The organism is Microbulbifer maximicatervae (SeqCode), from assembly GCF_052467305.1.
In genome coordinates this window covers 2595407-2652862 of sequence record NZ_CP174306.1, presented here as the reverse complement: position 1 = coordinate 2652862, position 57456 = coordinate 2595407, and the positions used below count along the sequence as shown (strand labels likewise).

Genomic DNA, 57456 nt, shown 5'->3' with positions numbered 1-57456 from the left:
TGGCGGTATCGAAGAAGATCGAGGCCGCTATTGGCCTGGGTGTTGCGGTTATCGTGGTGCTGACTCTGACAGTACCGGTGAACAACCTGATCTACACCTACCTGCTGAAAGACGGTGCACTGGCCTGGGCCGGTTATCCCGATGTGGACCTGAGCTTCCTCGGCCTGTTGTCCTACATCGGCGTAATTGCGGCACTGGTACAGATCCTGGAGATGTTCCTGGATAAATATGTACCGGCTCTCTACAACGCGCTGGGTGTATTCCTGCCGCTGATTACCGTGAACTGCGCCATCATGGGTGCTTCCTTGTTCATGGTTGAGCGCGAGTATGCGTTTGGCGAGAGTGTTGCCTATGGCTTCGGTGCCGGCCTCGGCTGGGCACTGGCGATTACCGCTCTGGCCGGTATTCGTGAAAAGCTGAAGTACAGTGACGTTCCGGATGGCCTGAAAGGTCTGGGTATCACCTTCGTAACTGTTGGTCTGATGTCCCTGGGCTTCATGTCCTTCGGCGGCATCGATATCTAAGCGGGGAAAACAATAGAATGAGTATTGAAATTATCCTCGGCGTAGCGATGTTTACCGTCATCGTATTGGCGCTGGTAGCGGTGATCCTTGCGGCCCGCTCGCGCCTGGTAAACACCGGCAACGTCAACATCCTGGTTAACGGTGAGAAGACTCTCACCGTACCGGCCGGCGGCAAGCTGCTGCAAACCCTGGCTGCCAACAACCTGTTCCTGGCCTCCGCCTGTGGCGGCGGCGGCAGCTGTGCGCAGTGTATCTGTAAGGTGAATTCCGGTGGTGGCGATATGCTGCCGACTGAAGCGGCTCACTTTACCCCGCGCGATGCAAAAGAAGGCAAGCGTCTTTCCTGTCAGGTTGCGGTTAAGCAAGACATGGAAATCGAAGTGCCGGAAGAGGTGTTTGGTGTTAAGCAGTGGGAATGCACTGTGGAATCCAACCCGAACGTGGCCACCTTTATTAAAGAGCTGACCCTGCGTCTGCCCGAAGGTGAAAACGTTGACTTCCGCGCTGGTGGTTACGTACAGCTGGAAGCTCCGGCTCACCATGTCAAGTTTGCCGACTTCGATGTCGAAGAGCAGTACCGTGGCGACTGGGAGCACTTTGGCTTCTTCAAGCTGGAGTCCAAAGTGACCGAGCCTGTGGTTCGTGCTTACTCCATGGCTAACTACCCGGAAGAGAAAGGTGTTGTTAAGTTCAACATCCGTATCGCGACTCCGCCGCCCCGCACTGAGGGTATTCCGCCGGGTCAGATGTCTTCCTACGTTTTCAGCCTGAAGGCAGGTGACAAGATTAAGGTGTACGGTCCCTTTGGTGAGTTCTTCGCCAAGGAAACTGACAACGAGATGGTATTTATCGGTGGTGGTGCCGGTATGGCGCCAATGCGTTCACACATCTTTGATCAGCTCAAGCGCCTGAACTCTACCCGTAAGATCAGCTTCTGGTACGGCGCGCGCTCCCTGCGCGAGATGTTCTACGAAGATGACTACAACGGTCTGGCTTCCGAGTTCGATAACTTCCAGTGGCATGTGGCTCTGTCCGATCCGCAGCCGGAAGACAATTGGACCGGTTACACCGGATTCATCCACAACGTGGTATATGAAAACTACCTGAAGGACCACCCGGCTCCGGAAGATTGTGAGTACTACATGTGTGGGCCGCCCATGATGAACGCGGCAGTCATCAATATGCTCAAGGACTTGGGTGTAGAAGATGAAAATATCCTGCTGGATGACTTCGGCGGATAATTGGAGGGCTTAGCTTGCTAAAAGCAATCACAGGCCCGACAAACTCAAAAACAGGGCCCGTCTTTACGGCCCTGTTTTTGCTTTGGGCGGCTGTAATTTTATCGGCTTGCGCTCCTTCGCCGGAGTCCTGGCAGTTGGCTGGCCGCACCATGGGAACCAGCTATCACATCACCGTCGTTCAGGTGCCCTCTGGGCTGGAGCAGGGTGAGTTGCAGCAGTTGATCGACGATGAGTTGCAGCAGGTCAACCAGGAGATGTCGACCTATATCGACGACTCTGAGTTAATGCGCTTTAACCAAAGCCCGGTAGGGCAGGCGATCCCGGTTAGCCAACACTTGGCAGATGTACTGGAAATGTCCCTGGATATTTATCGCCGCAGTGAGGGCGCTTTCGAGGTGACGGTCGGCCCTCTGGTCAACTTGTGGGGTTTTGGTCCCCAGCCCGAACCGGAGCATATCCCCTCAGATAAAGACATTGCCGATCTGCTAACCGTCGTCGGTTCCGATGCGTTAACCCTGACCCGTAAGCCAGACACTGTTATCAAGAGCCGCCCGGTTGAGGTGGATCTTTCAGCGATTGCCAAGGGCCATGGAGTTGATCGGGTTGCCGAGCTATTGGAAGACCTGGGTATTCGAAACTACTTGGTCGAAATTGGCGGTGAACTGCGAACTAAGGGTGTGAATCCAAAGGGTAAGACCTGGGTAATTGGCATTGAAGTACCCAGCGTGGCAGGGCAGATGGTGCAGGAGCCAATTGCGGTGAGTGGGAAGGCAGTAGCTACGAGTGGAGACTATCGCAACTACTACGAAAGGGATGGTGTTCGTTACTCCCATAGCATTGACCCACGCTCCGGGCGGTCCATCAAGCACAAATTGGCATCGGTAACCGTTATTGCGGAAACCTGTGCTGAAGCCGATGGTCTGGCTACCGCGATCAATGTCCTCGGTGCTGATGCCGGCATGGCGCTGGCAGAAAGAGATAATCTAGCCGTCTTTATGGTGGTGAAAACTGATTCAGGTTTCGAAGAGCGTTCTAGCTCTGGCTTTAAACCTTATGTAGAGAGGTCTGAGAAGTGACAATTTTCATATTTGCCTTTGTGGCCATGTTGCTCGTTGTTGCCGGTATGGCGATCGGGGCCATGGTTCAGAACAAACCGTTAAAGGGAACTTGTGGCGGGCTCAACAATATCGGCATGAAGCAGGATTGCACAGTCTGCGGTGGCGATGACGATGAGTGTGAAAAGGAACAGGAGAGGCAAAGACAGCAGCAGATGACTGCCGAAGATCTCGCTTACGACGCATCTAAACGCAAGTAAGCTTTCCCTCTCCAACAAGCCCGTGATCAACGGGCTTGTTGTTTTATGTCATTGGCACAAGTGGTGTCGATAACCGTATATTTAGTATTGAGTAAATGGCGTTAGCGCGCTGTGGACTCCGTTTGGAAAATAGAATTAGAGCATTTAATGGCAGAGCAAAAATTTGACCTGGTAGTAATTGGTTCTGGCCCGGCTGGAGAGGCCGCCGCAATGAGCGCAGCAAAAAAGGGCATGCGCGTTGCGGTTATTGAAAAGCGCCAAGTGGTTGGTGGTAATTGTACTCACAAAGGTACCATTCCCTCCAAGGCGCTGCGCCACTCTGTCAAACAGTTGATGCGTTATAACACCCAGAGCGTTTTTCGCGCATTGGGTGAACCCCGCCGCCTTACTTTCCCCCAGGTAATGCAGACGGTGAATAAAGTCATTTCCTATCAGGTGGAAATGCACACTTCATTTTATGCCCGCAACCGGGTTGAGCTGATCGTCGGCGAAGCCAAGTTCCGCGATGAACATACTGTCGAGGTACTTATGCCCGATGGTGCGGCGGAAACTATTACAGCGAAGAAATTTATTATTGCTACTGGCTCACGCCCTTATCGCCCCGCCGATGTAGACTTTGATCACGAACGGGTCTACGACAGCGATATGATCCTGGACATGCAGCACACCCCTCACTCCATTATGATCTATGGTGCTGGTGTTATCGGCTGTGAATACGCGTCTATCTTCGCTGGCCTCGGCGTTAAGGTGGATTTGATTAATACCCGTAACAGCCTGCTGGAATTTCTTGATGATGAGATTTCTGATGCGCTGAGCTATCACCTGCGCGATATGGGCGTGACTGTTCGCCACCAGGAGGAGTATGCGCGGGTACTGCCCAATGAGCAGGGCGTAATTATGGAGATGCAGTCCGGCAAACGTATTCATGCGGATGCACTGCTCTGGTGTAACGGCCGTACTGGCAACACTAGCTCCCTCGGCCTGGAGAATGTCGGCCTGGAAGCGAACCATCGCGGACAATTGAGCGTTGACGATCACTACTGTACCGAAATTGAAAATATTTTTGCGGTAGGTGATGTGATTGGCTGGCCCAGCCTTGCCAGTGCCTCTTATGATCAGGGGCGTGCGGTTGCAGCAGCGATTGCGGGCCGTGGCCATCGAGTAATTGAAGATGCGCCTACCGGGATTTATACCCTTCCAGAGATTTCCTCTGTGGGTAAAACCGAATCAGAGCTCACCGCAGCTAAAGTACCCTACGAAGTGGGCCGTGCACTGTTCAAGCACACTGCGCGGGCGCAGATTTCTGGTGAGCGCGTAGGCATGCTCAAGATTTTGTTCCATATCGAGACTCACGAAATCCTGGGCATTCACTGCTTTGGAGCAGAGGCTGCTGAGATTGTGCATATTGGCCAGGCCATTATGAAACAGCCAGCACCGAATAATTCAATCGATTATTTCGTTAATACCACCTTTAACTACCCCACCATGGCAGAGGCATATCGCAGTGCTGCACTGGATGGGCTCAACCGGGTTGCCCGCCTATGACAGAACCCTCACCCAGTGAGTTTCAGGCGTTGGTAAAGGAATTTTTTGAACAGATTCCTTTTAATCAACAAATTGGACTTGAGATGCGCGGCCTGGACCTGGAGGCGCTCACACTTTCCGCAGGCTTTGAACTGAACCCACAGTTGATCGGCAATGTGTGGAAGAACATCCTGCACGGTGGCGTAATTGCCACCGCCCTGGATACGGTTGGTGGTTTGACCGCAATGGTCGCCGCCTACCAGCATCTGGGGGATGTGCACTGGAAAGAAAAAGTGGATCGCCTATTAAAGCTGGGTACGGTCGACATGCGTGTAGACTACCTAAAGCCGGGAAGGGGAGAACACTTTCTCTGCCATGGCTCAATTCTACGCACCGGTAACAAGCTGGTTGTAACGAGAATGGAGCTGATTAACGACAAGGATGAATTGATTGCTACGGGTACGGCAACTTACCTGTATTGACCCTGGTCCGAGCCAACCCTTGGCTCGCCGACCTCCTTAGATATACCCCTTAGATGTACCCCCTATCCACTGGCTTTCTTTAAGGTGTTTATTGTTATGAGTGAAATCCTCGCATTTGCTGCAATCTCTCTTTTGTTGGTTATTTCACCAGGGCCGAACAGCGTCCTGATTCTTAAAACAGTAGCCAGTAGGGGGCTGAGGCCGGGAGTAGAGAATATTTTGGGGCTGGTTTCAGCAACATTTGCCCATGGTGCCATCTCAATTTTGGGCTTGTCGGCGATTATATTGCAGTCGTCTGAGGTTTATACAATTATCAAATATCTTGGGGCTGCCTACCTGGTTTATTTAGGTGTGAAAACGATATTAGCCACGCTGTCAAAATCTTCGGTGAAGGATACAGGGGATGAATTGTTACCAATTACAGCAGCTCCTGGGAACTCATACCGAAATTTTGGCGAGGGCTTTCTAACCCAGATTCTTAACCCCAAGGTATCGATGTTTTATCTCGCGGCCTTTCCGCAGTTTATCTCAGTTGGCAGCTCTAGTTACTATGAGGCTTTCCTGCTGGTCTCACTTCATGCATCAATAATATTCCTGTGGTTTCTGGGAATTGCGACTATGTTGTCGAAGTGGAAAGTGGCTTCCATTGGTGGGAATATGCAAAGATGGGTTCAGCGTTTTAGTGGTGGCCTATTGATTGGTTTTGGCAGTTTAGTGGTTCGCCAGGATACTTAAGATTCTCTCGTGTAACTGATGTTGTTTCCAGGGCTTCCAGTATTTATTCCTTCCGCCCTAGGTTAAAGCTTCCCCTGGCAAGTATGGAGCACAACAATAGCAATATCCCTCCGAGACAAAAAAGAGCCACGATGTAGTGGCTCTTTAGCCTTTTTGATCCAAGTTCATTGATTCTTTCTTCTGATCGTTTGTTTATGTCTCTTTTGAGTACGTTATGCGGTGTAGCGGAAGGTGCTGATTGCTGCCTGTTTACCGAGGGTAATTAAGTCAATGTGTTGATTTAAAATTAACTGGGTGCTTAGTTAAATTGCTGTACTGATAAGTATATTTAAAACCAGTCTCTATTTAAGGAGCCTCTGAATAAGTCCATGATACCTCTGGCATGCAGAGCGGTTCACAATCAAGGTGCGGCTTCGCAGGAATGTCTAGACCTTTCAAGAAGTTGCAACGCGGAGTGTGAATCGCTCTGCAAGCCCCGAAGGGCGGGCCTTGAAGGCCACAGCTGCTGTGTTGCAGCTCTTGCAAAGGGCTACGGCCATTCGCGGCGAGCTGCGCCTAACATCTGCAGCCTTCAAGACCCGCAGAGGCATTACGGAGTTATTCAGAGGCTCCTTAAGTAAACCGAAATACCTTGTTGCCTGTGATGAATTTTAAATAACAATAATTATTTTGTGGTTGTTTTGCCTGATGGCGACATTGATCGCTTGTCGTGGACTTGTAGTCTGTAAAAATATAGCATGTTGAAAACGTTATATTTTCGATCATTCAAACTAATATAGTCATTGCTAAGCTGCGTTTTAATTTTAAGGTTCCCTTAAAGGTGGGTGATACCTCAGTGTTTTGTTTGTCACTTTCTTGTGATGAGTTGATCGGTTGAGGTGCAGTCTTTGAATTTTTGTCGTGGTTTTTAAAGGAAATATTCGGGTGATATTTTTTCTAATAATAATTAATCACTAAATTTGCACATTGTTTGCATAAAGCCCGGATAATATAAATAAAGCCGAATATTCGGTTGTGATGTGAGGATAAAAAATGCCAAGTTTACTGAATAGTGATGCAAGTGCGTCCAATTACGGTGGGCAGTTAACCTGGAAGTTCAGTCAGGGAAGCTATTCAAAAATCACCAAAAAGCATCCACATACCAAGGGTGGGATTTGTGAGGCTTTGTCAGTTAGTTGGATCAGTAAAGCCCTTCAGTCGGGGCTTCAGGATGCCCTAACGACTGGTAACAGTATCGATGAGACAAAAATAGCGGTGGTCGCCCAGCGCTTCGCCTCTATGTATCGATTTAAGTTTGCAAATGGAAGTGAGGGTAGGCCTAGCACATCTCATGAGATGATAAAGGAGACTAAACAATATTTGGAGTCTCAGGGATTTCGCAATATTGGGCAGGCGGGTAGCGGTATTGCACAGAAAAAGAAAAGTCCTTCGTTGAAAGATCAGTTCGCAGCATCTTTTGATGTTCTTGAATCCAAAGACTGCTTCAAGCAGCAGTCCAATACTATCCACTGCGTCTTAAGGACGGCTGGTACTGGTTGGGGACATGCGATGGCATTTCGTGTTGAGCCATCTGCTGATAAAGTAAGTTACTTTTTTGATCCTAATAAGGGTGAGTTTAAATTTCTTAAATATTCACAATTTAGAAAGTGGTATGAGCACTATCATAGTGATTCGAGATTATATAGAACTTCAAGGGCTTTGGGGTTTGATATCTTTGTGCATAGCGACAGATAAATTAGGGCTTGTGAGTTAGCGCTTGCGCACTTGAAGAGCACTTTGGGTAGTTGGGTAGGGTGTCTACGGGTTGTAAACCTAGAGGAGCCGCTCTCCCTTCTACTTTAGGCTTATACAGTTTTTATTTTGACCTTCCGTTTTTCGTGCGTGTCTTAGCATAAACTTTGAAGGGCCTTTGTGAGTCAAAACTCCGGCTATTCGCCTGAATTATAAGTCTCGCGCTGACATAGTTTTTGAGTTTGTAAAAATAGGTTTTCAGCTCACTTTCAATATGTTCACTTGGCCTTTCAATACTTTTTATATTTTTTATAATTGCCGATGATATGTTCGCCTGGCTCAGGTGTATTCAGCCCTTTTCTTGGGTCTATTTTTGGCGTTTTCAGTACCTCTTGAAGAGGCTATCGGATTAGACCAATCTTTCAATTTCAGTCTAGGTCCTCAAAGAAACCTAGTGGATTACACTTTTGGGGGTAGGGATAAGCCTCACAGCGGCGTTTATACTGTCATTGCCAAGCGACTCGGAATAAGGGGTTTTGGCAGAGGGTTTCACATCTTTCGCGAGCGGTGTTTGCAGCTAACAATTATCCTTGAGAAAATCACCGGCGCCTTTCTCTGAGAACTGCTAGTACTTTACATTTCAGGGGTTAATAACTTATCAATGGGAATCTCAATCCAAATGCTGGGCGACCTTCTTGTCTCCCGTGATGGCAGCCCAGTTAATCTACCACCCTCAAGAAAAACTCGAGCACTTTTGGCTTTCTTACTGTTGGCTGCGAGACCTCACAGGAGGGATCGCTTATGTGAGATATTTTGGGAGCTGCCCGACGATCCGCGCGCCTCCCTGCGCTGGTCTTTGAGTAAAATTCGATCCATTGTCAACGACCCAGAAGTAGAGCGCCTCATTGCTGATAGAGAGCGTGTCAGCTTGGATACGGAAGGCATTTGTATTGATGTTGCCGAAATAGCACTTAAGCTTGATTCCCCCGGCGTTTTGGCAGCAGAGCTGGAAGATATCCATCGACAGCTGCAGGAGCCTTTCCTGGATGGGATCGATCTGCCCGATCAAGAGCTATTTCAACGGTGGTTGCTGTCTGAACGTCAAGAGATTGTTCAATTGCAAGGGAGGGTGCTGTCCCGCTTGTCCTCTCACCCGGGCGTTCCTATACCGGACCAGTTAACTTGGGCCCGCAGCTGGGTGGCATTGGAGCCCTTTAACCCAAACGCTGCAACGCAGTTACTTCATTTGTTGAGCTCATTGGGATTGAGTAGTGAAGTGGAGTTTGAACGGACAAGGCTTGGTGACCGATTCCGCAAAGCAGGCATTACATGGTCGCCCTGCAGGCTTGGTGAGTCGGTAGTTCAGAAATCCGGTGATGATTTAGCTACGGGGCGTAAACTGCTAACTCAACAGAAGGTTGAGTTTTGTACGGCCAGCGATGGTGTGCGTATTGCCTATGCCAAGATGGGAGAGGGGCTTCCTATAGTTAAAGCCGCAAACTGGTTGAGTCATTTAGAGCATGACTGGGACTCTCCGATATGGAGTCCATTGTTTCGGGAGCTTTCTGTCGACCACCAGTTTATTCGTTACGATGAGCGTGGGAATGGCCTGTCGGATTGGGAAGTTGAAAATATCTCTTTTGAGTCGTTTGTTACAGACCTTGAGACAGTTGTCGATGCCTGTGAAGTTGATAACTTTACTTTGCTAGGTATATCGCAAGGAGCGGCAGTATCTATTGAATATGCAGTAAGACACCCAGAGCGTGTTAGGCAGCTGATTTTGTTTGGGGGTTATCACGCAGGTTGGCGAATAGGTGCCAGTGAGGCCACGATAAAAGAGCGTGAAGCAGTAATGACCCTGACAGCGACGGGCTGGGGGCAGGATAACCCTGCTTATCGGCAGATTTTTTCCACGACATTTATGCCAAGCGCGAATGCCAGCGAATTAGAGTGGTTTAATGAGTTTCAGCGGCTGACTACTTCGCCGGAAAATGCTGTTCGCTTCCTATCGGTTTTTGGCAGTATTGATGTGCGGGACAAGCTCAAAGAGATTAATGTGCCCACTTTAGTGATCCATTCACTAGGGGACCAGCGTATTCCTGTTCAAACGGGCTGTGAAATTGCTTCTGCTATACCTGGCGCTCGATTTGTTGGTCTCAATAGCGACGGTCACTTACTCCTGGGGCGTGAGCCTGCCTCCAATGTATTTGTGGAGGAAGTTCGTCAATTTATATCAAAGCATTAATTGCCGATAGTGTGACTTATAAAAATAATATGAGGGAGGGCGGTTCTGCAGTGCAGCCACCCTGCTCAAAAACCAACAACTAAAGCTCTTAAGGGTTGGCTATAGGTAAACAGCCAGTTCTTTAGCTGAAAGATAGCGAATAGATGCTTCTGGAAATTTTCGAATGATATCGAGGGCGGCAGAGCGGGCATCGGCCTCATCGGCATATATATTGGGGAGCTTAACATTGGAGGTTGTTCTACCAGATATATAGCGCATTACCACGATATATCGCCCTTTCCATTTGCCCCAAAAAACGTCATTAGGAGCGTTGTTGACTGAGGGTTTTTCAGGAGCTGCTTCTTTCTCTTCCTGGGGCTTAAGCTCCAACTCCGCTTCTTGCTCCCACATAAGTTGGGCAAGCCGATTTAATTCTTTAGAGTAACTAGTTGACATAAATCTCAAAGGCTTAAGAGTTTATTGGTTTAGGGTGTTTTGCTGATTACTAATACTGGCAAATTAAAGAGTTAACAGAAAAGATCTTGATAAATACTAATCTATAGTTGAAATATAGAAGTTAAGTATGGGTATGATCTTATCCGTTTGCATAGTTTATATATAAAAATTCTCTCAATTTGCCAATAAATATTCCGCTTGGTTCCATGGCACCTATTTGGTGCAAAGTCTGTCATGACGAGCCGAGGGATATTGCTAAAAGCTATCTTCTCACATTTTAGAAAAAAATCATACCTGGTACAAATCAATTGTTTATTAAGTTTAAAGATAGTTAAGTTAACAGCTGCATTACCCGGCAGTATCTTTGTGATTACCTAGCGGTTCTTGGGTGATTACACCAGAGTGAGGGACTTTATCAGGCAAATTGTTTGGGTTTTCTATAATTTACAAGGCCAGTAGATGGTTATGGGGCCTGCTTTAGATATCATTTGCCAAATACATGAGGTCTCTCATTACCGGGCTGCTAGTGAATACTTAGAGTTTTCAAGTCAGTAATTTTCATATGGTGACACTATTTCTAATAGAATAGGCGATGCCTAAACCTCACAATCCCTCGCTCTCAGAGACTCTTCTTGTTCCGTTTAAGGTAGTGTAAATAAATGTAAAGGGTGCTCTGGGGTGTCTACTTGCTTTGTCGCGCATGAAGAATAATTGAATTTTTCGGAAGGGCCCGCTAAGTAGTGCAGGATTGTATGCTCCTGTTTATAGGTTAATTTACGAGACCTCCCCCTTACCCTGGCTAATAAAGTTGCCCTTCCCAAAGAGGTTGGCACTTTAGTCCTGCAAATAGTTTCACTGTATCCGCCTTTCAAATGATTCTTCAAACGCTCAATTCAACGATTGTGAGTTTTAATGGCTGAACTCGAAAGCGGCTTTGATCTCTTGATGAGTGCTCCCTGAGCACAGCGGAAACAAAAGTGTCGTGATTGGAGCTTGGCTTCAGCTGAGTCAGGTGAATCGTAAAGATACAGAAGAAGTAAATTTAGTGGTGAATTCCATGATTACCCCTCGCCAAAAGGATTTGGAGACTCACATAAGGCAAAATGTCTTATTTGAAAGTCAGTATTTAGGTGACTTGTTTCGGTTTCAAAAGATACTTGTTTCACCAAATGGAAATGTTTCAATTGGGTTTTCTTCCGATTTTAATCTGACAATGGTGATTTCAGGTGTTGCTGATATCAATAGTGATGCTTGCGAATTCCCTATGGCTTCGGGGGAGATCTGGCTATCGAGTGAAATGAGCCATGTTACAGTTGATAATTTGTCTGAGGGAGAAGACCTAATAATCATCTGTGCGAGTATCAGCCCGGTCATGCTGACACGATTTTATGAGCGACACACTCGCGTACTGATTAAAGCAAAGAATGCTCTTGCATCCAGCGTGACAACGCTTCCCAAAAGCGGGCCTTTTGTTTTTCCAGAGTGTGATCTCACGCGCTTTACTTTGGACTCACTGAGTGCATTTAGCAAGTTAAATGATGAGAGTTTGAATTATTTAAAGCTGGAAGAATTACTTCTCTTAAAGCTGAAGGGTGCTTGCGGTTGTCGCTTAGCTGACGAGCTGCTTCGGCAGGTTAATCCGGTGAACGAGCGTTTCCGTCGATTTATGGAGGAAAACGCTACTCAGCACTGGTCTGTAGCAAATTATGCTAAACAGATTGGGATGAGTCTCACATCATTCAAGAATAAGTTTGGCCAAGTCTTTAAAGCTGAGTCACCAAAGGCTTGGATTAACGAACGTAGGTTACAACATGCTGATATTCAGTTGAAGACTACCAATAAGCGTTTAGTCGATATAGCTCTGGAGAGCGGATTCTCAAGTCAATCTTATTTTACCCAGCTCTATAAATCGATGTATGGGTACCCCCCTTCAGAGGTAAGGCAGAAATCCGTAAAGTCAGCTTGAAAAGGTACTTGTGATTTCTTGTGACCGTGTGCGCCTGGCCAGTTCCCGGAGAGCTGTTATAGTATTCGGCACTCTACGAATAACTAAATAATTGGTCCATAGAAATGGAAGTTAGAGAATTAGAAGGCCTGGAATTAGTGGGTTTTTATACCCGCACTAAGAACGCCAATGAGTCTGACCCAAAAACAGCAAAGATAACGCCAATGTGGGAGCGCTTCGGCGCAGAGGCTGCCCCCAAATTAAGGGGCAACCCTAAGGTATTTGGTGTTTACTCCAACTACGAATCTGACCATACCGGCTTTTTTGATGTCTATGCATGCTCAGATATGTTGTCGAAGGATATGTCTGAGGATTTCAAGTCGATTCAAATACTGCCCGGCAAATACCTGATGTTTTCCGCTAAAGGGGAAATGCCTCAGGTCGCAATTGATTTGTGGGGCGAGGTTTGGAGTTATTTTGCTGCGGAGGATTGCCCCCATCAGCGAGCTTTCACCACAGATTTTGAGCAGTATGTGGATGGAAATGAGGTTCAGATAGCCATATCCATCAAGTAATTGAATCGCGTATATATACGGGCTATTTGACTCTAGGGTGAATACCAAATTGGCGAGCTGAATGCTCGCCCCTGCTGGGTAAGGGGTACTTTTTCATCCATTTCAATACCGAAGCGTACCTTGTCAAATAGAGTCCATCGGGGTGTGGGTATCTCCAGGGCGCGCAGGTAGTAGACGGCTCTTTCCTTGGGGTTAAAGTCGGGATCTTTGAATACCGCGATTAGCTGAGGGGAGCCGATGGAGTTGGTGTATTCCGCCGTCTTCATATTCACAGTAGTCCCAACTGGGGGTAGTTTTCCCTCGGTATCCAGCTTACGGCTTCCAGACCATTTCACATTAAAGATCTTTTCTCGGGTGAGTCCGCTGCTATCCAGCCAACCCTTGATGATTTGGATACGGTCCAGGTTGGCGCCCTCAGGGTCTTTCAGTGCTGCGATAAGGAATGTCGGTGCCTGTCCCTCACTGGCGTGAGGTAGCGTCCCGCCCATTGGCACGCCTTTTTTATAGCCATTGGCGACCAGATCACCGTGAATATCCCCATCGTTATAGTCATAGCCTCCAAAGAAGCGAACTGAGATCCGGGGGCCCGTGGTGGCGAAAGTCTCCTTGCGGTACATTGCATCCCATATTGCCTCCCGGGTATTCTCGCTGGCCCAGACTCCCGTAACGCCTGAGGCAGCTTGTTCCCAGCCGAAGTACTCTCCACCAACCCCCTTGAGCAGGGGAAATGCCCAGCGCTCCTTGTTACTGGGTTCCAGGGTCTTGAACTTGCCAAAGAAGTTGTCCTGGTCAGGTGTCGAAAGCCCGGTATGGGTGTCGGTGGCTGCGTTTGCGCCTAGCACGAAAGGGTTGGTGCCCAGCTTCTCCTCCAGGCGAAGGCCAGACTTTAGTGCCTCCCTCCAGTACTCGTATTGCAGGGCACCGGGGGGCTTGGGCTTTAAGATCAGGTTGCCTCTATCCCACAGATCCCAGTTGGCAAATTCATCTTCCGGGGAGAGGGCAGGGTGGGACTCACTTTGTCCCTTTACCTGTACCAGCTCATAAAGGGGTTCATAACGGGCGCGCATTTGTGCCCACTCCGGAGTGAGTTCGGAGCCATCAAACTGCCGCTCGATAAACATACGGCCATTAGACATATTGCCGTTGTGGGGAATGGCGAGTACCCGGCCGCCGGTTTTGTCTTCGTAGGCTTTCATCCACTCCCAGAGTTTTACCGGGTTCTCGGTATCAAAGGTAGTTAGGGGAAGCAGGGTCTTAGTGCGGTCTGCGCCATCACGAAAAATAATATTGCGGTGCAGGTTGTCGCCACCATCGGCGTTAACCGTCCACTCAAAGGCGATAAAGGTAGAAAACTCTCCGGGTTTGTAATATTTCTCTGCGGCTTCAACGGTTTTTTCCCAGGCGGATTTCATCCATTTGGGGTCCATTACCTGCTCGGGCAGTTTGCCTTCTGATTGAAGCACGATGACTTCACTTTTTGCTTCATTGGTCGCTTCTTCGCTGCCTGAAATTAATGCCTCGTGCCATTTTTTCAAGGTGGCATTGGACATCATTTCCGGATTGCCATCGACGATCTCGCTGATAACTCCCATACCGTCTGAATGATCGGTGATCATGAACCAGTCGTAAGGGCGGCTGAGCTTGGCTTTCAGTCCGCTGTTGGAGGTAACAGTTTCTCCCAGGGCAAATCGATAGGCGTCATCGGGAGTAAGAATTGCGCCATCCAACCCCGCATCTACCGACCAGCCAGTATGGACATGTGTATCGCCAAAATAGACATTGCGAGCGATGCGTTTATCGCTGTCCCGTTGGGCTTCCAGCTCCGCTTCTATCTCCGGTGCCATCGCCGTGAGCGGCCGTTGTTTTTCTGGAGTGGCGTCCTCTGTCTGTCGGGCGTTTGAATTTGTATTTTTATCTCCGTCGGGCTTTTTACTGCAACTATAAAGGCTGAGTACAAGAATAAAGAGGAGCAGGGTTAATCCAGCTTTGCTCTTGTGCATCGATGGCGGCTCCATTTCCTGAATGTGTCGGATCGCTTTTTAACTTAAAAGAATTCGTTGCGAAGAGAAGATAAATTACAGCTAGCATAGTTGAGCGACTCTGTTTATTCGCGAATTGGGCCACACTGGGGGCCTTGTTATCTATCGGCACAATAGATAGTCTTCGGCTCCAGTTGAGTTAGCACATTTATGCAACTTCAAGAACATGGTTGGCTAATTCAGTCATATTGAAATATGGCTACGCAATAATCATCGCTTCGGGCGATAGGCAAAAGCAGGCATATGAGTAACAACGAAAAGCGTCCACTTTACATCCCCCACGCAGGCCCCTCCCTACTGGAAATACCACTGCTCAATAAAGGCAGCGCATTTAGCTTGGAAGAGCGTCTCGAGTTTAATTTGGTCGGTCTTCTGCCGAATACCGTTGAGACGATTGAAGAGCAGGCCAATCGCGCTTACCTCCAATTCCAGCAGTGTAAGACTGGACTGGAAAAACATATCTACCTGAGGGGAATCCAGGACGACAATGAGACGTTGTTCTTCTATCTGATCGAACACCATACGGAAGAGATGCTGCCGATTATCTACACCCCCACTGTAGGTGCAGCTTGTGAAGAGTTTTCCAGTATTTATCGCAACCACCGGGGATTATTTGTCTCCTATCCGGACCGGGAATATATCGACGATATTCTGCGCAGCGCCACTAAAGAGAACGTCAAAGTCATTGTGGTGACCGATGGCGAACGGATACTTGGGTTGGGTGATCAAGGTATCGGCGGCATGGGTATCCCTATTGGCAAGCTCTCTCTGTATACCGCCTGTGGCGGTATCAGCCCGGCTTATACCTTGCCTGTCACCTTGGATGTTGGCACCAATAACCGCACTTTGCTGAATGATCCCATGTATATGGGGTGGCGCCATGAGCGGATTTCCCAGGAAGAGTACGATGAATTCCTGGAGCAATTTATTGAAGCGGTAAAGCGTCGCTGGCCCAAGGTATTGGTTCAGTTTGAGGACTTTGCCCAAACCAATGCCACGCCGTTGTTAGAGCGCTATCGCGATCGCCTGTGCTGTTTTAATGATGATATCCAAGGCACGGCGTCTGTAGCACTGGGTACTATCCTGGCTGCCTGCAAGACCTGGCAAGAAACCCTCGCCGCGCAGAAGGTGACAATAGTGGGTGCCGGTTCAGCTGGGTGTGGTATTGCCGAGCAAATCGTCAGTGCAAAAGTGCAGGCCGGTCTGTCCGATGCCGAGGCTCGTGAACAGATCTTTATGTTCGATCGCTACGGGCTTGTGACTTCTGATATGAAAGGTCTGCACGACTTCCAAGCGGCTTTGGCCCAGGACCCGAGCAAGTACGAGGGAGTGTCCAGCTGGAACCTTGAGACATTGATCGGTAATGTTGAGCCCAGCATCCTGATTGGTGTATCGGGGCAGGGTGGCCTGTTTACCCAGCCAGTAATCGAAGCTTTGCACAAGGGGCACCGCCGACCTTTGGTGATGCCACTTTCAAACCCCACTTCTCGGGCTGAAGCGACTCCAACTGAGATATTCAGCTGGACCAAGGGCGAGGCTTTGGTAGCTACCGGCAGCCCCTTTGCAGCGGTAGAAATCGATGGTCATCACTATGCGGTAGCGCAGTGTAACAATGTCTACATATTCCCAGGTATTGGCCTCGGCGTGATTGCTTCCGGTGCATCCAAAGTGACTGACAGTATGTTGATGGCAGCATCCAACGCCCTGGCAGAGCAGGCGCCGGTGGTGAAGGATGGCGAGGGTGCCCTATTGCCACACCTGAATGATATTCGCGAAGTGAGCATGCATATTGCCAGGGCAGTGGCTGCCCAGGCGCAATTGGATGGCGTTGCGCCCAAGGTGAGTCGCGAGCATTTAGAGCGTTTGCTAGAGCGTAACTTCTGGCGTGCAGATTACCGCTCTTATCGTCGTCGCTCTTTCTAAATGAGAGCGCTGGGCCCGCTGCGACTATCGCATCGGGCCTGCATTTAAGCCAGCTTTTCCCCGGTATAGAAGGAGTCCGGCTGGCGCAATACCAAGTAATCCTCCCAGTGGAATCCCTGATTCAAAAACTCAATTGCTGCATTGACGCCAGATAAGAACAGGTGTTCGCAGTGGTGGTCCGGCATGGAAAAATCCAGCCAGTGCGGGTTTTCTCCGGTATCGGTGGGGTTAATGGGGATTTCTTTTACCAGCGCATGGTATTCCGCGTTCAAGCTCGCGCGCACATGGTTGTCGAGCATATTGCGACAAGTGCTGATCAGCCCCATCGCAAACCTTCCTACCTTATCTGATTTTGGCTGGTACAGGTCCACTTCCAACTTGATCCCAAAGGTTGGCAATTTGGGGGTGCCTATGGGTTTATGGAAGATATCGAAAGGGAAATTGGAGACAAGGCCGCCGTCAACAAATTCAATATCTTTGGGAAAGCCAGCGCGGAAAAAACGTTTGGGATCACCGATGCCTTTAATGCTGCGCCAATTCTCGGCGACAGTATTGCACTCACTTAATTGGGGGATGCCCTTTACGGTATAGGGCTTAAAGAATCCGGGTACCGACATGGAGGCACGCACGAACTCTGCGGGGTTTACGGCGCTCGGATTATCAAAGTAGAGCGGCGCCTTGGCTGGAAACACTGCGCGAGTCTCGGTAGTGATATCCGCTGCCACCAGGGCAACCTCGCCGCTACCTATCAAGTGATCTGGTGTGCCGCGGTACAGGAGCTGTGGGAACTGGTTAATTCTCTGGTTGAGCTGTGCGGTGTTGGTAATGCCCAGTTGTTTCAACTCCGTTTGTAACCACTGGGTAAAGGTATCTCCCGGATTTAGCCCCTTATGCCTGAGCAGGTGCCGCAAGGTGCGGATAGAATCGAAGGGGTGCAGTGCCAAACTACTCATCAAGCCTTTGCCCTTGAGCAGGCGCTTTACCGTTTTGCGGGCATAGCGCTCGCCATCTTCAAAACTGGCAAAGTCCGCATTGGCCAGGATACCCAAGAGCTTTTCGCTCTTGCCAGTGCTCGGTGTACCGGCCGCTGCCAAGAAGAGTGCGTTGATGGCGCCCGCTGAGGTTCCTGCAATTTTGCGAAACCGAATTCCCGCCTTTTCCAGAATATAGGTATATCCCACCAGGGCGATCCCCAGCATACCGCCACCTTCCATCACGATATCGACATACTGAAGGCCCTGGTTGTCCTGTACATCACTGAATACTTTGCCCTCAATGGTGGACTTGGATGCCTGCCAGTGTGCATCCGCTTTTGCGATGGCGTTTTCAACCCATGGCGATTTTTGCATGTCGGCTTTCCGTAGTGTGACAGCGATCTACTTTAGATAACTTATGTGCAGGTTGGTGAAAAAGCCAGGGTATCACCCAGAATCAAATTCGCCATAGCATCCAGTTTGTTTTTCGTGCCTTCCCACCTGGGCATCACTTGATTCATTAAACGGTAAAATCGCTCGCTGTGGTTGTGTTCGGCGATATGGCAGAGCTCGTGCAAAATCACATAGTCGATGCACTGGCGCGGTGCTTTTACCAGGTGGGGATTGAGGGTAATACGCCCCTGGGGGGAGCAGCTGCCCCACTGGGTTTTCATACTGAGGATACGCAGGGGCGGGCGCCCGGAAACCCACAGGGCCTGCTCAAGCAGAGTATCCAGGCGGCGGTGAAAAATTTCTTTGGCGCGCGACTTGTACCATTCGACCAAAAGCAGGCGCACCCTTTCGGGGTCTTTTTTCCGCACGGATACTTCCAGCTTGCCGCGCAGTAATTTCACCTGTTGTTGGGTGTCTTCAGACTCAATGACTTTCAGCAGATATTGCTTGCCCAGATAGTAGTGGCTCTCGCCGCTGATATATTGCCGTGGCGTTATATATTCCAGCGCTTTGCGGAAATCCCGCAGCTGCTGGTAAATCCAGCGCCCGCGTTTTTTTACCGCTTTTAAAACCGCATTGTTATCGATAGGTTCGGGTGCGCTGACCACCACACGGCAGTCGGGGTGTACTTTGATCAGCACTCGCCCATTGGCCTGGGGGCGGGGTTGGCATTCAAACGTGATGCGTTCATCCCCATAGGCAAAGCTCAGTTGCCGGGAGTTGGGGTTAGTTGGGGGGGAAGTAATAGGCACATTCATGCCGAAGTTAGTCTCCGCTTAAACCAACGCGGGTGATCTGTAGGATCATCTCCACCATTTTCTTGGCCTGCACCATACCACTGCCGATGGATTTGCACTCCATAAATAATTTGGGCATCAGCTTTTTATGGATATCCTTCTCAATATTTTGCGGGCTGATGGAGTGCTCCATTACGGACTGGGCAACCATTGTATCGATCTCGAAGGCCAGCTTGATCCACTTATCCTGTACCTGGCTATCACCAACCGCAAAAACCTCCGGTAGGTTTTTCTTGAATACACCAAAATAGGCCTGGGCATGACGATTATCGGCAAAAGCGTTGGGGATTTCGTCCAGGCTGCGGGCTTTTACCTGGGCTTCCAGCGCTTCGAACAGTAAGTACTGCTTGTGTGGGTGATCGAACAGTTTTTCCGCCTCCTCAATCGCTTGCAGCAGTAACTTGGAAAAGGCTTCCTGGGCATAGGGGTCGTCGCGCAACTCCTGTTCGATCATGCGGGTGACGCGGGTTTTAATAATATCGGTTTCGTTGCGGGTTTTGTCCTCCCCCCAATCTTCAGGCCGCTCCGCCTTGCCCATTTTATTGACTTCATATTTACCCTCGGGCTCTAAGATTTCCACGCCCACCACATGCTTATCCAACAGGTTTTTTACCTGGGCCGCGTACTGGTCATAGTCCACAGAGATTCCGGTTTGCTGTAGCGCCCATTGGCGCAAACTGGCAAATTGTTTAACCGTCTGCTTGTAGTGCTGGCGATCACTGTCGCTAAAGCTTTTGTCTTCGAAGAAGGTGGCCGATTGCAAGGCTACTTTCAGGCAGGTGGTGAAGTGGGTGAGTGCCTCGTAGAAGTCCTCGCGCACTTTTAGGTTTATATCGACCAATTCACCATTGCGCTGTTCAATTTTGGGCACTATCACCTGACGCAGTTGCTCGGTGTCCTGCTTATTTTTCACACCGGCGAAAATGCCCCAAAGGTTTTTATACAGCAGGGGCAGGCGCTTGTACTCGCTGCTCATGGGGCTATAGAGCCCGGCGATATCGTCGATATCGTAACCGCCCTGGGTGCGCGCGGCCAGATCCTGGTATTTCTGCATGGTGGTATCCAGCTCTGCCAGGATGCCCCGGTAATCGATTAGCAGGCCAAATTTTTTATCCGGGTGCAGGCGGTTGACCCGCGCGATCGCCTGGATCAGGTTGTGTTCCTTGAGCGGCTTATCGATATACAGCACCGTATTTTTGGGCTCATCGAATCCTGTCAGTAGTTTGTCCACCACAATCAGCAATTTCAGGGAGTCGTCTTTATCGAAGCGCTCAATCACTCCCTGGGTGTAGCGCTGTTCATTTTGCGAGCCCACATTGTCTTTCCACCACTTCACCACCTCCGGCATCGAGGATTCATCTACCGCCTCGTTGCCCTCGCGGGTATCCGGTGCACTGATCACTACCGCCGATTCAAATTTCTGCGCTTCTGGCCAGTGCTGTTGGGCCTCATCCAGGTACTTTTTATATTGGATGGCAGTGGCTTTGCTATCGCAGGCCAGCTGACCTTTTAAGCCCGCATCGATATTTTTAACAAAATGGGTGGCGATATCGGTAGCAATCAGTCGAATGCGATCGTCGGCGGTGTAAATCTCTCCCTTGCGGGCAAACTTGCGCTTTAAATCTGCCTGCTGCTCCTCGCTCAAGCCCACCGTAATGCGCTCAAACCAGCGGTCAATTGCGCGCTCGTTAACATTCAAGTCCGGGATACGCTCTTCGTACAACAGCGGGGTTACGGTGCGATCCTCCACCGCCCGCTGCATGGTATAGGCATGGACTATGGGGCCGAATTTATTGGTGGTTTTGTCGTCTTTCAGCAGTGGTGTGCCGGTAAAGGCCACAAAGGCGGCATTGGGTAGGGCCTGGCGCATACGGATATGGTTTTCGCCGCCCTGACTGCGGTGGCCCTCGTCGATCAGCACAATCAAGTCGGCACTGTCGTTGCGACACTCCGGCAGGGCAGTGGCGCCGGTAAATTTTTGCACCAGCGAGAAGATAATCCGCTCATTGCCGCTGCCAATCTGCTGGGCCAAACGCTTGCCGGAAGTAGCCATGGCCGCTTCTTTGTCTTTCTTGCCCGCCAGTTCTCCACCGCTGGCAAAGGTATTGCTGAGCTGGCGCTCCAGATCTACCCGGTCGGTGACAATAACCAGGCGGCTCTGTTTGAGACTCGGCTGGAAGATCAGCGCCTTGCTTAAAAACACCATGGTGAAGGATTTGCCGGAGCCGGTGGTATGCCAGATCACACCGCCCTCCCGCGCGCCGTCATTGCCGCGTTGGGCAATGCGCTCCAATAGCCGTTTGATACCGAATACCTGCTGATAGCGGGCGACGATTTTGCCGGCCTTTTTATCGAACAGGGTGAAGTAACGGACCATCTCCAGCAGTCGCTGGGGCGATAGCAAGCTGATTAGCAACCGATCCTGGCCGCCCAGGGCCAGCTCGCCGCCGGCGATCAGGGTCTGGTACCAGTCCAGATCTGATGAGGAGCGCTGTTTAAACAGAGTTTGGATTTGTTCGCTGGAAAGGGGGCGGTTTTTGATCGCCAGCATTTCCTCATCGGCGATATCTTCCTCGCGCCAGGCCGCCCAGAATTTTGCCGGGGTATTACAGGTGCCGTAGCGGCCCTCGTCGCCGTTCACCGACAGCAACAGTTGGCTGTAGGCGAATAGCTTCGGGATTTCATCGGGGCGCTGGTTGCGCAGGCTCTGGGAGATACCCTCGTCAATAGAGGGCCCTTTCTTGCCATCCGGACGCTTGGCTTCGATCACTACCAGGGGAATACCGTTGACGAAACACACCATATCCGGGCGGCGGGTCTCTACGCCGCTGGCGCGGGTTACGCTGAATTCCTCGGTAAAGGCAAAGTGATTGTTTTCGATGGTGTGCCAGTCGATCAGGGCAATCGTGGGGGTAGCTTTTTTGCCATCGACAAACTCGGTCACCGAAATGCCGTAGAGCAGGTGGTTGTACAGTTCTTCATTGGCTGCTAGCAGCCCTTTGTTTAGCGCTGGGTTGCACACTATGCCAATCAGGTGGTCGATGGATTTTTGTGAGAGCGGCTGCTCTTTACCGGCGAAATGGAAGGTCCGTTTGCCCAGCTCCCGGCGCAGTATCTCCGTGAGTACCACTTGGTCCTGGCGCCCACTACGGGCTGCATTGGCCTCGGTGGGAGGCAAAAACGACCAGCCCAGATTGCACAACAGGGCCAGGGCGGGGATCTTTGCGGCGTATTCTTCTTGGAATTTCGGTACTGCTGTGTAATCCATTTCCACGGTAATGCATGTCTCCAAAGGGAAATCCATTTTTATTGGGATAAAAGTGTCTCTGTTTCCGGGCTGTGGAGCAAGCCGGGAAAATACGCTTGCCAATCTCCGGCTACTAACTGCTGGCTATGCAGATTAAAAGGCAGCGCCCAAAGATGTAGGCTGTCGGAAAAACTAAAGCGCGGCAGGGGTTGGTAAAAATCCCCATGGGCGGGAAAGATCAGGGCCATATGGCCGCGGCCATCCATGTAATAGTTGCCATAGGCAAAGAGCTGGTAGAGATCGGCCTGGCTCAGTTTGTACTTTGCACTGCTATTGCTGGCATGGCCATTTAATAATTTCCACTTGGTATCCATTACGGCTACTTGTGGGCGACCACCTCCGGTTGTGTCACTTTCCAGCAACAAATCCGGGCGAAGTTGAAACCAGCGGCCATCCGTTTCTGTGCCCTCGGGTTTGTGTTTTAACAGGTATTGGCTGCTTGCCTGGGTGTGCAGGCGAGTGCCGGGTGGCAATGTCTGTTGCAGGCTGTGCGCCACATAATTTTCAAATAACCGCTCCATGGGGAAGAGCAGGGCGATACCGCGATGCTCGCCCTGGGTAAAACTGGCGTTGAGGTTTTGTAAAATTAAACGGCACCAGGGTTTGACCGCCTCATAGCTTTGCATCAACCGGTCCGAGCGCCATTTTGGCAGTTCGGCTAGTGGCACCGGGTTTGCCGGCACCGCCGCCATTTGTTGATTAAAGCTATTGGCCAAGCGCCAGTTATCGGCATTGGCGCAGAGCTTCAGGGTAATTTCCAGGGCGCTTTTGAGCAGGCGGTTTTCACGGATTTGAGGGCTGAAAATATCGTGCTCAATATGGAACCAGGTGGCCCTGTCCGGCGTTTGTTGTGCCTGCCGGGCCACGTTAAGGCGGCCACGAATAAACCGGCTCTCCTCCGCCCGGCGCTGGTAGTCACTGCGCAGCCCGCGTTTTAACAGCCGGCTCAGGGCTTGTAAGAACTGTGAAAAAATCCACTCGTGCAGGGGCAGCGGTTGTTGCTGCAAATTGGCCGGGCCGGCACTGCGGGGGGTAATTCCCAGGCTGATGGCGAGCATTTTCTGCAACAGTTGCCGGCTCCGCTGCGCTTCAGTGGCAGAGGGTGGTTGCCGGTGGGTTTTCGGCAGGATTTCGATGGCTTCCCCTGTGGGGCTTTGCAGAAACCCCACATAGCTGCCCAGTTGGATGCTGTGGGCGCCGCTATCCCGAATAAAACGACTACCTTGGCTCTGCCCCAGTTCCCGCAGCCATGCCAGGGTTTGTGACGAAACCCGCGCACTATCCAGGGTGGCGAAGCTGGTTTGGTCGCTGTGCAGAGTGGCGTACTCGCGAACCTGGATCATACCGCTACTTCGCTTTCGGCTTTTTCCAATGCTGGCGACTTCGGTGATGCAGTGGCGGTAGCTGGGGGCAGTATGCCGCGATAGGCATCGGCTTGGATAAAGGCCTCTGTATTGAGGGAAAAACGCCGCTCATTGATTTGGCTGGCGATATCCGCAGGGAATAATTCGTTTAAAGGTTGTTGGCCACCCTCAATGATAAAGCGGTTGTGCGGATGTTTCGCCGGGTCATTCAGTACCCAGCCGATGCGCTGCCAGTCATCAAAAAAATACTCTTGTAATAGCGGCAGTATCTGCTGCTGGAAAATAGAGGCCAGCTTGCTCTCACGTTCTTCTAAAGGGAGGCCGCACAGAGGCAAAAAGTAGCTGTGGCCAATCAGGTGATCTCGATCTAACAGAGCCTCGATACGCTGGTTTAGGCTTGTGAGCAACTCACCGATATCAATACCGTAAACCTGTGTACCTGCCAATAATTCAGGACTGGGGGGCATTTCTACAAAGCTAAAGCGGCGGCGCAGGGCCAGGTCAAGCTGCGCCAGGGATTTATCGGCGGTGTTCATGGTGCCGATCACATACACATTGGGCGGCACAGCGAAGGTTTTTTTGGAGTAGGGCAGTATCACTTCACGGGCATCTTCAGCGCCCTTGCGCTTGACGGGTTCCAGCAGGGTGATCAGTTCTCCAAAAATCCGCGAAATATTGCCGCGATTGATTTCGTCGATAATCAAAACCAATGGCTTTTGTTGTGGCTCACTAATATCCTGTGGGGCCAACAGCTCTGCGAGTTTGTCTATATCAATCGTCGATGGGTGCAGTTCGTAGAGCGTCTTTTGTGAGAGTGCTTTTTTAAACAGTTGCTCACGGGGCAGGCTGGGTTCGTATTGCCGGTGCCATTTTACCGGGCGCGCCTGCTGGTAACCGGTGCGCTCATCGGTTTCCAGGCGTTGGTAGTCGCCGGTGATTTCCGCAATTGCGCGAAACTTGCGGTTGCCATCGGAAATAACCACCAAATCCCCAACCTGAAGAGTATTGCGGAAGTTATGTACCGCAGTGATGGGGTAGTCAGATTGCTGAATTTCTAGGCTATTGGCCGTCTCAAACTGCTTGCGCACGGAATCGCGGCTAGTACAGCGAGAAAAATCGATACTCTCGCCATAGCCCAACAAGACATAATTATTTTCCAGGCACTCCTGATAAATATCGTCGTTGTCCTCCAGGGTATTGCCCAGGGACATTTTCCAAAAACGGCGGCCATTAAGGTCAATCTGCTCGCCGCTCTGGCGGGTAACTTTGGCATCGGCGGACTCGCATAACTCCTTAAATACACCGTCGTGAACGGAATAATTTAGTTGCCCGTTGTCACTACTCTCCGCGCGGATACCCTCAATAAAGTCCTCGTAGGCAAAACTCTGGTGAAAGGTGGTAAAGACAATGCGCTTTTCTGCCTGTAGAGCGTCGTAGCGTTCTCTCACTGAGCGACTATCCGGCTCATCTTGATTGGCGTACCACTGTGGGTCGGCGATCTGTACGGCCAGACGAGTCGTGTTGTAGGTTTTGCCGGTGCCGGGAGGACCAAACAGGATTTGGTTGAGAGGCTGGATAGATAAGTTAGCGAGGGGGAGTTTCTCATCCATAAGCTCATTCTCTTGCGAATCGTTCTCTGCGTAGAGCCGCCAGATCAGAATATTAGTTTGTACATCATCAAAAGTAGCCGGCCTGTGCCGGTTGATGATTTCTTTGAGGGCTCTATTGCTTGCCAGCCAGTCTTCTTTGCCATCGGGCAGATCAATTTCCCATTGACGATTGATATCTTTTACAAGCAATTTAAAAATATTGGGTGATACTACCGTGGTGCACTGGCTGGGGTGAGCGGCAGCAAAGACCCGGTTAATCACTGAGTGCAGCACGCCAACAACCAGGCCCTGGGCTTTAAAAGCCATAAAACTATCGATAACCTGACGGTGGACTTTCTCTGAGCAGTCAGAAAAAATTTGCCTGGTTAGGCTGCGAAACTCTTGTTGCAATTGTTCGAGCGCTTTCCGTGAGAGGGCCCCTGTCTTTATGGTGGCGACGCCATTGCTGCGGGTCCACCATAAGTCTTCCAGTAGTTTATCGGAAATAGTACCGGTTTCTCGCGCCTCCTGAATACGGGAAAGTAGATCTTTATAATCTGTTTCCCACTGGGCTTTCGATTCGAGAAAGTTGTTTCCGGCAGTGCCGAAAAGTGTAGTAACGGCGTTAGAGAGTTTGCTGGTGGTTTCCGTATCCATCTATATCATCCCTGTAACTGGTTATTTTCTTGGTTTGGACCGCCCCAGATTTCTTGCTGGGGTGCTCAATGCAAACAGCAGCGTTTAAACTTTTTACCGCTGCCACAGGGGCAGGGGTCGTTGCGGCCGGTTTTGGGGTCGGCTCGGTAGGGGCGTTCCGGGGCGCGTTGTTGCAGCCAGTGGCCGTGCAGGGCGCGGGCGGCGGGTTCTATTTGGGTGACGGTCTGCTGATACTCGGCCTTCGTCAAGCCCCCTAGGTAATCGAAATGTTCCTCGCGGGCGTGCAGGGCGATGGCTTGCAGTTGGGCGTCAAGTTCTGCGGGCAGGCTGGGCCACTGGCCCAGGTCCACACCCTGCATATAGCCGAAACACCATTCCCCAGGGAAGATAAAAGAGGGCTCACCCTCTTTATTGGCCTCATTGAATAGGGCTTGGAACTCTTCGGGGGCTTCCGTTAGCACCATGGCATTACTGTTCATCAACTGGAATAGCAGCGCCATAAAGCGCTGCATCTCTTCCTCGGACTCCCACTCCGGTTCATTGCCGGGGCCGCCCCAGAGGGCGGAGAACCAGCGGCCGGGGGGAATCATCTCCGGGCCGGACACCAGGGCGGTGAGGAAGCCGTCCAGCTCGCAGATATCCAATATTGAGTCGTCGTTGCCGTATTTGTGCAGTACTTCGTCTATATAATCCAGATCGGCTTCACTGATGGGCGCATCGAGATCGACGGTATCGCTAAAAGTCATTGGGCATTCTCCACTTGGACCCGGCGCTTGCCGGTGAGCAGCTGCTGCATCAGGGCTTTTTTCTCCCGCTTTAGGCAGTCGAGCTTTGCTTCAAGATTTTTTATGATTTCCGACTCTGCATATAAAAGGTCAGCTATCTTTTCTTGCTCCTCCAAGCTGGGTACGGGCACCTTTGTAGCAAGAAACTCTGAAGGTTTAATATTGAGTAGGCCGTTATTTCTAACTCCAGTATTAACTAGCCTTCGAAGTTGAGGTTTTAAATAGTCTGCTTCAAATAAGAATTTGAAGTATTTATGACTTAAATTGGAATTTAGCTTAAAGCAAACGTACACATGGGGTACTAATCCTTCCTCGTAGCCTTCTAGGTCAAAAATACACCCAAACTCGTACGTTTTAGAGTTCCCTTTGTTGTATGCAAATTCTCCTTTTTCAAGAAGGATATAGTTCTTGACACTTTCCCCCGCCATGTATCGGTTATAACGTTCATCTTGCCTTACAAAACCACTTAGGGAGGATATGGTAAGGATTGGATGGTCATTACCTTCTGATTTTCGCTGGATGCGGTTTGAAATACTGCTAAGTTTTTGGAATTTCCACTCCCCACTAAACCGAACCCCATTCTTATCCCGCAGGCGCTTTTTGCCGGTGAGCAGTTGCTGCATCAGGGCCTTTTTCTGCTGGCGGCTGTTGGCGAGCAGTTTTTCGCTGGTGTCGATGGCCTTATCCCAGGTGGATAGGACTTGGGCGATCTTTTTTTGTTCGGGGAGCGGAGGGGTGAGTATTCGGTAGCGTTTCAATTCACCTGAATTGAGATTCGGCTTTCCTCCTCCTGCACATAGGCGATTAACCTCTGCAATGCCCAGGTCAGAGTTAATATGTGCGGAGAGATATATTGAATCTATTAGCTTTGCCTCAGGGCGCGCAATTAAAGTTGTAAAGGTGAGAGCGCCGTCGAAACTTTCTGGAACTACACAAGCCTCACCGATATTTGAACCGGTTCTTACAGCTATTATATCGCCTTGCTTCACTTTTTTACTTTGATTAGATTCAGCGAATTCTGGAGAAATGTAAGCAATTGAGTCGGAGTTAAAGTAGTTTCTTTTAATATTTTGATTTCTAATTAACTTGACACCTTTAGCTCTCATGAAAGGTGTAACTGAAATAGCCAACCCTACAGCAATTTTCGTGCACAGATTCTGTAGCTCATTAGCCTTCCACCCCTTAGGCACCATAACCCAACTCCTGCAAATATTGCTCCATTTCCCCTTCCAGCTCGCTTAACTGAGCCTTAAGCTGCTGGCGCTCGGCACGCACGGCAAGCAGGTCGATCTCTTCCTTCTCTTCGAAGGTATCTACATAGCGGGGGATATTCAGGTTGTAGTCGTTATCCCGAATTTCCTTGTGGCTGGCCACATAGGCGTATTTGTCCAGGTCGGCGCCCTGGCGGTAGGTAGCCACTACCTTGTCGATATTGTCCTGGGTGAGCAGGTTCTGGTTTTTGCCCGCTTTAAACTCCCGCGAGGCGTCGATAAACATCACGCTGTCGTCCTGCTTGTCGCGGGCGAAGATCAGGATGGCGGCGGGGATGCCGGTGCCGTAGAAGAGTTTTTCCGGCAGGCCGATCACGGCGTCCAGCAGGTTCTCCTCGATCAGCTGCTTGCGGATCTTGCCCTCGGCGGCGCCCCGGAACAGCACGCCGTGGGGCACTACCACGCCCATGCGCCCGCTCTTGGGATTGAGGGTTTCGACCATATGCAGGATAAAGGCGTAGTCACCCTTGGTTTTTGGCGGTACGCCGCGATGAAAGCGGCCGAAGGGGTCGTTGCCGGCTTCGTCGTGGCCCCACTTGTCCAGGGAAAAGGGCGGGTTGGCGGTGACGATATCGAACAGGTCCAGATGGCCGTTTTTGTCCAGCAGCTTGGGATTGCGAATGGTATCGCCCCATTCGATTTTGTGGTTGTCCTCGCCGTGCAGGAACATATTCATCTTGGCCAGGGACCAGGTGGAGCCGATAGCTTCCTGGCCGTAGAGCTCGTACTGCTTGCTGTCGTGGTGTTCCCGCACCTTGCGCCCGCATTTCATTAGCAGGGAGGCGGAGCCGCAGGTAGGATCGCAGATACGGTCGCCGGGGCGGGGGTCGAGCAGTTCGGCGATCAGCTCAGAAACTTCTGGCGGGGTGTAGAACTCACCGGCCTTCTGGCCGCCGCTGGCGGCGAAGTTCTTGATCAGGTATTCGTAGCCGTTGCCGATCACATCCAGGTTGCCCACACGGCTGGGGCGCAGGTTCAGCTCGGTTTTGGCAAAGTCTTCCAGCAGGTGGCGCAGGATGGTGTTCTTCTGCTTCTCCTCGCCCAGCTTGTCGGTATTGAAGGAGATATCCTGGAATACGCTCTTGCCAGCATCTTTGAGCTTGGTGCCGTTGGCCTCTTCGATGGCGTGCAGGGCCTGATCGATACGCTCGCCATTGCCGGGCTCGTGGCGGTGCTCGTACAGGGTGTAGAAGCTGGCACTGGGCGGTAGTACAAAGCGCTCGCTCTTCATCATCTCCTCGATCAGCTCCGGCTCATCGCCGTAGGTTTCCACATATTCCTCGTAGTGGTCCTGCCACACATCGGAGATGTACTTGAGGAACAGCATGGTGAGGATAAAGTCTTTGTAGGTATCGGCGCTGATGGTGCCGCGAAAGGTGTCGCAGGCATTCCACAGGGCTTTGTTGATACTGTCCTGGCTGATCTGTTCGGCGGCGCTATTGCTGCTCATGGGGTGTTTGTTGTCCTTTGTGTACTGCTGGGCGCTGGGGCCCGGTCGAATTCGGTTGGCGCTGGCCTTTCTACAGGTGCTGTCGCGGGCGTTGTTACCCGGTTTTCCGGTGCTATCTGTTTGGGTGGCTCGCTGGTCGGGCCGGCTCTGGAACGGTTGCCCGATGGTCCCGATGGTGTTGCAGCTTCCCAGACAAGGCCGGGGCAAACCCGGATTGCGCTAAATGTCGGGGATGGTGATTCAGCTGCCGGATGGCGTCAAGGGCTGTAGGGCAGCTTGTGTCTTTTGGGGAATCGGGTTGGTTGTTTATTGTTCAGCTGGAGGTCTGGTTTTGTCGAGGGGATTGGGGGCGGCAGGCTTGGTATGTTCCAATTGCTCGTCAATATTGTAGAAGTGGGGTTCGCAGTTGCTATTGGTGTTATTGGTTATATGAATAATTTCGGTGGCTACAAATAAATAGCTGTAGGTACCAAAGTGCCCATACCTGCCGGGGCCGTGTAGTTCGCCTTTTGCGATAAGAAAATGACGGCTCCAGTCTGCAACCTCAATATCTGGTTGCGAACTGAACCAAATAGATTTGGGTTTGATTACTCTATCAGTTTGGGCTTGTAGAAGCTGGATGTTACAGGGCTCAAAGGTGTGTATTTCTGGCGCTATGGCTAAGTTGCCTCTGAAGTACCCAATTAGTTCTCTATCTATTCGATCAGTACATGTTTCGACGAGGGAAAGGGTAGTAGGAAAGTCTTGGCTTGGGGTGCGCTGGTATTCTAAGCCGCAGTCTCTACTTTTCTCAATAGCCTGTTGCGTTAAGTTATAGTCACCGAATCGCTCTCCCGCACAGCTGGGTAGCAGTGGCATCGCTACTAGAAGTGAGCGCCTAAAATCTTATGTTGAAATACTACCTACCCAAAATATCATTAGGGTGTACTTAATTGTGGGCACAATTAGTTTGTACTGTTTATTCCCCCTTTTTGGCTATTGGCATCCAGCCTAAATAGGTGCGAGCATTTTCATAATGATCCATACCCACTTCCCAGGTGGTATTGGCGTCTCCATTAATAGATCTTGTTGATTTCCAGATTACCCGTACATAGCCGCGGCTGGTGGCGTCCCCTTTGTGGGGTAGGCGTTCGCGGCAACTGATCCACTGTGGGAGTTCTGGAGTGGCCACTTTGTCTATTTTTGAGGGGGAGTGATTGATCAACTGATAACTCCTTTTGAAAACAGGGTTTTTATTGGAATTTTCTAAACCAGCTTTCTAACTCGGAAGCTTCTGCTCACTACCTAATCGCTTCGGATGAGTATAGTTGCTGTTTGTGATTTCTGCCGCCTGAGAGGCTCGGTGACTGCGGAAAATAAAAGATAGTTTTAAAAGTGTTAAGAGGCGTCATACTAAAGTTGTTAACACCCTTGGATCTGGCACTTGAATAGTGCGGGCGGAACTTACTACTGGGGTGGAAGGATAGAATACACCGCACTCGAGACAGGCTGTGAATACATCCCTGTAAGCTCCTAATCGGCATCCATGCCTCATAGGGTCCCAAGCGCGGTGTATTCTTTCCTTCTCCCTTTTTAGTAGGTGGCAGGTAAACCCTTTATGGAACGGACTGGGATGATGTTAAAAGTGGCTGCTCTAGTCGTGAGTATTTTTGCGCTGCTATGGATATTGATCGTTGCGGTTAACTCTGAAGTAAGTAGCGCTGGAGGAGGCAAGCTATCCAGTAATCCCTTTGAATATTGCGCGGCGGTAGTGAATGATGACAACCCAGTTCAGCGCTTTGCCGGCCAAGCTATGCCAGAGGAAATCGTTGATGGTATCAGAAGAGCGGCCAATCTCGATGCAGAAGCACCTGAAGATTGGGTCGCGAGGGGGACTTATTGGCGATGTATGGATGGAAGTGTCTATGCCTGCTTTGTTGGGGCTAATCTTCCCTGTGATGAGAAAGCTGACACTAGTCGGAAGCCGAGTAGTGCCATGCTTTCATATTGCAAAGATAATCAAAGTTCCGGGACCATTCCTGCAGTAGTGGCTGGCCGTGCCTCTATGTATGAATGGCGCTGTAGGTCGGGTGCCCCGGAAATTATCAGGCAGATTTCTAAACCCGATGCTCGGGGTTTTTTGTCTAATTATTGGTATCGGTTAAATAAGCCTGCTTCTGTTGAATAGGGAAAGCCTACAATCAGAAGGCTTTCTCTTCCCGCCTATCTATAAGTTATCCCTGTCCTTCCATCTTTTCATTGTCCATGCGCTTGGCGAGTTTGTGGCCTTCGTCCGACTGCCCAATTTTCCAGTAACTGGAGATATAAATATGGGTTTTGGGGATTACTCTTTCCTGCTTAAAGAACTGCCGCAGGGTGCGCATGCTGTCGAATTCACAGGCGGCCCATACGGAGGCCTGCCCATCGAGCCAGGTTAGTGCCTGTAATTTTTCCAGGAGTTTCTCGCCGGATGGAGCCGGATTGATAATCCATTGGATTTGCAGGTTCTCTGGGTGTTCCAGCTCCTGAATATCCGCTTCACTGGAGATCTCAATTAATGCGTAACCCTTTGCATCCTTGGGTAGCTCCGCAAGGTTTACGCTGATGGCTGGCAGTGCAGTCATGTCCCCCAATAGTAAAAACCAGTCTGCCTCGGGATTGGTCATTTTTTTGGGGCCGGGGCCGCGGGTTAAGATCGTATCGCCAGGCTGCGTTTTAAGTGCCCAGCTTAGAGCGGGCCCTTCGTGTTCATGCAGGGCGAAGTCGATATCAATTTCAGTTTCACGCTGGTGTCTGATGGTGTAGCTTCGCAATAGAGGGCGCTCGCTTCCAGCTTGTGGAAACAGAAATTTGATATAGGCGCTTTCCTGATTGGGGGCGAGAGTTTTTAAATCATCGCCACCGAGGGTGATGCGCAGCATATTTTCAGTAACTTGTGTCCTGCGAATAACGACCAATTCTCTGGTAACTTTCTCGGCCATAGGGTTTAGCTCCTTTCGTCAGGGGTGGAGTGCTCTTTCATATTGGCGACCATAACGCTGGCAATGCGGGCGAAGTTTTCTAGCTCTTCAGTACTCAAGTTGCGAGTCATTTGCCTGGCCACTTCAGCTTCTTGTCCGCTCACTTTTTCCAGCGTGCTTATTCCGTCAGTAGTTAGTGTCAAAAACTGGCTGCGCCGGTCATTGGGGTTGTCGGTCTTTGCGATTAGCCCTGAGTGCACCAGGTCGTTTAGCACCCGTGTTACTTGGGCTTTGTCCAAATTCATCCGCTGGGCAATTGAGCGGGCAGTACTCAGTGGAAATTTGAAGACACCTTTGAGTATCCGTATATGGCTCACCGGCAAGCCAATTTGCTGCTCCTGTATGCCAGCTCGCAAACGCCGTTTGTAGGCGTGAATAAGCTGGTGGAGGGATTCATTGATTGCGGTATCTTTCATGGCGCCATGCTAACTGGTTGATAGTGTCAACTTTATTGATGTTGGTTGACTCTGTCAACTAAGCTCAGATGGAAGGAGGTTGGGTTGATAGTCTGTGGAGGGTAATTTGGTTGGGGGTGCAGGGAGGCTGGGAAGGGGGTATCCCCTTCCCGTGAGCTTAATTAGGTGCTACCAAGTCAAGCTGATATCGGTTCCATCAAACTTTACATCTGAATCGTACACATACTTCAAGGTGCCTTTCCAGAAGGAGCCGTGCCATTCCCAGTCGGCATCGTAACTGACTTCATTGAGCACCTTCTGTCTAAAAGCATCAAAGCTCCCGTAGCGCTCTTCACTTCCCATAATGACGACCCAGGTCTGCTCGTTCCAATCACAGGTCACAGTGTTGGAGTCACCATTGCCACAGGGGTAGCGGACAGCAACGTATCCATCATCTTCCCTACCAAACTTCCAGTTACCGCTGCGGGACTCCTCCTCGAACTCTTCGGGCCACTGTAGTGCGACATCGGAGCCACCGGAGTGAAACAGTTCTATTTCCGGGTAGGGGTTGTATTGGATCACGGCGACATTGTTTACCTGCTTTATTTTCGGCAGGTGGTCATTTTGCATGGTGCTATTGCCGTCACCGACTTTTGCCCAGATAGATTGGGAACCGGTGGTGGCTATCCAGGGGGTTTGCTGGTAGCCCTGGCGGCCTCCCCAATAATTCTGGATGGAGTGCATCATGACTCCGCCATCTTTGTACATGGAGAAGTTGGCCGAGGAGAGGACAGAGCTGCGGCTGAATACAGCCCCGGCCTTGGCGGCCGCAGGGGCGGCTGCTTCGGATAGTCCCAGGAATTGGTCAAATGCTTTGAGTCCCTCATAACCTTCGAGTTGGTATTTGCTGGCGAACCAGGCGGTATCCGCTGCGACATCGGGGTGGAAGTAGGCTCCCTGGCTCCAATAGAAGGGTACGCGCTCTTCCCGGGGAAAGTCTGCATAGATCTCGTTTCTGGCATCCCCCAGCGAATGGCCGACTGAATAATTTATGTTGAGATCTTTACCGAAATATTCGAAAACCTCATCGGTGATTTCCAACCCGGATGTGGCGAGCATTACGCCGGCGGGACTGGGGGTGCGTACTGACTCTTTGCCCAGACCTGTCAGGAGGTAGATAATCCGGTTGATATTCCCTCCGGACCCATTGCGGCGGTACCCGTCATTACTGCGCCCGGCTGCGGCGAAGTTGATCCCCTGGTCGTTGGTCACCAATAAAATATCTTGCAGCAAGCGATGAGCAGCGCCGATTGCAAGTTCACGAATTTCCTCATCCTCTGCAAAGTCTACGAGGTTTAGCAGTGCCGAGAGGGTATAGGGGTAGTAAACAGGGGAGTAGAACTCATAGAAACCATATTGGTTCTTCACTTCCAGATAGCGCTTTAGGCGCTTATAAGTTCTGTCGTCCTCAAATGCCCCATATTTCTCCTGGAGGAGATATTGGGCAGAGGTGTACATGATCATATGGTTTTCTGAAGCAAAGACATGGTCACCCGTCCCGCCTTCTTTAAACCAGAAGTGATAGCCGTCGAGTGCGGCAAAGAGTTCGTCTTTTATTTCGGGGCGGAAGAATAAGATGCGGATTAGGCGGGTGAGAGTGAAGTCAGAATTTTTCTTGCCGCCGTTGCGGAGTACATCCAGGTTCTTATTTAGCGCATCCCAGTTGAGATCATCACCGGTGTATGCCTGAAGTACGACGGCAGTATCGTTGGTAGAGGTGACTCCTTCCTCAATATATTGCAGCTGCCTGTCAATATAGGCGCTCTCATCAAAGGACTGGGCTTGAGACGTCGCTGACGAAATCGCCAATCCTAATAAAATCGGGTACAGCACTCCTGCTGATGGCACTTTCATAAGTACTAGTTCCTATTTGGTTTTAATTGATTTATAAAATAAATACAAGCGTACCACTTATCTATTACATAAATTTGACGCTTGAGAAGCTAGTTATTTTCTTTCGGGATTAGTTGCAAAAACGATCAGCGGATATTGCTGGTTCTCAAATTGAAAATATTTTTTAAGTAGTCATTCTTGAGAAGTAGGGGGCTAGTGCTTTATCTAATTTTTCTGGCGTTTCCGCTGTGTCTAATTGGTACGCAGGCGTACTCAAGATAAATTTGGTTTATGTTCTGTATTATTGGGTAGGTAAAGTAGAAAAGTTACTCTGTCATCTCGGGTGAGGTTGTGATTCGTGCGCTAGGCTATTTTCCGTTGAGTGACGATGGTTCTTCTATATTGTGGTTTGATTCGCGAGTAAATATTGCAGTGGCCCTACAACTCTAGGAGAGGGAGATGAAAAACCTACTGATATTCTTCGCAGCCGGAAGCCTCGGTGCTTTGGCAAACAGTATTGCGGTGTGGCTATTTGGCCAGTTGGGGATTAATGCCGCTTTTGGCGTATCAATTGCCCCTCCTCTATCTCCTGAGTGGCTTTATCCTCGTATTGTTTGGGGTGGCTTATGGGGACTGCTATTTATTCTTCCGTTCTGGTCATCGAAGTTACTTTTAAAAGGAGCTCTTCTTAGTTTTTTTCCCTCTGCATTTCAATTGTTTGTGGTTTTCCCTGTGATGGCAGGGAAGGGTGTTGCCGGATTTGAGTTGGGAGTCTTAACACCAGTCCTGGTATTGTTTTTCAATTGGATTTGGGGTGTTGTTACTGCCCTAACTATTAAGGCTGCTCGGTAATAGGGTGTTAACTTTGTGGTGGTAGGCTTGGCGCTATAGAAATCTTGGCAGTTGTTACTTTTGGGGCAGTTTGACCTCGCTATATCGCTTTTCTCCTGCAAACTATCGATCTTATGTCAAGGTTGTACGTTACTCATGTAATCTATCTATTTCGTATCAAAGTTATTCGAATGGGGAAGTTGAACGTGAGAAAAACGGCAAAAATCTGTAGCCTTATCTGCTCTATGATAATTCTTGTGACGGGCTTTATTACACCTTCACAAGCAGCTGAGAATAAGCGGATACTAATCGTTGCTTCTAATCTTCAGGATATGGGTGATCCGGAGAAACACGATGCGAGAAATAATTTGTGGGAGTACGCTCCGCCTTACCATATTTTTGTTTCCCATGGGTATAACGTGGACTTTGTTTCGCCAAAAGGTGGGGTGGTCCCGTTTATGATGGATCCACTGGGGATTAGTAGTTACACCATCAAATATGAAGGTTTTTTAGAGCGGGCTAATAGTTCACTAAAGCCTGAGCAAGTAGTTATAGAGAATTATGCAGCTGTTTATATCGGTGGAGGCTATGGAACCTTATTTGATGTGGCATCTAATCGTGAGCTGCTAAGGAGCCTCTGAATAACTCCATAATGCCTCTGCGGGTCTTGAAGGCTGCAGATGTTAGGCGCAGCTCGCCGCGAATGGCCGTAGCCCTTGGCAAGAGCTGCAACGCAGCAGCTGTGGCCTTCAAGGCCCGCCCTTCGGGGCTTGCAGAGCGATTCACACTCCGCGTTGCGACTTCTTGAAAGGTCTAGACATTCCTGCGAAGCCGCGCCTTGATTGTGAACCGCTCTGCATGCCAGAGGTATCACGGAGTTATTCAGAGGCTCCCTAATATTATGGGTGGGATTTACCAGAAAGGGGGAGTTGTGGGCAGCTGTGGCCATGGGGCAGGTGCGTTTGCTGATGTGAAACTGAAAGATGGCCATTATATGGTAAGGGGCAAGAAGGTTGCCGGTTTCCCGGACTCCACAGAAAAAGAGAAGTCTTGGGCTAAGCAGGGTACTTTATTACCGTTCTTGGTAGAGGAACGCCTTCGAGAGAATGGAGCCATTATTATTAATAAGGATAATGTTGCAGATAAGCATGATGTCATATCCGATCAGCGTATTGTTTCTACAATGTTTTTACCTTCTTCTGCGCTGGTTGCAAAGGAAATGCTGGGTTTAATCGAGAGCAACTAAATTGCTCCAGTACCTTATTGTGTATTTGCTCTATCGTTAGGCAGTCATTCTGCGGGTCAAGCTCTAACGAGTTTGGCCTCAATGCGACCAATCTCTACCTGTTAGTCTCAATATGCTATAACGCGGGTAACCAACTCGGGATCACTCGATCGCCCTTGTAGCTAAATCTTGTCTCTGCATATTTATCTACCATTCTTTCTAAAGGGAACTGAAATCGGCGGCAGTGAATATGCGTCCATTTATTGTATTAATAATATCGGTAACTTTGGGGAAGCTGGCCTATGTGTTTAGCCCCTCTCTGGGGAACAATGTAATAGTGGCCTTATTGGCTCTATTGGGTGCGGTTCCCTATTTGTTAATGCCGATTAGATCCGAGTTTTTCAAGGCGCAAATTCTTCAATGGGCTAAACAGAATGATATTGGCGTTTTGAGACTCGAGAGTAGGGGGTTTTCCAAAGGACGATTGTTTTGGCGTGTATCTGATGCGCAAAGCGTCTTCTGTGTTACCTCAAGAGAAGCCACTTACTGGGTGGCCTGCGGCTCATGGCTGCTGGGTTCTTATAGTCGGAAGCTAATCATATATAAAGAGGTTGGGGGTGCCTTGGATTTGATTGCAGCATTTGACGGAGATAGTTGCGAGGCTGAGTGATTCTGATCAGTGCTTACTGGGCTAGAGGGTTTGATTTGATAGCAGCAATGTGAATATAAATGTATTTTTGTTTGCGATTCATTATAAGAAGCAACCTATCTCGATAATTCTGTAAAGGATTCCCAGGCTGACGAGCAGAAAATTGCTGATCTGGGGCAGGATATCAAGAATTTACAGGCAGATATCAAACCCCTGACTGCCAGCATCGTTACGCTGGATATTGCCGATGCCACTGTTATCTCTCTCGGTACGGTTGCTTCTATCGTGGCTTTTCCAGAGGGCTTGTTGAAATGGTTTGTGATGGGGCCGGTGGCTGCTGCAAAAATTGTTGCGGATCAAAAGAGTATTCAGGATCAGCAGGCAGAGATGGACCTGATCACTACTGATGTATCCACTCTGCAAGTACTGTCTCAGAGCTTTGGACAGCTAACAGAAGAAACCCAGCAAGTTGAAGATAATTTACAGGCCGTGTTGCAAGAGCGGCAAAGAATTGAAAGTGATGTTTCCGATGCGATAAGTGATATTCAAACTGCGATCTCTGATGAAGAGGGGGCAAACTATACAGCAGTTATTAATGGCCTCAACGAGGCGGTGTCCGAGTGGAATATGCTTATTCCCAAGTGGGAATCCTGTTTGTTGAGCTCAACGTGAACAATGCAGATTTGAAATTTGGGATGAGTTCAGAACAGGTTAAATCTGATTTTTCTGCTGGAATCACTGTTGGTGTGAATCAGTATTATAATACTCTATAAGAAGTATTTTTTAGTTTTACTGAAGGCTTACCTAAAAGGTAAGCCTTTTTTGGCTTTTGATAGGGGGTACAGGTTCGCTTTCTAAGGTGGTTACAGAATGGCCATCGATTTTCACCTGGAGTTCACACTATTTTTATGGGCACATTTCAATTCGTGTATTTGTAAGCGATTCTAAATTATTCATCTAGTGTTTTTGAAAGCGCTGACCTGAGATACTATAGTCGCACTTCGGCAGACTCTGAAAGTGTACAAGCCCCATGAGTGATATTTATAAAGCCCCTAAAAGTGAATTAAATATAAGTAAGTACCACTCTTTGATTGAGAGGTTACTGAAAGAACAGAGTATGCCCCTCGCGATATTTGCGGTGTTGTTAGGTACATTGGGTACGCTCGTTTTGCTTTCATTTGCCCGCGGTATTATCCCTTTGTATGTTTATGTGATCCCAGGATTTATTGCAGGTATCCTCGTTAAGTTTATGGGGCGGCCTGTTACAGCATCCTACCGTGTGATTCCTGGGCTATTGAGTGGGGTGATCGTCTCTATCTGGGTGAGCTTAGGGGGGATTTCTATTTATACATTTTTACTTCCACTATTAAACATCTTGTGTTGTCTGGCTGTGTCAAGGCGCCGATTAAACTATGAGGAAGAGAAAGCGTTGTATAAGTACCGGCATGGATTGGTGAAGTTATGACAATGATTATCTCAGCTTGGTTGTTTAGAGGTCGTATTTAGTTCTATAAGTACGACCTCTTCATAGGCTCTGGAGGCCGAAACTACTCCTCGTAACGAATGTCAGTAATGTAGAAAGCCTGCCACTTTTCCCCCTGACGGATATCCACTTCATCATCGAGCTTGCGCCCTAATAAGGCACGGGCAACGGGGGAGTCCATAGATATCAAGCCTGCTTTTACATCGAATTCATCGGGTCCTACAATGCGGTAGCAAACGCTCTCTCCCTCATCATCTTCAAGCGTTACCCAGGCTCCAAAAAAAACCTTTTTCTTATCGTCCGGTATTCGATCTACAACAGTAATCTCTTCCAGGCGCTTAGTGAGAAAGCGCACGCGGCTGTCGATTTCCCGCAGCCTTTTTTTACCGTAGATATAGTCTGCGTTTTCCGAGCGATCTCCCAGCTTGGCGGCGTCGCTAACCGCCTGGGTTACCCGGGGGCGTTCCTCCTCCCAGAGGTGCTTAACTTCGGCGCGCATACGCTGCGCGCCCTCTGCGGTGATGTAGCGGGAGCCGCGTGGACGCGGCGGTCTCCATCTTCCCATAGTATTTTTTTAAACTCTTTTTAATTCAATATTGTTTAATTATAGGTTTTCGATGGTAATTCCCGGGCCGGGTTCCGCGAGCGGGAAATTAAATATGCGGCTGTAGAATTCAAGCTCTCCCTCCAGGGCCAACTTGATACTGTCGCCACTGCGGAACCCATGCCCTTCATTGGCAAATGTAATATAAGACACCGGAATACCGCGCTCCCTCAGGGCATCCACCATGGTTTCGGCTTGGTTGGGTGGTACTACCTTGTCCTCCATGCCCTGGAAGAAAATCACAGGGCAATTCAGCTTTTCGACATCGTTAATGGGGGAGCGTTGAAGGTAGACTTTTTCTGCGGAAGGCCAGGGCCCTACCAGTTTATCCAGGTAGCGGGACTCAAACTTGTGGGTGTCTTTGGCGAGGCAGCTCAACTCCCCAATTCCATAATGGCTGGCACCCGCTTTAAAGGTATCGTGGTAAGTCAACGCTGCCAGCACTGTGTAACCGCCGGCACTACCGCCTTTGATCAGCAGGCGATTGGGGTCGGCGAGCCCATCTTCTACTAGGTATTCTGCACCAGCGCAGACATCTTCCACGTCGTAGATGCCCCATTTATCGGCGAGGCGGTCCCGATATTCGCGGCCATAGCCGGTACTGCCGGAGTAGTTTACGTCCAGAATGGCAAATCCCCGGCTTGTCCAGTATTGAACTTTTAGGCTGAGGCCTGCTGATGTAGCGCCGGTGGGGCCCCCATGACTAAATACAATCAGCGGTGGCTTGTCGCCACTGGGTGCTTGGAAGTTGGGGTTGTGGGGTGGGTAATAAAATCCGTGTACCGCGCGATTATCCACTTGGAAAGTGACGGCTTGAGCGATGGAGAACAAATCAGTTGTCAGCGAGCTGCTATTGCTACTGGCAATCTGTTCCGTTTTACCCGTCTTTTGGTTAAAGCTAATAACAGCGGGAAAGCTCTCTGCACCTGCGGCAATCATCACCCCGCTGCCATTTTCACAGTGCAGGCTTTCGATATCACAATAAGGCTGGGGAAGAGTTTGATACTCTCCGCTTTTTATGTCGACCTTTCCAAGGTGCCAAGTGCCATTCTGGGTGTAAGTACAGAGGATTTCTGTGGGGCTAATAAAGCCGTAAGTGGACATTCCAAATACCCACTGTGGTGTGGCGAATTCTGCTTCTTTTTTCCACAAGGGTTCGCTTTGTCCCAGCCTATATAGGTTCCACCAGTTGTTGCGATCAGAGACATAGCAGAGTTCGCCCTCAGGAGACCACTGGGGCTGAAAGACGGATTCATTCTCACCGCCGGCTACTTGGGTGACTTCACTGATATCCCCCATCTGATCGAGTTTGGCGATACAGAGCTCTGTCGCGTCCCAGGGGAGGTTAGGGTGGTGCCAGCGCAGAAATGCGAGTCGATCACCGGCCGGATTCAGGGTTGGGTTCGAATAAAAGTCTGCCCCCTCCTGAAGGATTGTCGGTGAATTAGCCAGTGGGTTGTTTAGGTCTACCGCGATAATGCGCGCACGGGGTTCCTCGCCCTGCTGGTGGCCACTGGCATCTTCCTCGACACAAATTAATCGATTTCTCAGAGGGTCGATAATCAGATCGGCGTAGCGGGAGCTATTTTCTGCGGTGATTGCTTCGGGGATCGCATTGTCGAGCTTCATGCGATAAATGCGCTGATCTTCTGCCAGTACGAAATAGGCGGTGTCACCGTGAACAAGGTAACTGCCGCCTCCGTATTCATGGGCTTTGGTGCGTACGGCGATTGGGGCGGGGGTGAGATCTCTGCGCCCATTCTTTGGACAATACTGCACCAGTACATTCCTGCCTTTTTCAGACGGGCGGGACTCCAGCCAGTAATAGCGGCCATCTACTAAATTGGCTTCTGCCAGGCGAACGCTGCCCTCCACGAGAAGTTCTGCGTTGATTGCAGATTTCCAGCTGCCGTAAGGGGCGATGGTTGGAGTGATAGTCTCGCTCATGAGGTACTTACTTCCTTATTGGGTTATTTCGCATTCTGCCGAGATGAATCCGGGGAAACAAGGTGCCTTGGCGGGGTCCCTATGATAGTCTCGCAAAACCAAGCAAGCGCTTGGTGCTGTATTTTGTCGATGCACTATCCAGAATCAGCTCTTCCACTCGCTCTGGTCCTCTTACGATCAGTTGGTGTTGTAGGAGCGACGCACACACGCTGGATAGCCCTGTAAACAGCGGCCTTAACAAAGATAATTCAGGAGAGCCAGCGATGTCTGATGAAGTGGTGATTACTTGCGCCCTAACCGGAGTGCTTACCAACCCCCAGCAGCACCCGGTCCCGGTAACCCCCAAGGAAATGGCGGAGTCCGCCCGTGAAGCCTACGATGCGGGGGCTTCCGTTATGCATGTTCATTTCCGCGCGCAAGAGGAAAACAAAGGCCATTTACCCACCTGGGACCCGCAAATAGCCTTGGAAATTGCCGATGCAATTCGCGATAAATGCCCTGGCGTTATTCTAAATTTTTCAACTGGCACTATCGGACGAGATCAGCAAGGTCCCTTGAGTTGTGTACGTGCCGGTAAGCCGGAAATTGCCGCCTGCAATGCGGGAAGCCTGAACTATTTAAAGGCGCGATCCAACGGCACCTGGGCTTGGCCACCCATGGTATTTGATAACCCGGTCGATAAGGTAGAGGAGCTGCTGGCGGTCTGCCGGGAGACCGGTACCCGCCCAGAGTTTGAGTGCTTTGATATCGGTATCGTTCGCTCTGTAGGCATGTATGCGGATGTAGGGATGGTGGATAAGCCCAACTACAACCTGGTGATGGGAGTGGCTTCAGGTATGCCTGCCGATCCCGATTTGCTGGAAATTATTCCAAAATATATGAAGCCCGGCAGCTTATGGCAGAGCACAGTGATCGGCCGTGAGGAAATCTGGCCGGTGCATCGCAAGACTGCAGAATTGGGCGGCCATTTGCGCACTGGAGTTGAAGATACCTTTTACTTGCCGGGAGGAGAACGGACTTCGGGGAATGGTCAATTGATTGAGGCTCTTGCGGCTGTAGCTGAAGAGACTGGGAGAAAGGTGGTGTCACCGAGCCGGGCGCGAGAGATTTTCTGCTAAAAGCAGCATGCGCCATTGATTGCGTCCAGCCCCTTGCTGCGGAATTGCTTTCTGAGGCTGTAGACTGTCAGCTATTACTTTTCTTCCTTTTGGGCCGCATCAGAATACTGATGCGGCTCTGTCATATGGGGCCGATGGGCTCTGTTTTTCCAGCATTAACTCCAAGGTGACTAGTAGATTGGCCTGCTAGTCTTAGAGCCAAATAACAGACTTGTTTAATAACGATAAGTTGTCCTGGGAGTGGTCAATGCAAGGGTTTCTGGATCATTTCACTACCCTGATCGAGTGGGCAAACCTGCTTGCCTGGGGTGGCGTCGGTGGCATCTGGTGGCTTGGAATCTTGATTTTAGGATTGCTGCCGGCGGGGCTCTACTTCTCTATTCGGACTCGCTTTATACAATTTCGTCACTTTGGTCATATGGTCAAAGTCATGATTCGTGGCATCCATAAGGAAAATGAAAATTCAGTAACCGCATTTCAGGCATTTGCCACTAGCGCAGCTGCGAGAATCGGCACCGGAAATATTGCTGGTGTGGCTGTGGCTATAACCGCTGGCGGGCCCGGAGCGGTGTTTTGGATGTGGCTGGTGGCCTTGCTGGGGATGGCCACCAGTTTGGTGGAGAATACTCTCGCGCAAACTTACAAAGAGCGTGGTGATGTTCCCGGGGCATTTCGTGGGGGGCCTGCCTATTACATTGAAAAGGGGCTGGGACCACAGTGGAAATGGCTGTCCCTGACTTTTTCAGTTTTTCTCATGATTTGTTACGGATTTACCTTTAATGCTGTGCAGTCAAATACGATGGCTGCCGCATTGTATGGAGCTTGGGGTGTAAGCCCTTTATGGGTGGGTTTTTTTATTGCGCTCTTTGCCGGGATTATTGTTTTTGGCGGTATTCGTTCAATTGCGCGCTTTGCCGGTATTGTTGTCCCTTTTATGGCAATTGGTTACTTGTTGGTGGCTTTCTATGTTTTGGTCGCCAATATCGCTGAATTACCTGGGGTGCTGTTGGAAATTCTGGCAAATGCCTTCGGGTTTCAGGAGGCTGGGGCGGGGGCCTTTGGTGCGGCGGTGGCCAATGGAATCAAGCGGGGCCTGTTTTCCAATGAAGCTGGACTTGGCTCCTCGCCCAATGTCGCTGCTGCTGCAGATGTAAAACACCCAATGGTGCAGGGATACGTGCAAATGGCATCGGTATTTCTCGATACCATTATTATCTGCACTTCCACGGCAGCAATTATCTTGGTGGCAGATGTCTTTATGGTCGGCAATTTGGAAGGGGTTGAGTTGGTTCAAGACGCACTGGCGAGTGAGGTGGGTACCTGGGGAAGTAGTTTTATTGCTACTGCATTGATGTTTTTTGCCTTTACATCAATTATCGGTAACTACTATTACGGCGAAACCAATATTTATTACCTTTACCACACCCGAACATCCATCTTATGTTATCGGCTATTGTTTTTAATGTTCGTGCTTTTTGGGGCTTGGGTGGCAGATACGGGAAGTGCGGAAAACTTTGTCTTTCTTTGGCGTATGGCCGATGTCTCGATGGGTTTTATGGCATCGGCAAACCTTATAGCTATCTTACTTTTGTCTGGTGTGGCCTTTAAGGTAATGGCAGATTACGAGAGTCAGTTGTCTTCAGGGGTGCATGAGCCGGTGTTCAATGGAAGTAAATTTAAAATAAAAGGCATTGAGCAGGATGTTTGGGGTTGATATCAATTTGAGGTTAATACCAAGAGTGCTCAATGCCATCCAGTTACAAGCTGGGCTTGTGCATAGCCAGATAAAAAATAGCGACTACTTGCAGGAAGGCAAGTACACAGGCAGTGATTCTAATTGGCTTGGAAAAGTTAGGGCGCAAAGCAAAGACGCCAGCAATAATGTAGCCAAATACCAGGGCTACTTTCGCAGCTAGCCAGGGCGATGTGCCCGGGTTCCAGCTGCCGAGAACCACCAGTCCGGCAGCCGCAGCTAACAGCAAAGTGTCGTTGAGGTGTGGCACCCAGCGCAGAGGGCCATTTCGCCAGTCCGTGTTGTGGCTGAACTCCAATCCCACTCTGATGGTAAACAGCAGGATACTGAGCGCTGCGGCGGTCATGTGGACGTGTTTTATAAGGGCATAATCAATCATGGTTATGATCTGGCTGTATGTTGACCAAGGTGTTCTGTGTATCTTCCAGACAAAGGGAAGGTGTGATTCTAGCCGCCAAAGCATAACGACATGCTGTGGTCGGATGCAATATGCAAAGCGGGGAAGGCAAGAAACCTACTGTTAGCGATATCTCATAAGTTAATACTGCTAGCAGTAGGTACACAGATCATATCTGTCAGTTTGCTTTGGTGGGCCGGCCTCAGGTTTTGGTGCTGGCGGGGCCCATATGCGCGAGATTAGTTCAGGTTTCTGATCTGGCCATACTTCATCCGTTGCGCTACGCCATGTTCAGCCCGAATCATATTTTCGTTAATGGCTAGCGGGTCAGTAGGTACATTACCGTCATCGTCACTGAGCCCGACAGTGGCGATCTCCTCACGCAATTCCATGGAGCCACCTACCCAAATCCAGCCGCTAGTTCTGGTTGAGATCAGGTTGTTGCGGTTTGGGATAGTTATATTGTTATAAACAATATTTAGACCGCCATTGGCAATGCGGGCCATCGTTAAGGGAGCATTTTGCTGGCGGAGCACTCTACCCATGGGAGCCTGGCGTTCATCGGCCAGGAAAGTGGAATTTGCACTGCCCGACAGGTATCGCCCGCGATTACAGCGGTCAGCGTGGACCAATTCATGGGCCAGGGTGATATAGCTTGGGCAATTCCCCATTGCTACGGTGCCGTTGTTGGCCAGGTTGGCGGTTTGCAGGGCTGTATTGTTCCACATTACAACGCCGCTGGAGCCGCTGCTCATCACTTTGGCCATAAAGCCTCTGTCCGGGCTTACTAGTGGGAGGTAGCTCTTAAAGCCGCTCCATACCTGATCCATCAGCCACTGGTCTGGACGAAATCCGAGAGCGTGGTGCTCAGTAATTCTGGTGTCGTGGCGGCTGGTAATTAGTCGGCGTAGCAGAGTGGTGCTGTTTGCCCTCAAGCCAGCTGCAGTCAAAATACCAACTCCCTCTGTAATTCGCAGCACATGTCGTCCCCCGGTTCGGTATCGCTCCTGTGTATAGGTAAGCGCGGTACCGACACCGCCAACAAGAGTATTCAGGGCAGCCCTTACTTGTGTGATAAACGTGATATTACTGGAGTCAATGCAGAGTCCCATTGTTATTCTCCTGTCCTGCTCGCAATACGAATTATCGTGGCTGAGAAAAGCTGTGACTTTTTGAAGTTTCTTAAATGGAAATTAATACGTAAGCAGTATAAAGCTAAAGGTATTAATCGATATGATTTTGATAATAGTGTTCTGTACTTGCTTAGAATTTTTGAACTGAAAAGTTCTCTTTGGTCAGGTTGTATATTTTGTAAGCGAGGCAGGATGAATTCCTGGAAAATTAAAATTTTTTTTGTAATTTTTTTGAAATACATCTTGTAACTATCTAAATGATTATTTTAGGGATGCCTCTACGACTCTACTCCCAACTGGTACGTTTTGCTATATATTTTATTTTCCATGATGATTATTTTAATAAATTTAAATAATTGTCCGTTGAGCAGTGTTGGAGAGCGCTATTTGGCAACTTACTACTGGGGTGGAAGGAAAGAATACACCGCACTCGAGACACGCTGTGAATACATCCCTGTAAGCTCCTAATCGGCATCCATGCCTCATAGGGTCCCAAGCGCGGTGTATTCTTTCCTTCTCCCTTTTTAGTATGTGCTTGTCTGCTTTTGGGTACTGCGAAATGCTAAGTTTGGCTTGCATTGTGTGTTTTCTTGGTTCTGATTGGGCCTCAAGGGATGTAGCTGTGAAGTATTAAGGAAAGTATTTGGGGGAGAGATGTGGGATTAACCATTAAATTAGCGCTGGTGTTAGTTGTTGTTGCGGTTTTGATTCTGGTATATGCAACTGCTTCCTATAAAAAATATAAATGGATAGCGGTTGAGTATCCTGTTGATGTTACAAAAAAGGGAAGAAATGAATTTAACTTCCGATCGCAATTAAGCGTGCCATTCGAGCTGGAGTTGCAGACAGAAAGGGTGCTTGATTTTCGCGAGCAAAATTGTCGGTTGGGTATTCAATTTCTTGATAAGGAAAAGTATAAAGATCATTCTGAAACGCTGGTTATCGATTGGGCAATTTTAGAGGAGGGGGTCGAGGTTGCAATGGGTAAGAGCGGTGATGAGGCCTCAGGATTTTGGGGGTCAACAATGGGAAAAACACCGCATGTATTCGAAACAATAAAGGGCAGGAATTAGCTTCTGTGATAGAGCCTGACCCTGCACTTGCTGTTACGGACCCGATGCTTAAGGTGGTAATTGATCGGATAGAACACAAAAGTGCCGTTATTTACTTCGGCCTGCTTAATTTAACTTCTTTTCTGCTTATTGTTATCGCTGCTGCAATTTGCTTCATTGGACTTACTACTGGGGTGGAAGGAAAGAATACACCGCACTCGAGACACGCTGTGAATACATCCCTGTAAGCTCCTAATCGGCATCCATGCCTCATAGGGTCCCAAGCGCGGTGTATTCTTCCCTTCTCCCTTTTTAATATCTTCAAGTGGCTGACTTGAAATTGCTAGCTTGAACCACACATAAGTAGATCCAAATGGCGATTTGTAAATGGGTTTGATTTACCAGGCGGAAGCTAAATGGCCCCACTGTTAATAAGCGTCAAACTCTAGTGTTCATGGTACATTTTGTACAGAGTGAAGGTCGTTGTTCATAATCAATCGGAAAAAGGATACGGCGATATGTTAAAGGCGGAATATCAAGAGCGCGGACCAGTGCCGCAGGATGTTATTGAGGCGGTGTCCTTTGATACCCCTGAACTTCAAGAGGGGCAGGTGTTGCTGGAGATGCTGGCAGCTCCAATTAACCCTTCAGATGTTCTGACCCTGACGGGCGATTATGGGATGTTGCCTCCTCTTCCTGCGGTTGGAGGCAATGAAGGTGTTGCTAAGGTCGTCAAACATGGACCTAATGTTACCGCGCCAGCCATTGGCCAAGTCGTTCTCCTGCCGGTAGGAAGCGGCACCTGGGCCACTCATATGGTGGCCAATGCTCAGGGGCTGATTCCGCTCCCGAATAATGTAGACCCCCTACAGCTTTCCATGATAACGATTAATCCGCCAACGGCTTACTTGCTGTTGAGCGAATTTGTAGATCTCAAGGAGGGGGATTGGGTTATTCAAAATGCCGCAAACTCCGGGGTGGGGTCTTATCTGACAACCCTGGCCAAGTTGCGGGGCCTGAAAGTGATCAATGTTGTCCGCCGTGAGTCTTTGATTGAGCCGATGAAGGCCGCAGGCGCTGATGTGGTTCTCGTGGATGGTGAGCACCTGGGTAAGCGAGTGGCTGAGGCTACTGGTGGTGCTGAGATCAAGCTAGGCATTGATGCTGTTGGTGGAATGGCAACTGCTCGCATGGGCGAAGCTCTGTCAAATGGCGCAACCTTAGTGAATTATGGCGCGCTTAGTGGGGAACCCTGCGTTATCGCACCGGGGATGATCATCTTTAAAGATATCACCGTGCGCGGGTTCTGGTTGGCCAAATGGTTCGGCTCGGCATCCCCAGAGCGGCAACAGGAAGTTTTTGGCACTATCACAAAGCTTGTAGCGGAAGGTAAGTTATCTGCACCAGTTCATGGCACATACCCTCTGTCTGAAATTAAAGAAGCGGTACGAATAGCTGCGGCAGGCGGGCGTGACGGCAAAGTACTGGTTGTTAGTGAAAGCCTGACTAGCTGATTGCTCGCGCATTTATTTTTCTAGCGGAAGTGTCACCCAAATAGGCGACACTTCTGCAGACCGCTCCGTCATTCGTACGGAGCGTTACTTCCCAAATGCTACCCTTGATGTCAGTCCTGACATTTCGTCTAAGTTTGTTTGTTGCGATAGTTTTCAGCAAAAGCATTCGTTCGCAAAAATGAACACAAATACATTCTGCTTGCATAATACTTTGATCTCTAGTTCATCCGCCGGAGGCTGCTGCCAGATAATGGAAGAGGGTTCCAGTGCTTGTCTTGTATTGTCTCAGGAGGTGCCAAAGTACCTGGGGGATGAGTATCGAGCATGGCATCAGAAGCTGGTGGATGTTGCGCTAGATTGTGATGGGCTGCTCGAGGTGAATTTGTTAGAGCCCGTTTCTAATATCCAAAATGAGTGGGTTCAAATATTTCAATTTGATACGGTTGCTCACCTTGAAACGTTTCTTGGAAATAACTTACTTAAAGATCTAATTGCTTTTTTAGAGAAGAAATTCTCGGTTGAAGTAGTATCTCAAGTTATCGCTGGTGCAGATCAACTAACAGTGCCCGTAACGATTGTGATATCCAAAAAAGTGAAGCCTGAATTTTTTCGCGAATATATGCAGTGGCAGAAAGAAATTGATAAAGCACTTAAAAAATATCCAGGCTTCTTGGGTGCTGGTCTAACTAAGCCAATAAAGGGGGTTCAAGAGGAATGGGTTGCAATATTTCGATTTGACTCCAATAAGCATTTAGACAGCTGGCTTAATTCTGATGAACATAGGCGATTGGTAAAACGTGGTGAAGGGTTTTTTGAAGATGTAAAAATCAAGCGGATAGGGCATGGCTTTGAGGATTGGTTTTCTCGGGCTCGTGGCCGAGCTCAAGACACCGCGCCCTCGCAGTGGAAAATGGCCATGCTCATTTTATTGATGTTATATCCGATAGTTATGGTTATTACGATGTGGTTGCTACCTTTGGTAGAGAGTTGGCCCTTTGCGACGACTAACTTCTTTATCAACTTATTAATTGTTGCGTCGCTTACTTGGGTGGCGATGCCGCTGATCACTAGAGCTTTTAATATTTGGTTGTCTGACAAGTCAGGACAGCTAACAAAAATCAACACTATCGGAACCCTTATCATTATTGTTCTCTATGGGGTCTCGATAATGCTTGTTGCTTGGCTGTCGAGCCTGAGTTTTAAGTAGTCTTTCATGATGATCAAAAGAGAGCTGTTTATCTGTTTTTAGTTTTTTTCGGACGGGGTATTTTTAGTGGTCTAAGCTTGGCGGTTAACAGAAGGCACTAGGTATCGAGCGAGTCAAAGGATAGATGGAGCACGTATAGTGAGCAACTTAAAGAATCGGTCTGAGAGTAAAGACTGGCCAGAGTTACCCTACGCTGAGTCGGTAAATACGATTGCCACCCTGCATATGTGGATGCAGGTTATTGGCAAGATTCGCCTGGTACAAACTCCTTGGATCAATCACTCCTGGCATGTTCCTTTATATATTACCGCCAGAGGGCTGGAGACATCTCTTATCCCTTATGGAGGGCGGTCGTTTTCTATTAGCTTTGATTTCTATCATCACGTACTGAAGCTGTTGACCACTGAGGGGGGAGAATGGGTGTTACCCTTGGAGTCCCGCACAGTATCTGATTTCTACTGGGAAGTAATGGCTGCACTCAAGCAGCTAGGTATACCGGTTGAGATTAACACCATGCCATCCGAAGTGGCGGATGCGATACCCTTTGAGAGGGATCAGGATAACTACGAGTATGATCCCGAATATGCTAGGCAGCTGTGGCAGGCGTTGGTGCAAATTCATCGGGTTTTCACTGAGTTTCGCAGTCGCTTTATTGGCAAGTGCAGTCCAATTCATTTTTTTTGGGGAAGTTTTGATTTAGCACTTACCCGTTTTTCTGGCAGGGAGGCGCCTCCGCACCCTGGAGGCGTTCCACATTTTCCCGATTGGGTGGCCAGGGAAGCCTACTCCCATGAGGTTAGCAGTGCCGGTTTTTGGCCTGGTGGCGGCGGTGTAGATGGCGCTTGCTTCTATTCATATACTTACCCAGAGCCCCAGGGATTTTCCGAAGCAAGGGTGGCGCCCGCCTCAGCTTACTATTCCAAAGATTTGGGTGAGTTCTTGCTGCCCTATGATGCGGTGAGAGCTTCACGCTCCCCTGATGAGGCGCTGTTTGATTTTTTGCAGAGTACTTATGAAGCCGCAGCCGATAAGGGAATGTGGGATAGGTCTGCCTTAGAGGAAAGTTTCCCCCCACAAGCCCGGTAGAATTTGTGGGGGCTTTGCTTATTCTCTGCTTTTAAGCTGCTCGATAAATGCATCAGATGCTTGTTCTATAAGCTGGAGAATATGTTGAAACCCTTCAATACCACCATAGTAAGGATCGGGTACTTCAGCTAAATCACAATCTTGCAACACTGATAAAAATAACCCTAGTTGGGCGTCTGATGAATCAGGCTGCAAGGATTGCAGTGCTTCCAGGTTATCTTTGTCCATCGCAAAGATATGATCATATTTTGTAAAGTCGGTAGTGGCTACCTGGCGAGCGTAGCTATTTTCAAATGAATAGCCATTTTCTTCACCAATAGCCAAAGTTCGGGGATCTGGTCGCTTACCCGCGTGGTAGCTGATGATACCCGCGGAGTCGACGGAAACAGGAATACCCGCCTGCTGTGCCTTGGTGCGGAAAACGGCTTCCGCTAAGGGAGAACGACAAATATTACCGAGGCAAACAAATAATATCGAGAGATCTGAATTGGCTGTCAAAATAGCTCCAAGATACTTCGGGTAAATTAAAGAGGGGTATTTTAATCAAAATATCGAATGTTTACACGTTGGCTATCAGGGGCAATAGAAAGTACAGCTTTAGTCTCAATATAAAAGGGCTGATTTTCATTTGAAAAATAGTTGGGGTTAAGCTGCTTTTGTGTGAAAGAGACCGCATTCTCTGTTGTCCAGTAAGCTTGCTCTGGTCCCCAGTTTTCAGGCTTTAGCTCGTATAGTAAGTCCAAAGTATTTTCAGATAGCTTGTAAACCTGTAAGGCATTTTCATTAAAACCGGCATCCAGGTCTTGTTCGGCAACAAAAAGGTAGCCGCCTTGTGGAGACAGCAAAGGGTAGCCGGCAAGAGAATATTCATGGCCGTTTCTCAAGTCGAGCAAAATATAGGAATGTGCTTCCCAGAGCTGTTGATGAATCAGTAGCAGGTTATCAGTTATTTGCTCAATTGCAGAGTAGGCTATATGTTCTGCGGGGCTATTAGCGGGAAGGATGTCTGTGTACGTCAGTGATTTTTCGCTATTCAGGGCTATAGTCAGGTGCCCTGGTTGCGTCCGCTGGATATGGTTGACTTGATCACTCAATCCACTTTCGATTGACCGTGCACAGTTTAGAGAATTGTGAATATCAATGCACTCAAATTTATCTTCAAACACACTGAAATGCAGGCCCAGGCAATAATTGGGAACTACTGCTAAAGCTGACAAGGTAACGAATATCAGCGGGTTTCTCAGCCCCAGCTTAAACGAGAACTTCATCCTCATAAGTGCCCTGTAGATACTCTAGCCAGTGATTTTATGCCGCGCACTGAATAGTGCTACACACCCGAGAACTTCTATTTTGTACTCCTTAAATCGACTGGCAAGGAATTTATTGAGGTCCTCTTCACAATCCTGGGTATTAGAAAATATCCCTTTCTTATTGTAGATAGCCATTAATTTCTTGGCAGCTCCACTTTTCGGTACGCCTTCAGACAGGATGGTGGAACCAAATACGGTGCCTGATTCCGATAGCAGGGTTGCGACATTATCCAGCGCAACCAGTTTTTCTGACAGCTTGCCGGGAAGGCAGTGAAATAGGTAATTTAAGGAAATTGAATCAAAAACTTCAGTCTCTAAAGTAATTTTATCCAAGACATTGCAGCGGAACTGTGTTGGATTATACCGAGCCACTCTTTGCGCTGAGATATCCAGGCTGTTTTGGTTCAGGTCCATCAGGGCGAGGCGGACTGTGTCGGAGGGGAAATGGCACTTATCCATAAAGTAGCCCGTTCCGACACCTACATCCAAGTGGTTGGAAGATATATTTCGATTGAAGTGCTCTAGTATTCCAGGAGTTGGGCACTTCCAAATAAAGCGGTTTGATATGCCCAGAACCCACATATCATAAAGCCAAAGTATGGGTTTGGAATAGACAGCTTGGCCTTGTTCGACCTCTTTAGTGATTGTCACTTCAATCTCCAATGTATGACTGTTGTGCGGCTTTACCAATAAAGGAGAGGGGATGTATCTACAGTGTATTTCGAGAGTATTGTTTTCACTCTCTTCAGCCCCAGTAGCAAGCCGCTTATTATTATTCTATGGTACCACCTATTGTGGTGCTAAACAGCTGAGTGTTTCACAGAGGATCTCTAATCGCTGCAGAGTTCTTTAGCGGCACATTCTCACTCATCAAACAGGCTAAAGTCATACTCCTGCAAGCGCTCTTGTGCAAAGTTCAAAAACACGTCAATTTTCTTTGAATCTTTTCGCTTTACTTTATAGATAGCACCTACAGTTTTATCTTTTCGCTCCAAGTCAGGGAGTACCTCTACCAGTCGCCCCTTTTTGATGTCCCGTTGGCAAAAATAGGAGGGAAGCTTGGCAATGCCATTCCCGTTTAATGCGGCTGCTCGGGTATGGAAAGTTTTGTTAGATATTAAATTTCCATTGAATTGATAGAACTTCCCATCAATTGACCAGCCATCTTCCAGGCCGTCAAGGCGAGTTAGCATGATGTTGTGTTGGCTGAGCTCGGCAATGGATTTGGGGCAGCCGTGTTCTTCCAGATAGGTCGGTGCGGCAATAAAAATAGGGCGGATACTAAATAGGGGCTGGGCGTAAAACTGGCAATCGGGCAGGGTTTCCCAGACGCGAAAAGCAATGTCGATATCGTCCTCGATTAAATCCAGGTGATAGGGGCTGAAGATAAGCTCCAAGCTGAAATCGGGGAATGCTTTCTGAAAATCATTGCAGATATGACTGAATACTTTTAAGCCGAGGGTTTCCGGAAAAGTGATTTTTAATTTTCCTCGGGTGAGCGTTGCCGCCTCTGCAACCTGGTCTTCCAGCTCGGTGAATGAGCTGATTATTTTTTGCCCTTTCTGGTAAGCAATCCTTCCGGCGTCTGTGACAGCGATTGCCCGGGTGGTGCGATTGAGTAATACCTGGCCAAGGGCCTGTTCAAGTTGGGCAAGAGTCTTGCTCACGGTGGGCGTAGACAGGCCCAAGTGCTTGGCAGCTTTGCTTAAGGAACCGTGATCAACAACACTGCAAAAAACGTTGATCAAGTGGTATTTGTCGTACTCTCTGCGCACAGACTATTTCCTTAAAGCTAAAAGATCTTTTCAATATATCCCCTTTGTTAAATTAAAGTAAATAGTAAACTCCTTCTCCATGCTAATCGACCAGGGAGATAAGGCTATGAACCCGTTAACTTGTCATTGTGGAGCGATTCATTTCAACAAGCTTATAGATGCCCTGTTTGTACCAGCGGGCCAAAGGGGGCACGCTGATACTGAAGTCGCTATCCATATCAGCGATCCTGAAAAGTCACTGCGCAAATATCACTTTAAAGAGGGGGCTTTACGGGAGAAGGCATTCTGCAAGCACTGCGGTGCAGAAATCTATGCGATCAATCGTAGCGGCGAGCTAGTGCACAACCCATCAGCAGAGGCAGCCTCTCGGCCGAACTATGCCGGTGTCCTTAATTACGGCTTTTAGCTGGCGGCACCTACTGGTTGTGCAGTTTTGTTAGTAGATGCCTGCCGGCTTGCTATCCAGAGGCTCTTTAGGCCTGAGTGGTTAAGTACTTTAGGATATCGACAACCTGTGCTGGGGTCTGTGCCCAGGCCTGGGCGGCACCGTCCACTTCCTTGAGCGCGTGCACCAAGGATTCATCGTGAAGTGTGATATAGGACTTGCCTAAGGCTGCGCAAAAGCCGGCATCAAATGCGGCGTTCCATTGTTTGTATTTCTCGCCGAATCGAATCACCGCCAAATCACAGTTTTCAATCAGGTGCTTGATTCGGATTGCGTTAACTTTGGCAGATTTGTGATCCCGCCAGAAAGCGTTCTGCTCCTCACCCAGGCCATCACCAGCGGCATCGCTGGCGTCGTGGTTGGTGACTGCGGAAGAGAAGGAGATATCCAGCCCTTCTTTTTGGCAACCATCGATAATTTGCGCACGCCAATCGGAGTGGATTTCGCCGGAGAGGTAAACTTTAAGCTTCATTGAGTGGCCCTTTAGAACTGGAGACTAATATGCAATTTAGAGTCACATACTAGCACTTGGAAGCTTTGAAATCCGGTAGTTGTTCTAGTTGGGAGGGGACTGAGAGCGATCAAATGGACACAGGCCCTGTGCGATCAGGGCCTGTAAGGCATTTTATTATAGGACTTGCTGCTCAAACTGGACGTCTTTGGGGAATTTCTCTGCGGGCAGGCGGGTTGAGTGTAATTGGGCTACTAGCCACTTGCCATCAATTTTCTTAACAATGGCGCTTTCCAACCACACCACTTCTTTATTGCCATCCTCGGATTTAAAAATGGACTTGGTCCAGTAGTTGATGGTCAGCAGGTTCTCACGCTCTTCAAAATTGATAATGCTGAAGTAGTTGATTCTTTCCAGCTTTGAGGGCTTGGGCTTCATTACGGCGATAAGGTCTTCAATATCCCAGACTTCACCGTGCTCAAGGAGTATAAAATCGTCGCTGACGCCGTCTCGCATAGCCTGGTGGTCCAGGTTTGAAAGCGCAGCAAACAGCCCGTCTATCGTTTTAAAACCCTCGGGTTTCTCTACCGCTTGTGCGTTGATTGCGATCAAGGTAAGTAGTATTGCAAAAAATGATCTGATCACAGGAGTACCTCTGTGGTTATTTTTGGGGTGTGAAAAAGGGGAGTCTTTTAGTCGAGTCGGGCCCTAGTTGAATTACTTCGACAGCAACCTCGAAAGCAACTTGGATTGCGCCGCAGTGACTGAAAGTCGCTTCTTGGGGATTGGGACTATTCTAGCAGGGATTACTCAGTTGAGGCTGTGAGCCGATAGGCCTTTCAATAACTGTTGGGCTTTTTTCCCGATATATCTCCCTTGCTCCGGGGACCTTAGGCTTTGGTTACTCCATTGTACCCCGTGCCAGAGAATACAAAGGTAGCCGTAGATCAGCTGCCATAACCCCAAGCGCTGATTGTCTTCAGGTGACACAGTGCGATTAAGATAGCACTCCAGTAAACTATTTTGCTCTCGCTGATTCAAGTTGTGTTCCTCTACCAAAACAGCGAGGTCATAAAATTTATCCCCCATTGCTGCGTACTCCCAGTCGATAGCGTATAGCTTGTCAGAGGGAGCCCAGATCAGGTTGCCAACCGTTAGATCGTTGTGACACAGGCAAAATTCGTCGCCCATCCGATAAGCAGCGTCAATTAATTGCGGAAGTTTCTCTTGCAGTGTGTCGAGCAAGTGGAAATAACTGGCTCGCTTGTCGATAAACTGCCTGTAACTAGAGATTTTCTCACCGATGTTTAATTGGGCATCAATTGCAGGGGAGCCGTGTATACGGCGCAGCAGATCGGCAAGTTTTTCCAAACTGTGGGCGACATTTTTATCCCAGGGAGTGCCTTCAATATAGCGGGTCAGCAAATATCGGTAATGCGGGTCACAGTAAACCAAAGGGGCACAACTATCGGAATATGTGGCAGCTTGCAGCGCCTGCTGTTCAGCAGCCCTGTCGAGATTGAGCTGATCGCTGATGCTGGAGTTTATCCGCAGCACCATCCGCTGATCGGCGGACTCAACCAGAACGGCGTTATTGGTCAGCCCCCCAGCCAGGGCCCTGACCACCGTGGGCCGGACCTTGCTCCAATGATGCCAATCATTGGGGATGATGTTGCTCAAGTCCTGGCTCATATCAGTTGGTCACTATGCCGCTGCCATTGTTTGAGGAGCGCTAGCGGGTTGTTGTTTCTCTTTTCGGAAAATGGCCAACCACTGGAAATAGCCAATCACAACCAGCACCAGGTACAGCATAAACAATACGGCAGTAAGGTAGAGTTCTCTGTCCAGGTAGAGATAGATTGAAGCTCCGTCTACGACAATCCAGTAAAGCCAGTTCTCCAGTACCTTCCGGGTGACCATATAGGTGGTGACGATTGCCCCCAGAGTCGTGAATGAATCCAGGTAGGGGAGGGCGGCACTGGTGTTGTGATCCAGCAGGTAGCCGATCAGTAAAGTCAGTATCAGGGTAGCGCCAATAACTATCGAGTGGGTTTTTCCGCTCCAGCGGTGGATTTTCAGATCGTCCTGCTGGTTTCGGTGATTTCGCCATTGCCACCAGCCATAAACTGCCATCAGCAGATAGAAAACCTGTAGTGCAGACTCCATTAACAGGCTGACATCCCAAAACAGAAACAAGTAGATCGTCGTACTGACAAAGGCGGCATACCAGCAGCTGATTTTCTCTCTCATGGCCAGAAGTAAATAAGCCAGAGCCAGTATTACAGCGGCTACCTCCCAGAGGGACATGGCCGCAATCGAAGCGCTGATTGCGGTGCTGATATCCTGGTCAAACATGCGCTTCTCCCGGGGCCAGGTCGCCGTCAATAAACTTGCATACAAAAATGGCGCGGCCAAACTGTTCGTAGGATTTGCGCATTTCCAACTTGAGCATATCCATCAGCAGATCGTAATCGCCAAACACCTGAGTACTCATTGTATTGGTGATTACCTTGAGTTCTGGGTGGCTGTTTAACTGTGCGATAAACGCTTGAATAGCCGGGATGTACTCATCCTTTAACGGATACATACTGATTTCGACAGAGAGCTGCATAATTTCCCTCTTGATAGAGAGTTCTGGAGCAGCGAAGCGCTGCCCCAAAGTCACTGAGTGATTAGAAGGTGTAGGTGCCTGTTACCCCGGCAATTCGGGGCTCACCATACTGATAGTAGGGCTCGGGTGCGTAGCCATTAGCCGGGTTGTTGCCATACTGGTTACTGAAGTAAAACCCGCGCACATAGTAATCTTCGTCAGTCAGGTTTCTTCCCCA

At 49.3% G+C, this 57456-nt stretch carries 55 protein-coding genes (2 of these 55 only partly in view); 26 read left to right on the top strand and 29 right to left on the bottom strand.

Translation table 11 applies throughout. The features are described from left to right. The 9 genes from nqrE to ACJJI4_RS11630 all read left to right on the top strand — a co-directional run. Positions 1–524: the 3' portion of an NADH:ubiquinone reductase (Na(+)-transporting) subunit E gene (gene nqrE / locus ACJJI4_RS11670; RefSeq protein ID WP_020413086.1), read on the top strand. It extends 85 nt beyond the left edge of the window; the window shows 524 of its 609 coding nt (coding positions 86–609); the start codon falls outside the window, past its left edge; the stop codon is at positions 522–524. A 17-nt stretch (positions 525–541) separates the two neighbouring features. Continuing rightward, complete coding sequence (gene nqrF / locus ACJJI4_RS11665; RefSeq protein ID WP_108733652.1) at positions 542–1765, top strand: NADH:ubiquinone reductase (Na(+)-transporting) subunit F; 1224 nt, start codon at positions 542–544, stop codon at positions 1763–1765. 14 nt (positions 1766–1779) lie between these two features. Further along, positions 1780–2841 (top strand): FAD:protein FMN transferase, encoded by a 1062-nt coding sequence (locus tag ACJJI4_RS11660; protein WP_282932333.1) that lies wholly within the window; start codon positions 1780–1782, stop codon positions 2839–2841. Then, complete coding sequence (nqrM, locus tag ACJJI4_RS11655; protein ID WP_282932334.1) at positions 2838–3080, top strand: (Na+)-NQR maturation NqrM; 243 nt, start codon at positions 2838–2840, stop codon at positions 3078–3080. The genes ACJJI4_RS11660 and nqrM overlap by 4 nt, the downstream gene beginning before the upstream one ends. Before the next feature lie 147 nt (positions 3081–3227). Further along, positions 3228–4625, top strand: coding sequence for a Si-specific NAD(P)(+) transhydrogenase (sthA, locus tag ACJJI4_RS11650; RefSeq protein WP_108733649.1), 1398 nt, complete (start codon positions 3228–3230; stop codon positions 4623–4625). Further along, positions 4622–5086, top strand: a complete 465-nt coding sequence (locus tag ACJJI4_RS11645; protein ID WP_444911026.1) for a thioesterase family protein — start codon at positions 4622–4624, stop codon at positions 5084–5086. The genes sthA and ACJJI4_RS11645 overlap by 4 nt, the downstream gene beginning before the upstream one ends. Before the next feature lie 96 nt (positions 5087–5182). Continuing rightward, positions 5183–5821 (top strand): LysE family translocator, encoded by a 639-nt coding sequence (locus ACJJI4_RS11640; protein ID WP_444928184.1) that lies wholly within the window; start codon positions 5183–5185, stop codon positions 5819–5821. A gap of 1032 nt (positions 5822–6853) precedes the next feature. Beyond that, complete coding sequence (locus tag ACJJI4_RS11635) at positions 6854–7555, top strand: YopT-type cysteine protease domain-containing protein (RefSeq protein WP_444928183.1); 702 nt, start codon at positions 6854–6856, stop codon at positions 7553–7555. A gap of 658 nt (positions 7556–8213) precedes the next feature. Continuing rightward, complete coding sequence (locus ACJJI4_RS11630) at positions 8214–9797, top strand: bifunctional AfsR/SARP family transcriptional regulator/alpha/beta hydrolase (protein WP_444928182.1); 1584 nt, start codon at positions 8214–8216, stop codon at positions 9795–9797. Positions 9798–9896: 99 nt separating this feature from the next. On the opposite strand, the gene ACJJI4_RS11625 is transcribed toward ACJJI4_RS11630, so the two are convergent. Beyond that, positions 9897–10232 carry a hypothetical protein gene (locus ACJJI4_RS11625; protein ID WP_444917555.1) on the bottom strand — a complete coding sequence of 112 codons (336 nt, stop codon included), beginning with the start codon at positions 10230–10232 and terminating at the stop codon, positions 9897–9899. Between the two features lie 1012 nt (positions 10233–11244). On the opposite strand from ACJJI4_RS11625, the gene ACJJI4_RS11620 reads away from it, so the two are divergent. Together ACJJI4_RS11620 and ACJJI4_RS11615 are read left to right on the top strand one after the other, a co-directional pair. After that, on the top strand, positions 11245–12198 hold the full coding sequence (locus ACJJI4_RS11620) for a helix-turn-helix transcriptional regulator (RefSeq protein WP_444928181.1): 954 nt from the start codon (positions 11245–11247) through the stop codon (positions 12196–12198). Between the two features lie 104 nt (positions 12199–12302). Further along, positions 12303–12752 carry a GyrI-like domain-containing protein gene (locus tag ACJJI4_RS11615; RefSeq protein WP_413662422.1) on the top strand — a complete coding sequence of 150 codons (450 nt, stop codon included), beginning with the start codon at positions 12303–12305 and terminating at the stop codon, positions 12750–12752. Positions 12753–12784: 32 nt separating this feature from the next. Here the strand turns inward: ACJJI4_RS11615 and ACJJI4_RS11610 are convergent, their stop codons facing one another. Continuing rightward, on the bottom strand, positions 12785–14752 hold the full coding sequence (locus tag ACJJI4_RS11610; RefSeq protein ID WP_444928180.1) for a DUF3604 domain-containing protein: 1968 nt from the start codon (positions 14750–14752) through the stop codon (positions 12785–12787). 282 nt (positions 14753–15034) lie between these two features. On the opposite strand from ACJJI4_RS11610, the gene ACJJI4_RS11605 reads away from it, so the two are divergent. Then, complete coding sequence (locus ACJJI4_RS11605; protein ID WP_444928179.1) at positions 15035–16714, top strand: NAD-dependent malic enzyme; 1680 nt, start codon at positions 15035–15037, stop codon at positions 16712–16714. A 44-nt stretch (positions 16715–16758) separates the two neighbouring features. Here ACJJI4_RS11605 and ACJJI4_RS11600 read toward each other — a convergent pair whose 3' ends face one another. From ACJJI4_RS11600 to ACJJI4_RS11565, 8 genes are all read right to left on the bottom strand, one after another. Continuing rightward, positions 16759–18063: a patatin-like phospholipase family protein gene (locus ACJJI4_RS11600; protein WP_444928178.1), complete on the bottom strand. Its 1305-nt coding sequence runs from the start codon at positions 18061–18063 to the stop codon at positions 16759–16761. Between the two features lie 41 nt (positions 18064–18104). Beyond that, a complete protein-coding gene (locus ACJJI4_RS11595) occupies positions 18105–18899 on the bottom strand; it encodes a M48 family metallopeptidase (protein WP_444928177.1) in 795 nt (264 codons plus the stop codon). A gap of 7 nt (positions 18900–18906) precedes the next feature. Then, a complete protein-coding gene (locus ACJJI4_RS11590) occupies positions 18907–22206 on the bottom strand; it encodes a type I restriction endonuclease subunit R (RefSeq protein ID WP_444928228.1) in 3300 nt (1099 codons plus the stop codon). A gap of 38 nt (positions 22207–22244) precedes the next feature. Next, entirely contained in the window at positions 22245–23588 is a 1344-nt protein-coding gene (locus ACJJI4_RS11585) for an McrC family protein (protein ID WP_444928176.1), read from the bottom strand. Then, positions 23585–25855: a DUF8426 domain-containing protein gene (locus ACJJI4_RS11580; protein ID WP_444928175.1), complete on the bottom strand. Its 2271-nt coding sequence runs from the start codon at positions 25853–25855 to the stop codon at positions 23585–23587. The genes ACJJI4_RS11585 and ACJJI4_RS11580 overlap by 4 nt, the downstream gene beginning before the upstream one ends. A 65-nt stretch (positions 25856–25920) precedes the next feature. Next, positions 25921–26601: a UPF0149 family protein gene (locus tag ACJJI4_RS11575; RefSeq protein ID WP_444928174.1), complete on the bottom strand. Its 681-nt coding sequence runs from the start codon at positions 26599–26601 to the stop codon at positions 25921–25923. Then, the gene (locus ACJJI4_RS11570; RefSeq protein ID WP_444928173.1) at positions 26598–27833 is read right to left on the bottom strand and encodes a restriction endonuclease subunit S; all 1236 of its coding nucleotides are present in this window, start codon (positions 27831–27833) and stop codon (positions 26598–26600) included. The genes ACJJI4_RS11575 and ACJJI4_RS11570 overlap by 4 nt, the downstream gene beginning before the upstream one ends. After that, positions 27823–29361, bottom strand: a complete 1539-nt coding sequence (locus ACJJI4_RS11565; protein ID WP_444928172.1) for a type I restriction-modification system subunit M — start codon at positions 29359–29361, stop codon at positions 27823–27825. The genes ACJJI4_RS11570 and ACJJI4_RS11565 overlap by 11 nt, the downstream gene beginning before the upstream one ends. A 3-nt stretch (positions 29362–29364) precedes the next feature. On the opposite strand from ACJJI4_RS11565, the gene ACJJI4_RS11560 reads away from it, so the two are divergent. Then, on the top strand, positions 29365–29631 hold the full coding sequence (locus ACJJI4_RS11560; RefSeq protein WP_444928171.1) for a hypothetical protein: 267 nt from the start codon (positions 29365–29367) through the stop codon (positions 29629–29631). A gap of 36 nt (positions 29632–29667) precedes the next feature. Here ACJJI4_RS11560 and ACJJI4_RS11555 read toward each other — a convergent pair whose 3' ends face one another. Then, positions 29668–30219: a hypothetical protein gene (locus ACJJI4_RS11555; protein ID WP_444928170.1), complete on the bottom strand. Its 552-nt coding sequence runs from the start codon at positions 30217–30219 to the stop codon at positions 29668–29670. A gap of 100 nt (positions 30220–30319) precedes the next feature. Then, positions 30320–30565 (bottom strand): hypothetical protein, encoded by a 246-nt coding sequence (locus ACJJI4_RS11550; RefSeq protein ID WP_444928169.1) that lies wholly within the window; start codon positions 30563–30565, stop codon positions 30320–30322. A 393-nt stretch (positions 30566–30958) separates the two neighbouring features. Between ACJJI4_RS11550 and ACJJI4_RS11545 the strand changes: the two genes are divergently transcribed. Next, positions 30959–31528, top strand: coding sequence for a hypothetical protein (locus ACJJI4_RS11545; protein ID WP_444928168.1), 570 nt, complete (start codon positions 30959–30961; stop codon positions 31526–31528). A gap of 46 nt (positions 31529–31574) precedes the next feature. Here ACJJI4_RS11545 and ACJJI4_RS11540 read toward each other — a convergent pair whose 3' ends face one another. From ACJJI4_RS11540 to ACJJI4_RS11530, 3 genes are all read right to left on the bottom strand, one after another. After that, a complete protein-coding gene (locus ACJJI4_RS11540; protein WP_444928167.1) occupies positions 31575–32321 on the bottom strand; it encodes a siderophore-interacting protein in 747 nt (248 codons plus the stop codon). Positions 32322–32326: 5 nt separating this feature from the next. Next, positions 32327–32776: a MarR family winged helix-turn-helix transcriptional regulator gene (locus tag ACJJI4_RS11535; RefSeq protein ID WP_444928166.1), complete on the bottom strand. Its 450-nt coding sequence runs from the start codon at positions 32774–32776 to the stop codon at positions 32327–32329. 168 nt (positions 32777–32944) lie between these two features. Next, a complete protein-coding gene (locus ACJJI4_RS11530; protein ID WP_444928165.1) occupies positions 32945–34669 on the bottom strand; it encodes a hypothetical protein in 1725 nt (574 codons plus the stop codon). 438 nt (positions 34670–35107) lie between these two features. Here ACJJI4_RS11530 and ACJJI4_RS11525 point away from each other — a divergent pair, with 438 nt between their 5' ends. The 5 genes from ACJJI4_RS11525 to ACJJI4_RS11505 all read left to right on the top strand — a co-directional run bounded on the left by ACJJI4_RS11525 (position 35108) and on the right by ACJJI4_RS11505 (position 38818). After that, positions 35108–35500: a hypothetical protein gene (locus ACJJI4_RS11525; protein WP_444928164.1), complete on the top strand. Its 393-nt coding sequence runs from the start codon at positions 35108–35110 to the stop codon at positions 35498–35500. A gap of 185 nt (positions 35501–35685) precedes the next feature. Beyond that, positions 35686–36120 carry a type 1 glutamine amidotransferase family protein gene (locus ACJJI4_RS11520; protein ID WP_444928163.1) on the top strand — a complete coding sequence of 145 codons (435 nt, stop codon included), beginning with the start codon at positions 35686–35688 and terminating at the stop codon, positions 36118–36120. Between the two features lie 329 nt (positions 36121–36449). Then, the gene (locus ACJJI4_RS11515; RefSeq protein ID WP_444928162.1) at positions 36450–36725 is read left to right on the top strand and encodes a type 1 glutamine amidotransferase family protein; all 276 of its coding nucleotides are present in this window, start codon (positions 36450–36452) and stop codon (positions 36723–36725) included. A gap of 934 nt (positions 36726–37659) precedes the next feature. Next, positions 37660–38025, top strand: coding sequence for a hypothetical protein (locus ACJJI4_RS11510; protein ID WP_444928161.1), 366 nt, complete (start codon positions 37660–37662; stop codon positions 38023–38025). Between the two features lie 358 nt (positions 38026–38383). Further along, positions 38384–38818: a hypothetical protein gene (locus ACJJI4_RS11505; protein WP_444928160.1), complete on the top strand. Its 435-nt coding sequence runs from the start codon at positions 38384–38386 to the stop codon at positions 38816–38818. A gap of 82 nt (positions 38819–38900) precedes the next feature. On the opposite strand, the gene greB is transcribed toward ACJJI4_RS11505, so the two are convergent. Further along, the gene (gene greB / locus ACJJI4_RS11500; RefSeq protein WP_444928159.1) at positions 38901–39401 is read right to left on the bottom strand and encodes a transcription elongation factor GreB; all 501 of its coding nucleotides are present in this window, start codon (positions 39399–39401) and stop codon (positions 38901–38903) included. A gap of 39 nt (positions 39402–39440) precedes the next feature. Continuing rightward, the gene (locus ACJJI4_RS11495) at positions 39441–41387 is read right to left on the bottom strand and encodes a S9 family peptidase (RefSeq protein WP_444928158.1); all 1947 of its coding nucleotides are present in this window, start codon (positions 41385–41387) and stop codon (positions 39441–39443) included. 62 nt (positions 41388–41449) lie between these two features. Here ACJJI4_RS11495 and ACJJI4_RS11490 point away from each other — a divergent pair, with 62 nt between their 5' ends. Together ACJJI4_RS11490 and ACJJI4_RS11485 are read left to right on the top strand one after the other, a co-directional pair. Continuing rightward, positions 41450–42505, top strand: coding sequence for a beta-keto acid cleavage family enzyme (locus ACJJI4_RS11490; RefSeq protein ID WP_444928157.1), 1056 nt, complete (start codon positions 41450–41452; stop codon positions 42503–42505). 247 nt (positions 42506–42752) lie between these two features. Then, a complete protein-coding gene (locus ACJJI4_RS11485; RefSeq protein WP_444928156.1) occupies positions 42753–44219 on the top strand; it encodes an alanine/glycine:cation symporter family protein in 1467 nt (488 codons plus the stop codon). Positions 44220–44262: 43 nt separating this feature from the next. Here the strand turns inward: ACJJI4_RS11485 and ACJJI4_RS11480 are convergent, their stop codons facing one another. Both ACJJI4_RS11480 and ACJJI4_RS11475 read right to left on the bottom strand, forming a co-directional pair. Next, positions 44263–44637, bottom strand: coding sequence for a SirB2 family protein (locus tag ACJJI4_RS11480; protein WP_413662403.1), 375 nt, complete (start codon positions 44635–44637; stop codon positions 44263–44265). 257 nt (positions 44638–44894) lie between these two features. Beyond that, the gene (locus ACJJI4_RS11475) at positions 44895–45767 is read right to left on the bottom strand and encodes a M91 family zinc metallopeptidase (protein WP_413662402.1); all 873 of its coding nucleotides are present in this window, start codon (positions 45765–45767) and stop codon (positions 44895–44897) included. A 677-nt stretch (positions 45768–46444) separates the two neighbouring features. Between ACJJI4_RS11475 and ACJJI4_RS11470 the strand changes: the two genes are divergently transcribed. The 4 genes from ACJJI4_RS11470 (at position 46445) to ACJJI4_RS11455 (ending at position 50647) form a co-directional block, all read left to right on the top strand. Further along, the gene (locus ACJJI4_RS11470) at positions 46445–46861 is read left to right on the top strand and encodes a hypothetical protein (RefSeq protein ID WP_444928155.1); all 417 of its coding nucleotides are present in this window, start codon (positions 46445–46447) and stop codon (positions 46859–46861) included. 497 nt (positions 46862–47358) lie between these two features. Then, positions 47359–48354: a zinc-dependent alcohol dehydrogenase family protein gene (locus ACJJI4_RS11465; protein WP_444897661.1), complete on the top strand. Its 996-nt coding sequence runs from the start codon at positions 47359–47361 to the stop codon at positions 48352–48354. Positions 48355–48604: 250 nt separating this feature from the next. Further along, positions 48605–49561 carry an antibiotic biosynthesis monooxygenase gene (locus ACJJI4_RS11460; RefSeq protein ID WP_444928154.1) on the top strand — a complete coding sequence of 319 codons (957 nt, stop codon included), beginning with the start codon at positions 48605–48607 and terminating at the stop codon, positions 49559–49561. A gap of 138 nt (positions 49562–49699) precedes the next feature. Continuing rightward, positions 49700–50647 (top strand): DUF5996 family protein, encoded by a 948-nt coding sequence (locus tag ACJJI4_RS11455; RefSeq protein ID WP_444928153.1) that lies wholly within the window; start codon positions 49700–49702, stop codon positions 50645–50647. Between the two features lie 18 nt (positions 50648–50665). Here ACJJI4_RS11455 and ACJJI4_RS11450 read toward each other — a convergent pair whose 3' ends face one another. From ACJJI4_RS11450 to ACJJI4_RS11435, 4 genes are all read right to left on the bottom strand, one after another. Continuing rightward, the gene (locus ACJJI4_RS11450; protein ID WP_444928152.1) at positions 50666–51145 is read right to left on the bottom strand and encodes a low molecular weight protein-tyrosine-phosphatase; all 480 of its coding nucleotides are present in this window, start codon (positions 51143–51145) and stop codon (positions 50666–50668) included. Positions 51146–51186: 41 nt separating this feature from the next. Then, positions 51187–51915 carry a hypothetical protein gene (locus tag ACJJI4_RS11445; protein ID WP_444928151.1) on the bottom strand — a complete coding sequence of 243 codons (729 nt, stop codon included), beginning with the start codon at positions 51913–51915 and terminating at the stop codon, positions 51187–51189. Between the two features lie 24 nt (positions 51916–51939). Further along, positions 51940–52608 carry a class I SAM-dependent methyltransferase gene (locus tag ACJJI4_RS11440; protein ID WP_444928150.1) on the bottom strand — a complete coding sequence of 223 codons (669 nt, stop codon included), beginning with the start codon at positions 52606–52608 and terminating at the stop codon, positions 51940–51942. 212 nt (positions 52609–52820) lie between these two features. After that, the gene (locus ACJJI4_RS11435) at positions 52821–53732 is read right to left on the bottom strand and encodes a LysR family transcriptional regulator (protein WP_444928149.1); all 912 of its coding nucleotides are present in this window, start codon (positions 53730–53732) and stop codon (positions 52821–52823) included. 106 nt (positions 53733–53838) lie between these two features. Here ACJJI4_RS11435 and ACJJI4_RS11430 point away from each other — a divergent pair, with 106 nt between their 5' ends. Next, positions 53839–54138, top strand: a complete 300-nt coding sequence (locus ACJJI4_RS11430) for a GFA family protein (protein WP_444893546.1) — start codon at positions 53839–53841, stop codon at positions 54136–54138. Positions 54139–54205: 67 nt separating this feature from the next. On the opposite strand, the gene ACJJI4_RS11425 is transcribed toward ACJJI4_RS11430, so the two are convergent. From ACJJI4_RS11425 to ACJJI4_RS11400, 6 genes are all read right to left on the bottom strand, one after another. Then, entirely contained in the window at positions 54206–54649 is a 444-nt protein-coding gene (locus ACJJI4_RS11425; RefSeq protein ID WP_282932386.1) for a YtoQ family protein, read from the bottom strand. Between the two features lie 156 nt (positions 54650–54805). Then, positions 54806–55273 carry a nuclear transport factor 2 family protein gene (locus ACJJI4_RS11420; RefSeq protein ID WP_444928148.1) on the bottom strand — a complete coding sequence of 156 codons (468 nt, stop codon included), beginning with the start codon at positions 55271–55273 and terminating at the stop codon, positions 54806–54808. Positions 55274–55438: 165 nt separating this feature from the next. After that, positions 55439–56320, bottom strand: coding sequence for a phosphotransferase (locus ACJJI4_RS11415; RefSeq protein WP_444928147.1), 882 nt, complete (start codon positions 56318–56320; stop codon positions 55439–55441). 12 nt (positions 56321–56332) lie between these two features. Next, positions 56333–56983, bottom strand: coding sequence for a nicotinamide riboside transporter PnuC (gene pnuC / locus ACJJI4_RS11410; protein WP_444928146.1), 651 nt, complete (start codon positions 56981–56983; stop codon positions 56333–56335). Further along, positions 56976–57239 carry a hypothetical protein gene (locus tag ACJJI4_RS11405; RefSeq protein WP_444897651.1) on the bottom strand — a complete coding sequence of 88 codons (264 nt, stop codon included), beginning with the start codon at positions 57237–57239 and terminating at the stop codon, positions 56976–56978. The genes pnuC and ACJJI4_RS11405 overlap by 8 nt, the downstream gene beginning before the upstream one ends. Positions 57240–57300: 61 nt before the next feature. After that, positions 57301–57456, bottom strand: the 3' portion of a protein-coding gene (locus tag ACJJI4_RS11400; RefSeq protein WP_444928145.1) for a TonB-dependent receptor. Its footprint extends 1986 nt past the window's final position; only the last 156 of its 2142 coding nucleotides appear in the window; its start codon lies off the right edge, out of view — the gene reads right to left on this strand; the stop codon is at positions 57301–57303.

Excerpts from the sequence above, each read along its gene's own strand:
- ACJJI4_RS11605 (WP_444928179.1), top strand. The coding sequence starts at position 15,035 with ATGAGTAACAACGAAAAGCGTCCACTTTACATCCCCCACGCAGGCCCC.
- ACJJI4_RS11600 (WP_444928178.1), bottom strand. The coding sequence starts at position 18,063 with ATGCAAAAATCGCCATGGGTTGAAAACGCCATCGCAAAAGCGGATGCA.
- ACJJI4_RS11585 (WP_444928176.1), bottom strand. The coding sequence starts at position 23,588 with ATGATCCAGGTTCGCGAGTACGCCACTCTGCACAGCGACCAAACCAGC.
- ACJJI4_RS11495 (WP_444928158.1), bottom strand. The coding sequence starts at position 41,387 with ATGAGCGAGACTATCACTCCAACCATCGCCCCTTACGGCAGCTGGAAA.
- pnuC (WP_444928146.1), bottom strand. The coding sequence starts at position 56,983 with ATGTTTGACCAGGATATCAGCACCGCAATCAGCGCTTCGATTGCGGCC.
- ACJJI4_RS11570 (WP_444928173.1), bottom strand. The coding sequence starts at position 27,833 with ATGGTGCCTAAGGGGTGGAAGGCTAATGAGCTACAGAATCTGTGCACG.
- ACJJI4_RS11595 (WP_444928177.1), bottom strand. The coding sequence starts at position 18,899 with ATGAATGTGCCTATTACTTCCCCCCCAACTAACCCCAACTCCCGGCAA.
- ACJJI4_RS11405 (WP_444897651.1), bottom strand. The coding sequence starts at position 57,239 with ATGCAGCTCTCTGTCGAAATCAGTATGTATCCGTTAAAGGATGAGTAC.
- ACJJI4_RS11525 (WP_444928164.1), top strand. The coding sequence starts at position 35,108 with ATGAAAAACCTACTGATATTCTTCGCAGCCGGAAGCCTCGGTGCTTTG.
- ACJJI4_RS11535 (WP_444928166.1), bottom strand. The coding sequence starts at position 32,776 with ATGAAAGATACCGCAATCAATGAATCCCTCCACCAGCTTATTCACGCC.
- ACJJI4_RS11485 (WP_444928156.1), top strand. The coding sequence starts at position 42,753 with ATGCAAGGGTTTCTGGATCATTTCACTACCCTGATCGAGTGGGCAAAC.
- ACJJI4_RS11545 (WP_444928168.1), top strand. The coding sequence starts at position 30,959 with ATGGAACGGACTGGGATGATGTTAAAAGTGGCTGCTCTAGTCGTGAGT.
- ACJJI4_RS11630 (WP_444928182.1), top strand. The coding sequence starts at position 8,214 with ATGGGAATCTCAATCCAAATGCTGGGCGACCTTCTTGTCTCCCGTGAT.
- ACJJI4_RS11540 (WP_444928167.1), bottom strand. The coding sequence starts at position 32,321 with ATGGCCGAGAAAGTTACCAGAGAATTGGTCGTTATTCGCAGGACACAA.
- ACJJI4_RS11475 (WP_413662402.1), bottom strand. The coding sequence starts at position 45,767 with ATGGGACTCTGCATTGACTCCAGTAATATCACGTTTATCACACAAGTA.
- ACJJI4_RS11465 (WP_444897661.1), top strand. The coding sequence starts at position 47,359 with ATGTTAAAGGCGGAATATCAAGAGCGCGGACCAGTGCCGCAGGATGTT.
- ACJJI4_RS11530 (WP_444928165.1), bottom strand. The coding sequence starts at position 34,669 with ATGAAAGTGCCATCAGCAGGAGTGCTGTACCCGATTTTATTAGGATTG.
- greB (WP_444928159.1), bottom strand. The coding sequence starts at position 39,401 with ATGGGAAGATGGAGACCGCCGCGTCCACGCGGCTCCCGCTACATCACC.
- ACJJI4_RS11590 (WP_444928228.1), bottom strand. The coding sequence starts at position 22,206 with ATGGATTACACAGCAGTACCGAAATTCCAAGAAGAATACGCCGCAAAG.
- ACJJI4_RS11610 (WP_444928180.1), bottom strand. The coding sequence starts at position 14,752 with ATGCACAAGAGCAAAGCTGGATTAACCCTGCTCCTCTTTATTCTTGTA.
- ACJJI4_RS11415 (WP_444928147.1), bottom strand. The coding sequence starts at position 56,320 with ATGAGCCAGGACTTGAGCAACATCATCCCCAATGATTGGCATCATTGG.
- ACJJI4_RS11445 (WP_444928151.1), bottom strand. The coding sequence starts at position 51,915 with ATGAAGTTCTCGTTTAAGCTGGGGCTGAGAAACCCGCTGATATTCGTT.
- ACJJI4_RS11575 (WP_444928174.1), bottom strand. The coding sequence starts at position 26,601 with ATGACTTTTAGCGATACCGTCGATCTCGATGCGCCCATCAGTGAAGCC.
- nqrF (WP_108733652.1), top strand. The coding sequence starts at position 542 with ATGAGTATTGAAATTATCCTCGGCGTAGCGATGTTTACCGTCATCGTA.
- ACJJI4_RS11625 (WP_444917555.1), bottom strand. The coding sequence starts at position 10,232 with ATGTCAACTAGTTACTCTAAAGAATTAAATCGGCTTGCCCAACTTATG.
- ACJJI4_RS11645 (WP_444911026.1), top strand. The coding sequence starts at position 4,622 with ATGACAGAACCCTCACCCAGTGAGTTTCAGGCGTTGGTAAAGGAATTT.
- ACJJI4_RS11425 (WP_282932386.1), bottom strand. The coding sequence starts at position 54,649 with ATGAAGCTTAAAGTTTACCTCTCCGGCGAAATCCACTCCGATTGGCGT.
- ACJJI4_RS11615 (WP_413662422.1), top strand. The coding sequence starts at position 12,303 with ATGGAAGTTAGAGAATTAGAAGGCCTGGAATTAGTGGGTTTTTATACC.
- ACJJI4_RS11580 (WP_444928175.1), bottom strand. The coding sequence starts at position 25,855 with ATGGATACGGAAACCACCAGCAAACTCTCTAACGCCGTTACTACACTT.
- ACJJI4_RS11555 (WP_444928170.1), bottom strand. The coding sequence starts at position 30,219 with ATGCCACTGCTACCCAGCTGTGCGGGAGAGCGATTCGGTGACTATAAC.
- ACJJI4_RS11640 (WP_444928184.1), top strand. The coding sequence starts at position 5,183 with ATGAGTGAAATCCTCGCATTTGCTGCAATCTCTCTTTTGTTGGTTATT.
- ACJJI4_RS11430 (WP_444893546.1), top strand. The coding sequence starts at position 53,839 with ATGAACCCGTTAACTTGTCATTGTGGAGCGATTCATTTCAACAAGCTT.
- ACJJI4_RS11635 (WP_444928183.1), top strand. The coding sequence starts at position 6,854 with ATGCCAAGTTTACTGAATAGTGATGCAAGTGCGTCCAATTACGGTGGG.
- ACJJI4_RS11460 (WP_444928154.1), top strand. The coding sequence starts at position 48,605 with ATGGAAGAGGGTTCCAGTGCTTGTCTTGTATTGTCTCAGGAGGTGCCA.
- ACJJI4_RS11480 (WP_413662403.1), bottom strand. The coding sequence starts at position 44,637 with ATGATTGATTATGCCCTTATAAAACACGTCCACATGACCGCCGCAGCG.
- ACJJI4_RS11565 (WP_444928172.1), bottom strand. The coding sequence starts at position 29,361 with ATGAGCAGCAATAGCGCCGCCGAACAGATCAGCCAGGACAGTATCAAC.
- sthA (WP_108733649.1), top strand. The coding sequence starts at position 3,228 with ATGGCAGAGCAAAAATTTGACCTGGTAGTAATTGGTTCTGGCCCGGCT.
- ACJJI4_RS11505 (WP_444928160.1), top strand. The coding sequence starts at position 38,384 with ATGAGTGATATTTATAAAGCCCCTAAAAGTGAATTAAATATAAGTAAG.